This is a genomic window from Nocardia alba NBRC 108234 (assembly GCF_001612665.1).
Classification (GTDB): Bacteria; Actinomycetota; Actinomycetes; order Mycobacteriales; family Mycobacteriaceae; genus Nocardia; species Nocardia alba.
The window spans coordinates 344,406-400,822 of sequence record NZ_BDAX01000018.1; the positions used below are offsets into that span (position 1 = coordinate 344,406).

Sequence of the window (56,417 nt, forward strand, 5' to 3'; positions counted from 1 at the left end):
ACGCGGTCACCGTGGCATCCGACGCCAGACGGATTGCGGGAGCAGGCGCATCACGAAGAAAGCCACGGCGAGGCGGCCGGGAATCGCGACCCGGGTGGCGCCCTTGCCGAGGCCGCGGACCACGGCATCGGCGACCTGATCGGGGGTGCTGGCCATGGGCGCGGGTTTCATGCCGATGGTCATGCGACCGATCACGAAACCCGAGCGAACCAGCAACAACTGCACGCCGGTGCCGTGCAGGGCGTCGCCGAGACCGCTGGCGAAGCCGTCCAAGCCCGCTTTGGCCGAACCGTAGACATAGTTCGCCCGGCGCACGCGCACGCCTGCGATGGAGCTGAAGACGACGATCTGGCCGCGACCCTGCGCCCGCATCACGGTCGCCAACGTCGTCAGGACACTGACCTGGGCGACGAAATCGGTGTGTACGACGGCGACCGCGTGGACCGGGTCGTGTTCGGCACGGTCCTGATCGCCGAGGACGCCGAAGGCGAGCACCGCTGTCGCGATACCGCCGTGCTCGGCGGCGAGCTTGTCCAGCAGCGGCGCGTGGGTGGCGGTCTCGTCCGCGTCGAACTCCACAGCGTGCACGGCGGCCGCGCCCGCCGCGCGCACCTGCTCGATCTCGGCCGCCAGCGCATCGGCACGGCGAGCGGCCAGGATCACCACTCGCCCGGGCGCCAGCCTGAGCGCCACTTCGAGGCCGATCTCACTGCGCCCGCCCAGGACCAGCACCGGCCCATCGTTCTGCTGCATTCCCATGGTGCCAGTCTGTCATCCGGTCCGGCCTGCCGATGTCGGCCTGTCCCTGTCGCGTCACGCGGCGCGACCCGCGCTGCGACGCACCGGTCGGCCCGGCTACCGTTTCGGACATGCCGACCGCCATCGCACAGCTGTCCCCCGCTGCCATCGAGTTCGTCACCGAGCGGCACCTGGCCACGCTCACCACGCTGCGCGCCGACGGCACCCCGCATGTGGTGGCCGTGGGGTTCACCTGGGATCCGGAGAGCGGGCTCGCCCGCGTGATCACCGATGGCGCGTCGGTGAAGGCACGCAATGCCGGACGACGCGGCTACGCGGCGGTGAGCCAGATCGAGGGACCACGCTGGCTGACTCTGGAGGGACCGGCGACGGTGCTCGACGACAGCGCCGATGTCGCCGAGGCCGTGCGCCGCTACACCGAGCGTTACCGCGTGCCGCGCGAGAACCCCACGCGCGTGGTGGTCGCGATCCAGGTGCGGCGGGTGCTGTCGTCGAGCACGCTCAAATAGTGTCCGCGATCCCCTCGGCGCGGTGCGGACGCCTGTCGCCGCGGGCGTGAAACAGTCCGTTCCCGAACCGCTTACAGCACCGTCAGACCGTGCGGCCGGTTGTTCATCGACTCCACACCGGTGTCGGTGACGACCACGATGTCCTCGATCCGCGCGCCCCACCTGCCGCGGAAGTAGATTCCCGGCTCGATGCTGAACGCCATGCCCGGTTCGAGGGCCAGGTCGTTGCCCGCCACGATGTAGGGCTCCTCGTGTACCGACAGGCCGATGCCGTGGCCGGTGCGGTGGATGAAGGCGTCTCCGAGGCCCGCGTCGGCGAGCACGGTGCGGGCGGCGGCGTCGATGGACTCCGCGCTCACTCCCGGCCGCACCGCGGCCACCGCGGCGGCCTGGGCGGCCTCGAGCACCGCGACCTGTTCGACGATCTCGGGGCTCGGTGTGCCGAGCGAGTAGGTGCGGGTCGAGTCCGAGTAGTAGCCGGGTTCGACAGGACCACCGATATCGATGACGACCACATCGCCCTGCTCGATGACGCGATCGGAGACCTCGTGGTGCGGGTCGGCGCCGTTCGGGCCACTGCCGACGATCACGAACGCGGCCTCGGTGTGGCCTTCCTCGATGATCGCGGCGGTGATATCGGCGGACACATCGGCCTCGGTGCGACCGGCCCGCAGGAACTCGCCCATCCGCGCGTGCACACGATCGATGGCCGCGCCCGCCCGGCGCAGCGCGTCGATCTCGGCCTCGTCCTTGATCATTCGCGACCGGCGCAGCACCGGCGTCGCCGACGCGGGCAGCCCGGTGGTCGACTCGGCGAGCGGGATCAGGTGCAGCGCGGGCATGGCGTCGGCGACCGCGATGCGGGACCCGGCGTGCAGGATCGACCGGACCAGTTGGTACGGATCGACGCCGTCGACCCAGTCGAGCACCTGCAGACCGAGTTCACCGGCCGCGGAATCACCGAGGGAGGCCAACTCGAGTTTCGGGATGACCACCGAGGGCGTCGACCCGTCGGCCAGGATCACCAGGCAGGTGAGCCGTTCGAAGGATTGCGCCGCCGAACCGATCAGGTACCGCAGGTCGGGACCCGGCGTGATCAGCAAAGCGTCCAGATGCGCGGTGCGCATCAATTCGACCGCCCGCTCCAGCCGCTGACCGTAGACCTTCGCCGCGAACCTGGCATCCGTGTGCGCGCTCATAGGATCCGACGTTACCCGCACCGCACCGAGGACAGCCACCGAAGCCCATCGGCACCGTCACCGCCACCGTGTCGGTGCTTCGGGGCACAATCACCGGGTGACCGCAGACGAGAGCACCCGTGGACCCCTATTGATCCTCGACGGCGCCAGCCTCTGGTTCCGCGCCTACTACGCTATCCCCGACAAGCTCAGGGGCACGGACGGCCGCTCGGTGAACGCGCTGCGCGGCTTCACCGACATGGTCGCCTCCCTGGTCACCAAGCATCGCCCGAGCAGGCTCGTCGTCGGGCTCGACCTCGACTGGCGGCCCCCCTTTCGGGTGGCCCTCGTGCCCTCGTACAAGGCGCACCGGCTCGACACCAGCACCGCCGCGGCGCCCGGCGCGGAAGAAGTGCCCGACACGCTCACCCCGCAGGTCGAGATGATCCTCGAGGTGCTGGCGGCGGCGGGGATCGCCACCGGCGGCGCGGAAGGACTCGAGGCCGACGATGTGCTCGGCACCCTGGCGAGCCGCGAACGCACCGACCCGGTCGTCGTCGTCAGCGGCGACCGCGACCTGCTGCAACTGGTGCGCGACGAGCCCGCCCCACCGGTCCGCGTGCTCTATGTCGGCCGGGGTCTGGCCAAAGCCGAACTGTTCGGCCCCGCGGAGCTCTCGACGAAATACGGTGTGCCCGAACAGAACGCGGGACCGGCCTACGCCGACATGGCGACCCTGCGCGGCGACGCCTCCGACGGACTGCCCGGCGTGGCGGGCATCGGCGACAAGTCGGCCGCCCAGCTGATCACCAGGTTCGGCTCGCTCGACGCGCTGATGGACGCCGTCGCCGATCCGACCTCCGATATCGCCAAGGGTGTGCGAGCGAAACTCGTTGCCGCACAAGACTATCTGAAGGTCGCCGCACCGGTCGTGCGGGTGGTGCGCGACGCCGAGGTGATCCTGTCGCGTCCGGATGTCCTGCCCGCCACCCCCACCGACCCCGACCGGCTGCTCGCGTTGGCCGCCGCGTACAACGCCGAGAGCCCGATCACCCGTCTGGTCACCGCGTTGACCGCGGCACACGCCGACTGAACGACACCGGGCCGCCCGCGTACGTCGCGGACGGCCCGGAAAACATAGTGGCAGCGCCTAGTTGGGGCGGCCGACCTCATAGGTGCCGTCTTCCTTGGTGATCTTGACGGTCACCTTCTTCGCCTCGCCGCTGACCTTCAGATCGCAGGTGAAGGTCGCGTCGACCTCCACCGCCTGGCCGGAGGGGCAGCTGACATCGGAGACGTCGGCGATGCCGTAGGAGTCCTTCAGCACGCGCGCCACACCCTGCTGCACAGCCGCGTTGTCGAGTTCGTCGGAAGAGAACACGACCAGCAGCAGACCGATCACGGCGGCGACCACGAGCACGCCCGCGGCGACGAGCCCGATGACCAGGCCCTTGCTCTTGCCACCGGACGACTGCTGCGGCTGGCCCCACTGCTGCTGCGGCGCGGGCTGCTGGCCCCACTGCTGTTGCGGCGCGGGCTGACCCCACTGCTGCTGTGCGTTGGCGGCCTGGTTGTTCCAGTCCTGCGGCGGCGGCTGGGTCTGGCCCCACTGCTGCTGGGGTCCGGTCGGCTGCTGGGGCTGCTGACCCCACTGCTGCGGCTGCTGGGGCTGCTGTCCCCACTGCTGCTGCGGCTGCTGCGCGTTGGGGTCGTTCCACTGCTGGGTGGGCTGAGCGCCCTGCGGTGGCGGCTGCTGCGCACCACCCCAGTGCTGGGTGGGACCGGCACCGGCCCCCTGCTGACCCCCCCAGTGCTGGGTGGGATCGTTATTCCCCTCCCCGGGGTTGTTCGGTCCGTAAGGGCCGCTCATCCACTCGCCTCCACTCGCATCATTAGTCCATACGGTAGCCCCCCGCGCCGGGCCTGCCGCATTCGCACGACATCCGCCTCACGGTCGGTACGCGAAGAAATCAAATCACAGACGTCGCCACTACGCGGCGTCCACCGCGACGACACCCCGCCGTACGGCACGCACCGCCTTGGCGGCGGTGGACGCGATCTCGGGGTCGTCGGCGGTGTTGTGGATCTGATCGAGCAGATCGATCACCTGTCGGCACCACCGCACGAAATCGCCCGCCGACATCGTCGTGCCCTGGTCGCCACTGGCCAGCAACGCCTCGGCCAACGCGTCACCGCGCGCCCATTTGTACACACCGGTGACGAACCCCAGATCGGGTTCACGGGTGGGCGCGAGTTTGTGTCGCACCTCGTCGGAGCGCAGGTCCGACCACACTTCGATGGTGGCTGCGATGGCCCGGCGGATCGGATCGGTCGGACCGGCCGGGGTCAGCAGGCCGGTTTCCTGCCGCGATTCGTACACCAGCGTCGATACCACGGCGGCGAGTTCGGCCGGACCGAGTCCGCGCCACAGTCCCTGGCGCAGGGCCTCGGCCACCACGAGATCGCTCTCGGCGTAGATCCGGGCCAGGCGCCTGCCGTCGGCGGTCACCTCACCGTGGGCGACGAACCCGCGCTCCTCGAGCAGCCCGACGATCCGGTCGAAGGTGCGCGCCAGCGAATTCGTGGTCGCGGCAACCTTCTGGCGCATCGTCTCGGTCTCGCGGGCAAGCCGCGAGTACCGCTCGCCGGTGCGGCTCAGCTGCTCACGATCGGGGCGATCATGGGCGGGATGGGACCGCAGACTGCGTCGCAGCGTCGAGAGCTGACGATCTTCGCCGCCGCGCACCCGATCGTTGCGCTTGCCCCGGCGCGGAACCGAGATTCCGGTGCCGCGCAATGCCGAGGCCAGGTCGCGACGGATGCGCGCGGCCCGATGATCGACCCGGCGCGGCAGGTCCATGCGCCCGAGCGCTTCGGCGGGTTCGGGGAAATCGGCCGCGGATACTCGACCGGCCCAGTGATCTTCGGTCAACACCAGTGGACGCGGGTCGCCGGGCGTCTGGTCGGGTTCGAGGATCACCGCGAGCCCGGAACGCTTGCCCACGGGGATGGACACCACGTCGCCACGACGCAAACCGATCAGCGCTTTCACCGCGGCGCCGCGCCGGTCGGCCCGGCCCTGCTGCTGGATATCGCGCTCGCGCTGCTTGATCCGGTCACGCAACGACAGATATTCCATGAAGTCGCCGTCGACCCCGCCGAGCTGACTCTCCAGCTTGCGCAGCGCGCCCTCGTTGCGTTCGATGCCACGGACGAGCCCGACGACCGACCGGTCGGCCTGGAACTGGGCGAATGACCGCTCGAGCAGGTTTCGAGCCTCCTTGGCTCCCATCCGATCGATCAGGTTGATCGACATGTTGTAGCCGGGCCGAAACGAGCTCCGCAGCGGATAGGTGCGGGTGGAGGCGAGGCCTGCCACCGCGCTGGTGTCGACCTCCGGCTGCCACAGCACCACCGCGTGGCCCTCGACGTCGATACCACGCCTGCCCGCGCGACCGGTGAGCTGGGTGTACTCGCCGGGGGTGAGTTCGGCGTGGGTCTCGCCGTTGAACTTCACCAGGCGCTCGAGGACCACCGTGCGCGCGGGCATGTTGATGCCCAGCGCCAGGGTCTCGGTGGCGAACACCGCGCGCACCAGACCCCGGACGAACAGGTCCTCGACGGTGTGGCGGAACGCGGGCAGCATGCCGGCGTGGTGGGCAGCCAGGCCACGCTGCAGCGCCTCGCGCCACTCCCAGTAGCCGAGCACCTCCAGGTCGCCCTTGGGCAGGTCCCCGGTGTGCTTGTCGATGATCTCGTCGATCTGCGCGGCCTCGCCGGGACGACTCAGATCGAGACGGGCGCGCAGGCACTGGGCCAGCGCGCCGTCGCAACCGGCGCGGCTGAAGATGAACGTGATCGCGGGCAGCAGGTTTTCCTCGTCGAGGCGCGCCAGCACATCCGGGCGGGGCAACGGACGGAAGTTGCCACCGCGCCCGCCACGCCCACGCGGCCCGCCGTACCCGTGCATCCGGTCGGCGCTCTCGCGCTGGCGGATGAACCGCACGAGGTCTTCGTCGACCACGACCTTGTGGTCACTGGACTTGGTGTCGAACAGGTCGAACATCCGCCGGCCGACCATCACGTGCTGCCACAGCGGCACCGGCCTGGTCTCGTCGACCACCACCGCGGTGTCGCCGCGCACGGTTTCCATCCAGGCGCCGAACTCCTCGGCATTGGACACCGTCGCCGACAGACTCACCAGCCGCACGTCCGGCGGCAGATGCAGGATCACTTCCTCCCACACCGCACCGCGGAACCGGTCGGCGAGGTAATGAACCTCGTCCATGACGACGTAGGACAGACCGTGCAGCGAGTCCGAGGAAGCGTAGAGCATGTTGCGCAGCACCTCGGTGGTCATCACGACCACCGGCGCTCCCGGGTTGATCGACTGGTCACCGGTGAGCAGGCCGACGCTGTCGCGGCCGTGGCGGGCGGTGAGATCGGCGAACTTCTGATTCGACAGCGCCTTGATCGGCGTGGTGTAGAAGCACTTTCCGCCCGAGGCCAGCGCCATGTGCACGGCGAACTCACCGACGATCGTCTTGCCCGCACCGGTCGGGGCGCACACGAGCACACTGTGCCCGTCTTCCAGCGCCGCGCACGCGGTGCTCTGAAAAGGGTCGAGATCGAAGGAGATCTCGCCGGCGAATTTCGCCAGTTCGCTGGGCAGCCCCGGAGTGTCGGTCACCTCTCAGAGCGTATCGGAGTAGTCCGACACCGGGCGCGGGGTTTTCTCGGGCTCACGGACCGGATCGGCGGACGCCACCGGCTCGGGGGTCTCCAGCGGAGAGGCCTCTTCGTCATCGAGCGCGCCCCAGCTCTCCGCGGCCTCCCGGCGGGCCTTGCGCGCGTCACTGAACCGCGCGAATTGCACGGCGAACTCGAACAGCACGGTCAGCGCGATCGCCAACGCCAGCATCGAGAACGGGTCCTGCGGTGTGACGATCGCGGCGAAGACGAACAGGCCGAAGATGATCCCGCGCCGCCACGCCTTGAGCTTGGTGTAGGGCAGCACCCCGACCAGGTTCAGTCCGATGATGATCAAGGGTGTCTCGAAGCTGACGCCGAAGATGATCAGCAGCTGGATGATGAAGCCGAAGTACTGATTACCGCTGAGCGCGGTGATCTGGACGTTGTCGCCGATGGTCATCAGGAACGACAACGCGTGCGACACCACCACGTAGGCCAGCACCGCGCCCGTCACGAACAGCACCGAGCCCGTCACCACGAAACCGACCGCGAGCCTGCGTTCCTTCGCGTACAGCCCCGGGGTGATGAACGCCCACAGCTGATACAGCCAGAACGGTGTCGCGATCACCACACCGGCGGTGAACCCGACCTTCAACCGGAGCATGAACTGGTCGAAGGGGCCGGTGGCGAGCAATCGGCAGGCGCCGTCGGGAGTCAGGCTGGCCCGCGCCGATTCGGGCAGTGCGCAGTAGGGGCCGCGCAAGATCTCGCCCAGGCTCTCCAACCCGAAAAGCGTGTGCGCGTACCAGAAGAAGCCGATCAGGGTGGTCACCGCGATCGCGGCCAGTGCCAGCAACAGCCGGGTGCGCAGTTCCTGCAGGTGCTCGACCAACGACATGGTGCCGTCGGGATTCGTCCTGCGCTTGGTGCGCCGGGGATCGAACGGAATGCGCATGGTGGGTGGTGGCCTCTAACCTCGGATCGGCGACAACTCGTGACGAGACAGCATTCGGCCCCGGAGCGGCGCCTACCACTCCGGGGTAATTGCCCAGGTCAGAGGGTTTTGTGGCCCTGCTGCGGCTCGACGATCGGGGTCTGCGCCTGCGTCGTCGACGCGGACAACTGCTGCTGCGGCGCGGGGGTGGCCGGGGTGGCCGCCGGTGCGTCGGACGGCGCCGACTCCGCCTGCATCTGTCCGACCTCGCTCTTGAAGATGCGCAGCGAGCGACCGAGACCGCGCGCCGCGTCGGGAAGCCGCTTCGCGCCGAAGAGCAGAACGAACAGCAACGCGATGATCAGCAGGTGCGTCCAGCTGAACGTGCCCATTATCAGATACCTCCAAAGACTGTGTGATTACCGATGCTACCTGTGTTCGGAGCGCGGCGGACGCCCATCCGCTGTGAAGTTGGCCAGGCATTCAGTCCTCGACAGCGGCCGCCGCCCCGGTCAGCTCCGCGAACAGCCGAGTTCCGGTGAACCGTACGGGGTCGCCGGACTCGGCGATCCTGATCAGTTCCGTCAACCGGCGGTTGACCGGCGTCGGATGCCCGACCATCTCACCGAGGCGCACGATTTCCCCGCACAACCACGCGATTTCGGTACGCCGACCGAGCGCCAGATCGTCGGCCATCGACGAGCGGGCGAGCGGGTCGATGGCGAGCACCCGCGCGAACACCCGCCGGAAGACCGCATCGGGAACCCGCAGCAGATGCACCATCAACTCGGGCGGAACGGGGGTGAGCCGCGCGGGCCGAATTCGCGCAGTGTTCATCACGACGAGGGCCTCGGCCTGGGTCAGCGCGAGGCAGCGGCGGTAGTCGCGCTCGGCGAGCTCCTCGCGCAGCGGCCGGCCCGACAGCGCGTTGATCGGGTTGTTCAGATTCAGCAGCAGCTTCGCCCACTGCACCGGGCGCAGGTCACGGTGGCGGCGCAACGGCAGGCCCGCCGCCCGGAACCGGTCGGCGAAGCGGTCGACCACCGGGTCGTCCTGGATCGCGAGGTCGCCGTCGCTGGCGCGGTGGAATCGCCCGCGACCGCTGTGCACCACGTTGAACATCACCATCCCGGCCAGTGCGATGCTGGTCGGCAGGATCTCCCTGATCACGCCGGCGTTGCCGATGCCGTTCTGCAGGCTCACGACCGGCGTGCCGGGGCGCAACCGGCCCGCGACGGCGCGGACCGCCGCGGCGGTATCGGCCGATTTCACGGTGACCAGGACCAGGTCGGCCAACTCGGGTTCGTCGGGCTCGAGCGCGAGCCCGAACCGGTCGGGCGCCACCTCGGTCGAGCCGCCGTCCAGGTCGGTCAGGCGCAGGCCGTGTTCGGCGATGTCGTCGAGGATCCGCTGACGGCCGACGAAGATCACGTCCATGCCCGCGGCGGCCAGGTGACCGCCGAGGTACACCCCGACGCTGCCCGCACCGAGGACCAGTACTCGCTGACTCACGCGGGTTCGGTCTCCCCTACCAGCCCGGCGGCCGCGTAGGCGGCCAGGGCGGCATCGGCACGCCTGCGCACCGCGTCCACCAGCTCCGGTGGTCCGAGCACGGTGACGCCGGTACCGAAGCCGAGCAGCAGCCGAGCCATCCAGTCCGGCGAGGCGAAGCGCATGCCCGCCTCGATGCTGCCGTCGGCGCGCGACTGGATGCGGTGCATGGGGTACTGGTCGAGCACCCACGCGTAGTCGGCGCGCAGTCGCAGCCGGGCCAGCGGTACGTCGGGGTCGTCCTGGAACAGGTCGAGGGCCGCGGCGTCGTTGGCGGCGTGGCTCGGCGCGTGGGCCGGTTCGTCGAGTTCGGTGGCGTCCTCGATCCGATCGAAACGGAACAGCCGAACGCCTTCGGCCTGTCTGCACCACGCCTGCAGATAGCTGTTGTTGTCGACCAGCACCACCCGGATCGGGTCGACGATGCGCTCGGACACCTCGTCGCGGCTGGCGGAGTAGTAGACCAGGCGTAGCGCCCGCGCATCGGCGAGCGCGGCGCGCACGGTCGCGACCACCGGCTTCTCGACCGGGACCTCGACCGGTTTGCCCGCGATGACGGCATCGGTGCTGGCGATCGCCGATTCGATCTTGGCGATGGCGGCGTGCGCGGCGGTCGGGTCGACCATGCCCGGCATCTCCACGATCGAGCGCAGCGCCACCAACAGCGCGGTGGCCTCGGTGGAGGTCAGCCGCAGTGGCCGCTCGATGCCCGCCGAGAAGGTGACCTCGATGCTCTCCTCGGAGAACGACAGATCGATGAGGTCGCCGGGACCGTAGCCGGGCAATCCGCACATCCACAGCTGATTGAGGTCACTCATCAGCTGTTTGGTGGTGACACCCAGTTCGGCGGCGGCCTCGGCCGCGCTGATACCCGGGTGCGCGAGTAAGTACGGCACCATATTCAGCAGGCGCGAAAGGCGTAGGGACAGACGCGAACTCACGACGTGACCTCCGTGTGGTCGAGTACCGACCGTAGCCGGTTCATCACGTCGGCGCGCAGTTGCGGTGGTTCCAGGACCAGAACGTCGGGGCCGAGACCGGTGATCAGCCGGGCCACCCAGTCGCGGGATCGCACCGGTACCTCGAGCACCGAGCCGGGGCGTCCGCCCAGGTCACGGGTATCGACCTCGGTACCGATGCGGCGCAATTCGCGACCACGCCCCTTGGCGACCCACACGGTGGCCGATCCGGTGACGGGCGCGTCGCCGGTGACCCGGTCGACGATGGCGCGCAGATCGGTGTGCGCGGGCTTGTGGACCGCGTCGACGGGACCGTACGGCCGCACCTCGCCGCCGATCCGCGACAGCCGGAACGTGCGGACGGCATCGCGTTCGCGGTCGTGCCCGACCAGGTACCAGCGCCCGTGCCGGGTCACCACGCCCCACGGTTCGACATCGCGGGTCACGAACGGGTCGGTGATGGCGCTGTGGTGGCCGAATCGCACCGCCTGCCCCGCGTCGATCGCCGCGAGCAGTGCGCGCAACACCGGCTCCGACCCCCGGGTCCGCGCGGGAACCGCGGGTACCGAGACCCCGACGTTGTCGGTCTCGACGGTGACCCCGGCCGCGCGCAGCTTCAACAGCGCGCCCTCGGCCGCGCCCGCCAGTTCCGGGGAGGCCCACATCTGCACCGCGACGGCGACCGCCGCCGCTTCCTCGCTGGACAGGTCGATATCGGGCAGCTCGTAGGCGTCCCGGTTGATCCGGTACCCCTCGAGGGTGGAGAACCTGCCCACCGGACCGACTTCCAAGGGGATGCCCAGATCGCGCAATTCGTTCTTGTCACGCTCGAACATCCGGCTGAACGCCTCGTCGGTCGCGGAGTCCTCGTAACCGGCCACGCTGGCGCGAATACGTTCCGCGCTCAGGAACTGCCTGGTCGACAGCAGCGCGATGACAAGATTCATCAGCCGCTCGACCTTGGATATCGCCACCCGCTAGAGGGTAATGGTCGCGCCCACTCCCCCGCGCGTCGGCGCACACTTGCGCCACGGCCCCGGCGACTACGGGAACCGCCACCGCAAGATCATCATCGGCGTCGCGCCGAAAGGCACGGTCGAAACCGTCGAGCGCTACCGCACCGATGGCAGCGGCCGACGACGCGGCCCTGCGCGCGGCATTCCGCTCAGCGCCGCAGAACAGAGCCAGGTCGCCGAACCTGCCGTGGCGAGTCAGGATGGCTCGCCACGGCGGATCTCACAGCAGGCAGCGGGCGATGGAATCGGCCACACACGCCGGGCGGTCGGCGTTCTCCAGTTCGACGGTCACGTGGCGGTGCACTTGGACGCCGCCGGTGACCTCGGTGACCTCGGTGAGGGTGAGGTGGGCGCGGATGCGGCTGTCGACCGGGACGGGAGTGAGGAAGCGGACACGGTCGAGTCCGTAGTTGATGCCCGCCTTGGCCGCGCTGACGCTCATGATCTGCTGGGTCATCGGCACGATCAGCGACAGGGTGAGAAAGCCGTGGGCGATGGTGGTGCCGTAGGGGCCCGCGGCGGCGCGTTCGGCGTCGACGTGGATCCACTGGTGGTCGCCGGTGGCCTCGGCGAACAGGTCGATGCGCCGCTGGTCGATGGTGATCCAGTCGCTGGGGTCGAGTTCGGTGCCGACCGCTGCCCGCAGGGCATCGAAATCAGCGAAATCCGTGGTCATGCCATTCCTCCGAAACGTTGGCGCAGTGCGCGTTTGAGAACTTTATGGGTCGGGCCGAGCGGTAGCTCGGTGACGAATTCGACGCGGCGCGGGTACTTGTATTTCGCGACCTGCTGCTTGGCGAAGTCGATCACTTCCCGCTCGGTCACCGCACCCTCCGGCACGACGACCGCCACGATCTCCTCACCGTAGTGCGGGTCGGGCACGCCGATCACCGCCACCTGAGCGATCCGCGGGTGGCGCATCAGCGCCGCTTCGACCTCGGTCGGATACACGTTGAACCCGCCGCGCAGGATCATCTCTTTGATCCGGTCGACGATGCGCACCCGACCGGTCTCATCCCTGGTACCGAGGTCGCCGGTCCGGAACCACCCGTCCACCACCGCCGCGGCGGTCGCCTCCGGCCTGCCGGTGTAGCCGCTGAACACGTTGTGGCCGCGCACCACCACCTCGCCGACGTCACCGACGGGCACCAGTTCGATGCGGTCGGTGATCGCGGGATCGGCGATATCCACGTCGACGCCCCACACCGCATGTCCGACGGTGCCCGCCTCGGTGCCGAAGCACGGCTGGTTCACCGCCGCGGTCGGCGAGGTCTCCGACAGGCCGTACCCCTCGAGCACGGGCGCGTGGAAGATCCGCTCGAAGTCCTCGAGCACGGCGACGGGCAGCGCGGCGCCACCGCTGATACACAGTTTCAGTGTCGGCAGCACCGGCGCCGAACCGGCCGCCTCGATCAACGACAGATACATCGTCGGCACGCCGTGGAACAGATCGATCCGCTCGGCCGCCATCAGCGAAATCGCTTCGGCGGCATCGAATCTCGGCATCAGCACCAGGGTAGCGCCGATTCGCCACTGCGAATTCATCGACACCGTCTGCCCGAACACGTGAAACAGCGGCAGCGCGCCGAGGGCGATGTCGTCGCGGTGGATCTCGTTGGCGTCGAAGGTGTTCACCGTCGCGCACATCACCATATTGAGGTGGCTGAGCTCGGCGCCCTTGGGTGTGCCGGTGGTGCCGCTGGTGTAGAAGACGACCGCCGTGTCGAGGGGGCTACGCGAAACGAAGTTCGAGATCGCCACGCCGACAAGCTCTTCGGGCGCCACGACATCGACACCCGCGCCGTTCGCCGCCGCGGTCCCGGCCGCCGCGACCATTGGATGGCAGATCAGCATCGAGGCGCCGCTGTCGCGCAGCACGTACTCCATCTCCGGCGCGGTGAGCAGCAGATGGACCGGCACCACCGTCGCGCCCGCGGCCAGGATGGCGAAGTAGGCGCGCGGGAAGTCGGCGGTGTTGGGGCACAACAGCGCTACCCGGTCGCCGGGTCGCACACCGCGCGCGATCAGCGCACCCGCCTGTTCGCGGGCTTCGCGCCACAGCTCGGCGAAGGTGATGCGGTGCGCACCCTCGATCAGCGCGAGGTGATGCGGTCGGCGCCGGGCGGGTTCGGCGAGAATGCTCGCCAGGGAAAGAGTGGCGTTCACAAGCCCATCTCCTTGGCGATGATCATCTTCATCACCTCGCTGGTGCCGCCGTAGATCCGGTTGACCCGGTTGTCGGCGTAGAGGCGGGCCACCGGGTACTCGTTGATGTAGCCGTAGCCGCCGTGCAATTGCAGGCAGCGGTCGATCACCCGCGAGGCCACCTCGGAGCAGAACAGTTTGGCCGAGGCCGCGTCGGCCGCGGTGAGCTCGTCGCGATCGAGTGCCTCCAGCGCCCGGTCGACGACCGCCTCGGCGGCGTCGACCTCGGCCTGACAGGCGGCCAGCTCGAATTTGGTGTTCTGGAACTGCGCGACGGGCTGGCCGAAAACGCTACGGCCCCTGGTGTATTCGAGGGTGAAGCGGATCGCGGCCTTGGCCTGGGCATAGGCGCCGAGCGCGATCGACAGCCGTTCCTGGGGCAGATTCTGGCCCAGGTAGCGAAAACCCTTGTCCGCCTCCCCCAACAGGTCCGATACCGGAACCCGCACGTCGGTGAAGGACAGCTCGGCGGTGTCGGAGACCTTCAGTCCCAGTTTGTCCAGCTTGCGTCCCACCGCGTACCCCGGCGAGGTCGTATCGACGACGAGCAGCGAGATCCCGTGGCGGCGATCGGTATCCGACGGCGGGGCGGTCCGCGCGCACACGATCACACGGTCGGCGTGCACGCCGCCGGTGATGAAGGTCTTGGCACCGTTGAGCACATAGTGGGTGCCGTCCTCGGACAGCTGTGCGGTGGTGCGCATTCCGGCGAGATCGGAGCCGGTGCCCGGCTCGGTCATCGCGATCGCGAACATGATCTCGCCCGAGATGAACCCCGGCAGCCAGCGCTGCTTCTGCTCGTCGGTCGCGAGGTTCTTCAGATACGGCAGACACAGGCCGACGTGCACGCCGGAACCACCGAAAGACACACCGGCGCGGGTGGTTTCCTCCACCAGGATCGCCTGGAACTTGAACGATTCGATGCCGGCGCCACCGTATTGCTCGGGTACCTCGATCCCGAACACACCGAGGTCGGCCAGCTCGGTGTAGAACTCGCGCGGCACGATGCCCGCCTCGTACCACTGGTCGTAGACCGGCGCGACCCGCGATTCGATGAACGCCCGCGCGGTCTTGCGGAATGCTTCGTGCTCGTCGTTGAAAACTGTTCTCTGCATGATGTCTGTCCGCACTCTAGAGACGGCGTCCGCCGTCGACGTACACGGTTTGTCCGGTGACGAATCCGGCATTGTCGGAGGCCAGGAACGCCACCACATTCGCGATATCGGCGGGCACGCCGACCCGTCGCAGCGGGGTGATCGCGGCGGTCTTCGCCTGCAGGTCCTCGGCGCTCACCCCCATCCGCGCCGCGGTGGCCGCGGTCATCTCGGTGGCGATGAAGCCCGGGGCGACGGCGTTGACACGGATCCCGAACGGTCCGAGTTCCATGGCGAGGGTGCGGGTCAGACCCTGGATGCCCGCTTTGGCCGCCGCGTAGTTGGCCTGACCGCGGTTGCCGAGTGCCGACACGCTCGAGGTGTTGACTATGGCGCCGCCGCCGTTGTCCACCATGTGCTTCTGCGCGGCCTTGCTACACAGGAACGCTCCGCGCAGGTGCACCGCCATGACGGTGTCCCAGTCCTGCACTGACATCTTGAACAGCAGGTTGTCGCGCAGTACGCCCGCGTTGTTCACGAGCACGTCGAGTGAGCCGAACGCGGACACGGTGCGCGCGACGGCGTCGGCCACCTGCGCCTCGTCGGCGACATCGCAGCCCAGGCCGATGGCGGTGCCACCCGCCGCGTTGATCTTCCCGGCGGCCAGCACCGCGGCATCGGCGTCGAGATCGACGACGGCCACGACGCATCCGTCGTCGGCCAGGCGGGCGGCGGTCGCGGCGCCGATGCCGCGGGCCGCCCCGGTGACGAGGGCGGTTCTGTGGGTCATGGGTCGTACTCCTGTGTCAGACAATGGCGTTCACGCCGGTGAGGGCGCGCCCGATGAGCAGTTTCTGGATCTGGGTGGTGCCCTCGTAGAGGGTCAGCACGCGGGCGTCGCGCAGGTATTTGGCGACGGGGTACTCGTCGATGTAGCCGTAGCCGCCGAACACCTGGATCGCGTTGTTGGCGGCCGAGACGGCGGCCTCGGAGGCGAACAGCTTCGCCATCGACGCGGCGGTGCCGAAGGATTGCCCGCGGTCGGCGAGATCGGCCGCGCGCCACGCGAGCAGGCGGGCGGCCTCGGTCTCGACGGCGATATCGGACAGCAGTTCCTGGACCAGCTGGTAGCCGGCGATCGGTTTGCCGAACTGTTCGCGTTCACCGGCATAGCGCACCGCCGCCTCGAGGCAGGCGCGGGCGAGGCCGACGCACCCGGCCGCGACGCCGATCCGGCCCTTGTCCAGTGCGGACATCGCGATCGCGAACCCCTGCCCTTCGGCGCCGAGGCGGGCCGAGTCGGGCACCCGGACCTCGTCGAGGACGAGTTCGGCGGTGGCCTGACCGCGCAACCCGAGCTTGCCCTTGACCTCGGTGCGCCCGAAGCCCGGCGCGTCCGTCGGCACCACGAACGCCGTGACACCTTTCGGACCCGGTCCGCCGGTCCGCGCGAACACCAGCGCGTGGGCGGCCCAGGTCCCGTTGGTGATGAAGATCTTGGTGCCCGAGAGCACCCAGTCCGAGCCGTCGCGGCGGGCACGGGTGTCCAGATTCGCCGCGTCGGAGCCGGTGCCGGGTTCGGTCAACGCGAAACACCCGAGCCGCTCGCCCGCGCAGATCCCCGGCAGGAGTCGCTGCTTCTGCTCCTCGGTGCCGTACGCGGCGATCGACTTGCCGAACAGTCCGAGCGAGACCGACACGATGCCGCGGACCGCGCTGTCACCGCGTCCGAGTTCCTCGAGCAGCAGGCAGTAGTCGAACATGTCGCCGCCCGAGCCGCCGTATTCTTCGGCGATCCCGATGCCGAGGAAGCCGAGCGCGCCGAGTTTCCCGACGATCGCCGGGTCCACCGATTCCTCACGATCCCACTGCGCCGCGTAGGGCACGACTTCCTTGTCCACCCACGTCCGGGCGAGTTCGCGCAGGTCGGACTGTGCTGGGGTGAGCTGGAAATCCACGGAGCCACTCCTTAACCAAACGGCGTTAGTTTTACTCGGGCACCGTATCCTAACGCTGTTCGGTTAATCAAGAGTCGATTTCGGCATCGGTGATACCGTTCGGGTCCGACGAGGGAGGGAGTACCGCATGGCGAGGCCGCGCGTACCGCTGTTGAGCCGCGAGCGAATTCGCGACGCCGCGCTGGTCCTGATCGACCGCGACGGGCTCGCCGAGGTCTCGATGCGCAAATTGGGCGCCGAACTCGGCGTACAGGCCGCCTCGCTCTACGGCCACTACCCGAACAAGGACGACCTGTTCGACGACATCGCCACCGGCATCATGAGCCTCGTCGACACCTCCACCTTCGACACCGTGAGCTGGGATCGAGCGCTCGCGGACTGGGCGCGCAGCTATCGCAGCGCACTGGCCACCCACCCGAACTTCGTGCCGTACCTGGCCACCGGTCCGGGCCGCAGAGCCGAGAACCTGCGCGCGGCCGACGCCGTGCACGGCGGCCTGGTCGGTGCGGGCTGGCCACCGCGATACGCCACCATGATCGGCGCCGCCACCCGCTACCTGGTGATGGGTTCGACAGTGGGCTCGTTCGCGGGCGGCTTCGCCGACGACGTGCAGGTCTACCGCGACCGCTACCCGCACCTGAATCAGGCACACCTGCTGCGCGCGATCGCCGACGAAATCGATGACGACAGTTTCGAATTGGCCCTCACCGCGTTCATCGCGGGCCTCACCGCCACCTACACCGCGGTCGTCACCACGAACTGAGCGCGCCCGGACACAACAAAACCGGTGGCGCCTACGCGATCGCTCCCATGCGCCACCGGTTCTGTTGTCGGTCCCCCCGTCTGAGGGGTTCGCCTACATCGAGGCGATCAGCCTGTCGACGCGTTCGTCGACCGATCGGAACGGATCCTTGCACAGCACCGTGCGCTGGGCCTGATCGTTCAGCTTGAGATGCACCCAGTCGACGGTGAAATCGCGGCCCGCCTCCTGTGCGGCGGTGATGAAGTCGCCGCGCAGCTTGGCCCGCGTGGTCTGCGGCGGGGTGTCCACCGCGGCGTCGACGGCGTCGTCCTCGGTGATCCGCTTGGCCAGACCCTTGCGCTGGAGCAGGTCGAAGACACCGCGCCCGCGCTTGATGTCGTGATAGGCCAGATCCAGCTGGGCGATCTTGGGATCCGACATCTCCATGCTGTAGCGGTCCTGGTAGCGCTGGAACAGCTTGCGCTTGATCACCCAGTCGATCTCGGTGTCGACCTTGGCGAAGTCCTGCGCCTCGACCGCGTCGAGAGTGCGACCCCACAGGTCCACCACCGCGTCGACCTGCGGATCGCGATCGCGGTTGCGCAGGTGCTCGACGGCACGGGCGTAGTACTCGCGCTGGATCTCCAGGGCGCTGGCCTGGCGACCGCCGGCCAGGCGGACGGGACGGCGACCGGTGAGATCGTGGCTCACCTCGCGAATGGCCCGTATCGGGTTGTCGAGCGCGAAATCGCGGAACGACACCCCCGCCTCGATCATCTCCAGCACCAGCGACGCGGTACCGACCTTGAGCATGGTGGTCGGTTCGGCCATATTGGAGTCGCCGACGATCACGTGCAGGCGCCGGTACTTCTCGGCGTCAGCGTGGGGCTCGTCGCGGGTGTTGATGATCGGGCGCGAGCGGGTGGTCGCCGAGGAGACGCCCTCCCAGATGTGCTCGGCCCGCTGCGACAGGCAGAACGTGGCCGCCTTCGGCGTCTGCAGCACCTTGCCCGCGCCACAGATGAGCTGACGGGTGACCAGGAACGGGAGCAGCACGTCGGAGATCCGGGAGAACTCACCGGCGCGGACCACGAGGAAGTTCTCGTGGCAGCCGTAGGAGTTGCCCGCGGAGTCGGTGTTGTTCTTGAACAGGTAGATGTCGCCGCCGATGCCTTCTTCGGCGAGGCGCTGTTCGGCGTCTATGAGCAGGTCCTCCAGCACCCGCTCGCCGGCGCGGTCGTGCGTGACCAACTGCACCAGGCTGTCGCATTCGGCGGTGGCGTACTCGGGATGTGATCCGACGTCGAGGTACAACCTGGCACCGTTGCGAAGGAAGACATTGGAGCTACGGCCCCAGGACACCACCCGGCGGAACAAGTACCGGGCTACCTCGTCGGGGGACAGCCGACGGTGACCGTGGAAGGTGCATGTCACACCGAACTCGGTCTCGATCCCCATGATTCGTCGCTGCACACTATCGACAGTACAGCCATGACCAGTGCCCGCGCGGCGCTCCTGACATCCCATTCGCATACGTGTTCACAACGATTCGGACAGCGAACGACCTGCGCGCACACGACGAGATCGGGCCTGCGAACCGGTGTGATTCGCAGGCCCGATCATGATCGTGACGGCGGCTATTTCCCCGCGTCGTCGTCGGGTTCGGGCAGCTTCGCCTCTTTTACCGGCTTCGGCTTCGACGCGGCGAGCGCCGACTCCAGGGCGGGGCCCTGCAGCCTGCGGAACGCCCGGCGCGGCCGCTGCTGCTCGAGCGTGGCCACCTCGAGGGAGGCCTCGCCGAGCGACCGCTTGTCCTTGTCGGCCTCCGGCTGACCGGCCAGCAGCGCGCCGATCGCCACCTTCAACGCGTCGTCCAGGGACAGACCCGGCTTGTAGGCGGCCTTGAGCTGGGTCAGGATCGGCTCGGTGGTGCCGCCCATGACGACGTACTCACGTTCGTCGACGATGGACCCGTCGAAGGTGATCCGGTACAGCACCGAGGTCGGCGCCTGTTCCGGATAACCCACTTCGGCGACGCACAGCTCCACCTCGTAGGGCTTGAGCTGATCGGTGAAGATCGAGCCGAGGCTCTGCGCGTACAGGTTGGCCAGCCCGCGACCGGTGACATCGCGCCGGTCGTACTGGTATCCCTTGAGGTCGGCCTGCAGGATGCCGCCGCGGCGCAGGGCCTCGAACTCGTTGTATTTACCGACCGCGGCGAACCCGACCCGGTCGTAGAGTTCGCTGACCTTGTGCAACGTCGCCGAGGGGTTCTCGGCGACGAACAGCACACCGTCGGCGTAGACCAGCACCACCACGCTGCGACCACGACCGATGCCCTTGCGGGCGAGCTCGGTCTTGTCGCGCATGATCTGCTCGGCCGAGGCGTAATACGGCAGCGTCATCGGAGCGCGCCCCCTTCTTCCGCGGCTTCCCGGTCGGCGATCACACCGCGGGCGATCTCGGCGAGACGATCCTCACCGACCTCGTCGGCCCCATCGGCGTCGATCACCACCGCTGTCGGGTAGATCCCGCGCAGCAGGTCGGGACCGCCGGTGGCGGTGTCGTCGTCGGCGGCGTCGAACAGCGACTCCACCGCGATCCGCAAGGCCCGGTCCTGGTCGATGCCGCGCTGGTAGAGCTTCTTCAGCGACGACTTCGCGAACGTCGAACCGGAGCCGACGGCGGTGTAGCCGTACCGCTCCTCGCTCCGCCCGCCGACCACGTCGTAGGACACGATGCGGCCGGATCGGTCGGGGTCGAGGATCTGGTCGTCGAAACCGACCAGCAGCGGGATCGCGGCCAGGCCCTGCATGGCGGCAGGCAGGTTGTCGCGAACCATCTTCGACAGCTTGTTGGCTTTACCGTCGAAGGTGAGCGGCACGCCTTCGATCTTCTCGTAGTACTCCAGCTCGACGGCGAACAACCGCACCATCTCGATCGCGATACCGGCGGTACCCGCGATGCCCGCGGCCGAGAGGGTGTCGGTGATGTACACCTTCTCGGTGTCGCGGCTGGCCAGCAGGTTGCCCATGGTGGCCCTGCGGTCGCCCGCGATCAGCACGCCGCCCCGGTAGGTGATCGCGACGATGGTGGTGCCGTGTGGCGCCAGATCCTTCGTCGCGGTCAGATCCGAGACCGGAAACCTGTTGGCGGGCAACAGGTCCGGCGCGTGCATGCGGAGATGTTCGGTGAACGAGGAGAGAGCCCGCCCCGCGTGGAGGCGCAAGGGGTCACCTGGGGTCACTGGCCGCCCTTCTGCACATATGCCCGCACGAAGTCCTCAGCGTTCTCCTCGAGCACGTCATCGATTTCATCGAGCAAGTCGTCGGTTTCCTCCGCGAGCTTCTCACGGCGTTCCTGCCCTGCCGCGTCTACGCCCTCGGGGCCCTCGTCCTCGTCGCCACCCCCGGCGCGCTTGGTCTGCTCTTGTGCCATGGCAGCCGACCTCCTCTTCCTCATCACGATGATCGTGTGTGTCCTACAACCCTACCGAGCAGATCCGACAAGGTGGTCGATAGCGATCGGATTGTCGCGCAGTCGACCCCTCGACTCGCTCAATGGGTGAGCTGTTCGACCAGTTCCGCCGCCGTGCGCGAGCCATCGAGCAGCCTGCCGACGTGCGCTTTCGTGCCCCGGCGCGGTTCCAGCGTCGGAATCCGGACCAGTGAATCGCCACCGAGATCGAAGATCACCGAATCCCAACTGGCGGCGGCGATATCGGCGCCGAAACGACGCAGGCACTCACCACGGAAGTAGGCGCGGGTGTCGGTGGGCGCGTTGGTCATCGCGTCGAGCACCTGCTGTTCACTGACGAGCCGCTCCATCGACCCACGAGCGACCAGGCGGTTGTAGAGCCCCTTGTCCAGGCGAACATCGGAGTACTGCAGGTCCATCAGGTGCAGTTTGGGTGCGGCCCAGCCCAGGCCCTCCCGGCTGCGCATGCCCTCGAGCAGCCGTAGTTTGGCGGGCCAGTCGAGCAGGTGCGCGGCCTCCATCGGATCGCGCTCGAGCAGGTCGAGGACCATCGCCCACTTGTCGATGATGTCGAGCACGCGCGGATCCTCGTTGCCTTCGCGCTGGACGAACTTGGCGACGCGCTCGTGGTAGAGCCGTTGCAGCGCAAGGCCGGTCAGCTCGCGCCCGTCGGCCAGCGCCACGGTGGCGCGCAGCGTCGGGTCATGGCTGATCTGGTGCACCGCGGTGACCGGGCGGGCCAACTGAAACTCCGAGAGGTCCTCGCCCGCCTCGATCAGGTCGAGCACCAGCGCGGTGGAGCCGACCTTGAGATAGGTCGACATCTCGGCGAGGTTGGCGTCACCGATGATCACGTGCAGCCGCCGGTACTTGTCGGCATCGGCGTGCGGCTCGTCGCGGGTGTTGATGATGCCGCGCTTGAGGGTGGTCTCCAGACCGACCTCGACCTCGATGTAGTCGGCCCGCTGGGACAACTGGAAACCGGCGTGGTCACCCGATTGGCCGATGCCGACCCGGCCCGCGCCGCAGATCACCTGGCGGGAGACGAAGAACGGGGTCAGTCCCGCGATGATGTGGCTGAACGGGGTGTCGCGGCTCATCAGGTAGTTCTCGTGAGTGCCGTAGGAGGCGCCCTTGCCGTCGACATTGTTCTTGTACAGCTGCAGCCGGGGCGCTCCCGGCACACTCGACGCGTGCCGGGCGGCCGCCTCCATCACCCGCTCGCCCGCTTTGTCCCAGATCACCGCGTCGAGCGGGTCGACGACCTCGGGCGCGGAGTACTCCGGGTGGGCGTGGTCGACGTAGAGCCGGGCGCCGTTGGTGAGGATCATGTTGGCCGCGCCGACCTCGTCGGCGTCGATCACCGGGGCGGGCCCGCTCATCCGGCTGAGGTCGAAACCACGCGCGTCACGCAGCGGGGATTCCACCTCGTAGTCCCAGCGGGTGCGCTTGGCTCGCGGCACCCCCGCCGCGGCGGCATAGGCGAGAACGGCCTGCGTGGAGGTGAGGATCGGGTTGGCCGTCGGCTCCGTGGGGGTCGAGATGCCGTATTCGACCTCGATTCCGATGATGCGCTGCATACAGTCGAGACTAGGCGACGCGCTGTACCCGCACCCGCATCTCGGCCCAGCGGGGCCGTGTGAGGTCGGCGGCATCCCCCGAGAGGGGGACCCCGGAATCGCCCTCACGAGCGATCCGCCGGGCCGCTCACGCGCCGATACTCGGTACATGACCGAGGCCGCCGTACCCAGCACCGCAACCCGCGTCGAACCGGGGCCGACTCGCCTGGTCGCACTGGATGTGCTGCGCGGCATCGCGATCCTGGGCACCCTCGGTACCAATATCTGGATCTTCACCCACGCGTCGGGCATGGTCGGCTACCTCGACGAGCTCGCCGCGACCCCCGACAACGCCGGGATGTGGTTTGAGCGGGTGCTCCAACAGCTCGCGCAGGGCAAGTTCCTCGGCCTGCTGACGGTGCTGTTCGGGATCGGCCTCGCCATCCAGCAGGGTTCGGCGCGGCGGGCGGGCCTTTCGTGGCCCGGCACCTACCCGTACCGTGCGGGGCTGCTGCTGCTCGACGGTGTGCTGAACTTCGCGCTCGTCGCGGAGTTCGATGTCCTGATGGGTTACGCGATGACCGGCCTGGTCGTCGCCTATATCCTCGCGACCACCGAACGCGCACAGCGGCGTTGGCTGATCGTCGCCGCCTCGGTCCACGTGACGATGTTGACCTCGATCGCCGCCGCGTCGGCCTTCGCGTCACACCGGAACAGCGCCGACTCGACACCGCTGGATCCGAATCCCTACGCGGTCGGCTCCTTCTGGGATCTGGTGCTGTTCCGCCTCGACAACGCGCTGATCTTCCGGCTCGAGACGATCTTCGTGTTCCCGATGTCGGTGGCCCTGTTCCTGGTGGGCGCGCGACTGTTCCGGGCGGGCGTGTTCGGTCCCGAGGGCGCGTGTCTTCGACGGCGGCTCATGGTGATCGGGTTCGCCGTCGCCGCCCCGCTCGATCTCACGCTCGGCATCGCCGGCGGCGGCGACATCATCTTCGTCACGCGCTACGGGACCGCGCCGTTCGTCGCCCTCGGTATTGTGGCCGCGATCGCCGAGTTCGCCTTGCGCAAGCCACATTTCGGTGTCGCGGGCACCCGACTGAGCGAGGTCGGCCGCACCGCGCTCAGCTGCTACATCCTGCAGAACCTGCTCGCTGGAATCCTCTGCTACGGATGGGGTTTCGGATTGGCGGCGCGGGTCTCGGATTCGGCGCGGGTGCCGTTCACCGTGGCGATCTACCTGCTCGTCGCCGCCGCGATCATCACCTTCGCGCACCTGTGGCTGCGCCGTTTCGAGCGCGGACCGGTGGAGTGGCTGTGGAATCGGACCTATCGCGCGCTGGCCGGCTGAGTCAGCGCAGCCGCTGATCGGGCGGCGGGGCCGCGTCCGGCGCGATGAGCAGGTCGGCGATGAGCGAATCCCGTTGCAGCGGAACACCGAGACTGCGGGCATTGCCCTCGAACAGCGACAGCACCGACTCGGTCAGAATGCCCTGCACCTGTTCGAGGGTGAGCACCGGTTCCGGATCCGCGCGCCAACTCGCCACGACACCGTCGACGAGACCGACCATGCCGAAGGCCATCGGCCGGCCGCGCGCCGGATCGATACCGAAGCGAGCCAGCGTCGCCGCGAAGATGTCGGCGAGCTGTCCACCCACCGCGCGACCCGCGCCACTGAGGCTCGGTGCGCCCTGCGGCGCCGCGTCGCCGAGGAAGCGGTGCAGGTTCGGGTGACGCTCGATCCAGCCGAGATAGGTACCGACGGCGCCGCGCACGGCCTCTTTGAGGGTGCCGTCGGACTGCAGCGCGGGCATCAGTTCCGCGAGCAGTAGCTCGAGGATGCGCTGGCGTGCCAGCGCGTCGAGTTCGGCGCGCCCACCGACATGGCGGTAGACCACCGGTCGCGGCAGTGCCAGATGCTCGGCGATCAACTGCACCGAGATCTCGAGACCGTGCTCCTCGATCACCTCGATCGCGGCGTCGATCATCTCCGCGCGACGACGCTCTTTGTGCCCGTGCCAGCGGGTGGCGCGACCGTCGGCGGCGGTCTGATCGGCGTGCGCGGATGGTGCAGTCACAGTGCTCACGATACCCGTGCCGATATTGACCGTGACACCAAGTTCCACTAATTTTAGTGTTACCTTCCATAACATCTAATGCGAACGCCGGCAACACCACTGTCGACCGCCGGTATGCTCGGTGGCGTGCAGGCACGGGCGATGGTGATGGCGTACGCGGTTCTCGCGTGTGTACTGCCCGCCTTCGTGCTCCTCTCCGCACCGGGCGGCGAGACCACGCGCATGCTCGCGTTCGGTGCTGTCGCCGCCGCACTGGTGTGCGCGCTGGTCGCGGTCACCGGCCGCGGCCACCTACCTGTCCGGGTCGCGAGCGTGGGTCCGCCGCGTTCGGCACAGCGCCGATTGCGCGGTTGCTTTCTGCGACAGAGCAATCCGGATGCCGCCGGTCGTCCACGTCCACGAGCGCCGGGGATCGATCACCGCTGACAGGTGCCGCGCCGTCGGCGCCGCCTGTCGGATCTCGTGATCCCACTCCCCCTTTCGTGCCTTCGCGCACGCCGCACGGACAGGTCGTCCCGTCATGCTCGATGTCGTCTATTTCCCCGTGTCCGCGCTCCTGTGGTGCTGGCACCGACTCTTCGCGATCCCCCTCGGCGCGGCCAGTGGTCTCGCCTGGCTTCTCGCCGTCGTCGCGCTGGTCGTCACCGTCCGCGCGCTGCTCGTGCGCACCGCGTTCCGACAAGCCCGCTCCCAGCGAATTCTGCGGTCACTGCAACCCCGGGTGGACGCCATTCGCCGCACCCACCACGATGACCCGCGCGCCCAGGCCGAGAAGGTCCGGCTGCTCCACCGCGAGCACGGCGTGAGCATGTTCGCCGGGTTCGTCCCCTTGATCGCGCAGGGACTGGTCTTCCTCGGTCTGTTCCATGTGTTGCGCTCGTTCGACCGCACCGGCGCCTACGCGGTCGGCCCGTTCACCGCCACGGACACCCCACTGTCGGTCGAGGTCAACAACGCCACCGCCAACTACCTGTTCGGCGCACCCGAGGTCCGCGCGTTCCTCGCGGCCAGGTTGTTCGGCGCACCGCTGTCGGCGACCCTGTCCGGCGCGGGTGAGGTTGTCGTCGCGGTCGCCGTGCTCGCCGTCCCGCTGGTGTTGATCGCCGCCCTCGCCACGCACTTCACCGCTCGGCTCACCCCGGCAGTCGAGGACAACGGCACGGCCGCGATCATGCGCACATTGTCGCTGTGGGTGTTCCCGGCGGGTGCGCTCATCGGCGGCGCCGTCCTGCCTGTCGTGGTGCTCACCTATTTCGCCACCAACGCCCTGTGGACCTGCGGCCAGCAGTATCTGATCCGGCGCACCCTCGCCGCCGAGGAATCGGCGAAGCAGGCCGTGATCGCCACAGTGGCCCGCGCAGCTGCTCCGCGACCGGGGGTGAAGCCGCAACGCCGGAAACGATGAATCGCGAGCCGGGCGCTGAGCCGCGCGCCTGGTCGACGCGCGCCGGTCAGCGCTCGCGGCGGCTACCCTCGGGCGGTGTCAGCGAATCCGGAGGACGAACTGCTCGCCGTCTACGATGCCCAGGGGCTGGTGATCGGCGAGGCCGATCGGGGCACCGTCTACCGCGAGGGCCTGTGGCATGCGAGCGCGGGGGTCCTGGTGCGCTCGGCCGACGGAACCCGCGTGTACGTGCACCAGCGCACCGACAGCAAACTCGTCTTCGCCGGCATGCACGACTGTCTCGCGGGCGGGGTGGTCGACGCGGGCGAAGACCCGGCCGACACCGCGATCCGCGAACTGCGCGAGGAGTTGGGCATCGTCGTCCCCGTCGGCACGGTTCTGCCCGTGCGCGCCACCGTGTCCTGGGACGGCGTCTGGGCGGGCCGCGCGCTGCGTTGCCACCTGTTTGGCTACGAGTACCGCCACGACGGGCCGATCGCGCACCAGCCGTCCGAGATCGCGGACGGCTGGTGGTGGACCGATGCCGAACTGCGTGCGCACCTGCGTGATCCGGCGTGGCCGTTCGTTCCCGACACGCGGGCGATCGTGGACGGCCTGCTCACCGGAGACGACGGCGCGCGTCGGTGAGACCCGCGATCAGTCGAGCGAGCGCAGCGATTCCTCATCGCGCGCCAGCACCGCGCCGCCGTCGGCGGTGAGCACGATGGGCCGCTGGATCAGCTTCGGATGCTGTGCCAACGCGGTCAGCCACCGGTCCCGATCCGCCTCGGTGCGCCCCCATTCCGCCATACCGAGATCCTTGGCGATCTGCTCGCCGGTGCGGGTGATGTCCCACGGCTGCGCATCGAGTCGCGCGAGCACCGCGCGCAGTTCCTCGACCGTCGGCGGGTCGTCGAGGTAGCGCCGCACGGTGTATTCCACGCCGGCCGCGTCGAGGTGGGCGGTGGCGTTGCGGCTCTTCGTGCAGCGCGGGTTGTGCCATATCTCGGTCTGCCCAGATGTCATCTCCGCAGCGTAGGTCACCTGCGCTGCAAGGACGCCCGCGCGTGGCGATACTGGGGGCCATGAGCGATTCCGTGTCTCCCGAAAACCCTTACGGCACACCGACGACCACCGGCCCCGAGCCGATCCGCTCCTTTCAATCCACACTCAATACCGTCGTCCGCGGCCTGCTGAAGGTGCCGATCCTGTCCGGCATCGTCGGCAAACGGCTGGCCACCCTGCACGTCGTCGGCCGCAAATCCGGCGCCGTCTACGACATCCCGGTCGCCTACACCACGCACGGCGGCGACCTGCTGATCGGCACGGCGCTGCGCCCGTGGGTGAAGAATCTCCAGGGCGGCGCGCAGGTGCGCCTGTCGCGGGGCGGCGCACCCGAAACCTTCACCGCCACCGTGTACACCGACGAGCAGCAGGTCCTCGAGCTGTACGCGGTGATCGCGCGCGACAACAAACAGAACGCGAAGTTCAACGGCATCGGCTACCTCCCCGACGGCGAACCGTCCAAGGCCGACATCTACCAGACGTGGCAGCAGGGCGGTGTGGTCATCGGGCTCACCCCGCGCTGACACCCGCCGACGGTCCATCGCCTCGTCCCGGTGGACCGTCGCGCGTGGGTGACTACTTGCCGCCCTCGGTCGGAGTGACCTGGGTGGGCTGGTAGTTCGCGCCCGTCACGTCAACGCCCGCGGCCTTCAATTGGTCGAGGGCCTTGGTGACGTATTCGGTGGTGTAGGCCTCGGCGTCCGGGTTCTCGGTGAGAACCGTCGCGCCCTCGGCGTTCTTGGTGTTCTTCGCGATCGACACCGTCCGATCCCACGCGGTCTTGTCGATGGTGCCGATGCCCGTGGGTGAGGGCCAGATCAGTTTGTTCACCTCGTTGATCTGCCACTGCTGGTGCCCGGCGCCGAGCGTGGCGCCCGCCGCGACGGTGATGTCGCGGCAGGTGTCGAGGTTGTCGCGGCAGAAGGCCCAGCCCTTCAGCGAGGCGGTCAAAAACTTCACCGTCTGATCCTGGTACTTGCTGTCCTTCAGCTTCTCGGTGTTGGCCCACAGGGCGTCCTGCAGCATGGCCACACCTTCGTCGTTCCAGTCGATGGTGGTGAAATCGTCTGCGGTGTAGAGCTTTCCGGTGGCCGGGTTCTTCGTCTCGAGCAGCTGGGCGTACTCGTTGTAGGACATGGCCTGCGCGGCAGCGATGTCCTTGGCGAGGAAGGCGTTCATATCGAACTGCTGCTGGACCAGCTTCACGTCCTTCGCCGGATCGATGCCCGCCTTGGTCATCCCGGCGAAGAGTTCGAATTCATTGCCGTAGCCCCAGTTTCCGACGGTCTTGCCGCGCAGCGCGGCGGGCCCGGCGATGTTGTCGGCCTTGAACGACACCTGCTTGGTACCGGATCTCTGGAATATCTGGGCGATCTCGGTGATCCCGGCGCCCGCCTCCCGCGACGCGAGGGCCTTGGGCACCCAGGCGACCGCGTAGTCGGCCTGCCCCTGGGCGAGCACCGTCTGCGGCACGATGTCGGTACCGCCGTCGAGGATCTGCACCGACAGGCCCTGCTCCTTGTAGAACCCCTGGTCCACCGCGGCCAGGTAGCCCGCGAACTGTCCCTGCTTGAACCATTGCAGCTGCAAGGTCACCTTGGTGAGGCCGTCGGCGGTGGTCTCGGAGCCACTGTCGGTGGTACTACAGCCGGTCAGCGTGGCGGCGGCCAACGCGGCCAGCGCCAGCGCGGTACGCCACCGGAATGTGGTCTCGGTCATGGACGGATCTCCCTCATCGGATCGTGGACAGCAGTGGGGTTCGGGGGCGGCGGGTGAGATATTCGAGCAGCAGCACCGCGGCCAAAAACACCAGGCCCACGCCCATCGCACCGACGACGTAGGCCCAGGCCCGCGGATAGGCAGTGTTGGCCGCGGCGGAGGTGATCCGGCTGCCGAGTCCGTTCTGCAGGCCGCCGAAATACTCGGCGATGACGGCCGCGATGACCGCGCCGGGCGCGGCGATCCGCAGTCCCGTGAACAGGTGCGGCAGCGCCGCGGGCAGGCGCACCACCCGGGTGATCTGCCAGCCCGACGCGGCGTACGAGCTCATCAGGTCGGCCTGCACCTTCGGCACCTGCCGCAGCCCGCGCGCGGTGCTCACGAAGACCGGGAAGAACACGACGATGGTGACGACGAGCCGTCGCGGGGTCTCGGTGGTCGTGGAGTACATCGAGTTCAGCAACGGCGCCAGCGCCACGATCGGCACCGCGGCGGCCGCCGCGGCCACCGGGGTGAGCAGCCCGTCGATCAGCCGGAACCGCACCGCGAGCACAGCGGCGGCCAGGCCGAGGATCGTGCCCGCGACGAACCCGACCAGCGCGTTCGCACCGGTGACCAGGGCAGCGTCCAGGATGCGACCGGCGTTCTCGGTGAACTGCGCGGCGATCGCGCTGGGCGCGGGCAGCAGGAACGACGGCACGCCCGCGACCACGGTGAGTATCTGCCACAGCGCGAGGATGACGACACCGACCACCAGCGGTGGCAACCAGATCCTCATCGCGGACCCTGTTCGCCCGCGACCGTGTGGTCGTGCTCGCCGCGCAGTGCCGCGCGCACCGCGGCGACGGCGGCGAAGAACTCACCGGAGGAGCGAACATCGCTGTCCGCCTGCCGATCCCAGCCACCGGTGGCCACGATGTCACGGATTCGGCCGGGTCGCGCGGACAGCACCACCACCCGGTCCGACAGGTACACCGCCTCGGGAATCGAGTGCGTGACGAACACGACGGCGGCGCCGGTCTCCCCCGCGATGCGCAGCAACTCCCCCTGCATGCGTTCCCTGGTCATCTCGTCGAGCGCACCGAACGGTTCGTCCATCAGCAGCAGCGACGGTTCGCGGGCCAGCGCCCGGGCGATCGCGACGCGCTGCTGCATGCCGCCGGACAGTTCGGCCGGGTACCGGTCGGCGAATTCACTGAGCCCGGCCATGGCGAGCAGCTCGGCACTGCGTGCCCGGCGCTGCGCCTTGGGTACCCGGTGCAGTTCCAGAGGTAGTTCGACATTGGCTGCGACAGTGCGCCATTCGAGCAGACCGGCCTGTTGGAACGCGATGCCGTAGTCCTGGTCGATCCGGGCCTGACGCGCGGACTTGCCGTGCACGGTGACAGTGCCGCTACTCGGCGTCTCCAGGTCGGCGATGATCCGCATCAGCGTGGACTTGCCACAGCCCGAAGGCCCGATGAGCGAGACGAATTCGCCCGCCGCGACAGTGAGTGAGACATCGGACAGCGCTGTCACCGCACCCGCGGCGAAGGTCTTGCCGAGTGCGCTCAGCTCGACCGCGGCAGCGACCGGCGCGCCCGGATCGGCGACCGAGGGGGTCATGGCTGCTTCTTCCTGAAACATCGTGGTGGAGATGGTCATCAGCGTTCTACCGTTGGGCCGGTGCTGGGCGGATGGCTGTAGCGACGCAGCGCCAGTTCCACCAGTCCGACCAGCGCGGTGAGGACGACGCCGAGCAGCGCCGCGGTCAGGACAGCGGCGTAGAGCCGAGCCGAATCACCGGTGGCCTGCTGGGAGAACACGATGATCTGGCGTCCGATCCCACCGGCGGTGCCGGTCGAGATCTCGGCGACGACCGCGCCGACCACCGCAGCCGCTGCGGCCAGTCGCAGCGCCGGAATCAACGACGGGACCGCGGCGGGAAATCGCAAGCGCCGCAACGTTGCCCACCACCCGGCCGAGCAGCTGCGCAGCAATTCGACCGAAGCCGCCGACGGCGCCTGTAGGCCGCGCAGCATCCCGATGGCGATCGGGAAGAAGGCGAGATAGGCCGCGATCACCACGATGCTCATCCACGGCCGCCACGGCTCACCACCGATGGCCAGTTTGCCGCCCCACGCGGCGACCAGCGGCGCGAGCGCGATCAGCGGAACCGTTTGCGAGAGCACCACATAGGGCAGCAGCGCGCGCTCCAGCCAGCCGAACCGCTGCATCGCGACCGCCAGCGCCACGCCGACCACCGCGCCGAGCGACAACGCGAGCACCGACAGCCCCAACGTGAACATCGCTGTGCGCACCAGTGTTTCGCCGACGGTGCCGTTGCCGTCCGGCTCGCCGAGCACGGTGAACACCGCCCAGACGTGCGGGAGCGCACCGTCGCTGGTGCGCGGAAGCACTCGGGTGCCCGCGATGCGCACGCCGTCGGCGGGCACCAGAACCTTCACCAGCTCCCAGACCACCGCCACGAGGGCGAACGCGCTCACCGCGTAGACCGCGCGCAGCAATCGGGTTCGGCCGGGGGTGGCGGCCCGGATCTTCGGCGGGACAACAGCTGTCGCCGGATCGATGGTCGCGGTGGTCACCGACCCACTCCCGCCCGGCCGTGCCCGACGAGCGTCACCGCGCCACCGGTGTTCGACGACCATCCCGGGGTACGACCGGCGATCATGTCAGACCGGCCGCTTGTATCGCGGTGACCTGCTGGTTCAACCGCGGCAGAACCTGCTCACCGTAGGCCTCGAGCGTGGCCGTCTTGGCATCGTGCTGCAAATACACCGCGAATTGGCCGACACCGAGCTTCTCCAGCTCCCACAACCGGTCGAGCTGCTCATCGGGGGTCCCGATCAGGCAGAACCGGTCCACGATCTCGTCGGGTACGAACGCGGCATGGGTATTGCCCGCGCGCCCGTGCTGGTTGTAGTCGTAGCCCTGCCTGCCCGCGATGTAGTCGGTGAGCGCGGCCGGAACATCGCCGCCCGTACCGTATTTCGCGACGATGTCGGCCACGTGGTTGCCGACCATGCCGCCGAACCAGCGACATTGGTCACGGGCGTGTTCCAGTCCGGCCCGCGAGCCATCGGTGACATAGGCGGGCGCGGCGACGCAGATCTGTACCGACAGCGGATCTCGGCCTGCCGCTGCCGCCGCGGCGCGCACCTTGCCGATGGTCCACGCGGTGATGTCGGGGTCGGCCAGTTGCAGGATGAACCCGTCGGCGACCTGCCCGGTGAGTTCGAGGGCCTTGGGCCCGTACCCGGCCACCCACACCTCGAGCCGCGACTCGGCGGCCCACGGGAAGCGCACCTCGACCTCACCCACGCGGGCGCTGCGGCCGTTGCCGAGTTCCCTGATCACCTCCACCGATTCGCGCAGGGTGGCCAGCGTCGTCGGCTTCTCGCCGAGGGTGCGGACCGCCGAGTCACCACGCCCGATGCCGCAGATCGTGCGGTTGCCGAACATCTCGTTGAGCGTGGCGAAGGTGGACGCCGTCACCGTCTGGTCCCTGGTCGCCGGATTGGTGACCATGGGGCCCACGGTCACCTTCCGGGTAGCCGCCAAGATCTGGCTGTAGATCACGTAGGGCTCCTGCCACAGCAGGTGCGAGTCGAAGGTCCACACGTGCGAGAACCCGTGCGTCTCCGCCACTCTGGCCAGTTCGATCACCCGCGACGCGGGTGGGGTGCACTGCAGGACCACGCCGATGTCCATGGGCGCTCTCCCTTTCGGAATAGGTTCTACACGAGGTTCTGTGACAGGCCGCGCCGGATGAACCGGCCGTGCCCGGCCCGACCGTGGTAGGCGCCGTCGTCGACGATCACCCGGCCGCGCGACAGCACCGTGTCGACATGCCCGTCGATCTCGAAGCCCTCCCACGCGGAGTGATCCATGTTCATGTGGTGGGTCTTGCCGAGCCCGATGCTGGTGTGCCCGTTGGGGTCGTAGATCACCACGTCGGCGTCGGCGCCCGGGCTGATCACGCCCTTGCGCGGGTACATGCCGAACATCCGGGCCGGGGTGGTGCAGCACACCTCCACCCACCGTTCCAGCGAGATCCGCCCGTCCTTGACGCCCTGGAACAGCAGATCCATCCGGTGCTCGACCCCGCCGATCCCGTTCGGGATCTTGCTGAAATCGCCTACGCCGAGCTCTTTCTGATCCTTCATGCAGAACGGGCAGTGGTCGGTGCTCACCGCGGTGACGTCACCGGTGCGGATGAAGCGCCACAGCTCGTCCTGATGGCCCTCCGCACGCGAACGCAGCGGCGTCGAGCAGACCCATTTGGCACCCTCGAAACCCGGTGCGCCCAACTGCTCCTCGAGCGAGAGGTACAGGTACTGCGGACAGGTCTCGGCGAACACGTTCTGCCCGTTGTCGCGCGCGGTCACGATCTGCTGCATGGCCTGTTTCGCCGAGACGTGCACCACGTACAGCGGGGCACCGGTCAACTGCGCCAGCATGATCGCGCGATGGGTGGCCTCCTCTTCCATCTGCCACGGACGGCTGGTGCCGTGGAAGTAGGGCGAGGTGTCCCCGCGCGCCAGTGCCTGTTCGACGAGGACGTCGATGGCGATGCCGTTCTCCGCGTGCATCATCATCAGCGCGCCCAGCTCGCCTGCGGACTGCATGGCGCGCAGGATCTGGCCGTCGTCGGAGTAGAAGACGCCCGGGTAAGCCATGAACAGCTTGAAACTGGTGACGCCTTCGCCGACGAGTTCGCTCATCCCCTTCAGGGATTCGTCGTTGACATCGCCGATGATCTGGTGGAATCCGTAGTCGATCGCGCACTGCCCGGTGGCCTTGTCGTGCCATTGCGCGAGGGTGTCCTGCACCCGCTGGCCCGGTTTCTGCACGGCGAAGTCGACGATGGTGGTGGTGCCGCCCCAGGCCGCGGCCCTCGTCCCGGTTTCGAAGGTGTCGCTGGCCTCCGTGCCACCGAAGGGCAGCTGCATGTGCGTGTGTCCGTCGACGCCGCCGGGGATCACGTACTTGGCGGTCGCGTCGATCACCGTGTCGGCGGCGGCGGCGAGGTCGGCGCCGAGCGCGGTCGAACCCGGTTGCAGGACAGCGACAATCGTCTCGTCCTCGATCAGCACGTCGAGCAGCTGGGACCCGGTCGCGCTCACGACCGTCCCGCCGTGGATGAAGGTGCGCATCAGGGGGTCACCAACGGTCCGTAGGCCTCCGGGCGGCGGTCGCGATAGAAAGCCCATCGCTCGCGCACAGTTTTGATCAGATCCATGTCGAGATCGCGAACTACCAATTCCGGTGCGGTATCGGAAGCGACCTCGCCGACGAACTTGCCCTCGGGGTCGACGAAATAGCTCGTACCGTAGAAGTCGTCGTCGCCGTATTCGCTCTCGATACCGACCCGGTTGATCGCACCGATGTAATACTCGTTGGCCACCGCCGAGGCCGGCTGTTCGAGTTTCCACAAATAGCTGGAAAGCCCCCTCGACGTCGCGGACGGATTGAAGACGATTTCCGCGCCCGCGAGCCCGAGTGCCCGCCAGCCCTCGGGGAAATGGCGGTCGTAGCAGATATAGACGCCCACTCTGCCGACCGCGGTATCGAATACCGGCCAGCCGAGATTACCCGGTCGGAAGTAGAATTTCTCCCAGAATCCGGTGACCTGCGGGATATGGTGTTTGCGGTATTTTCCCAGGTAGGAGCCGTCCGCATCGATCACCGCCGCCGTGTTGTAGAGCAGGCCGTCCATCTCACGCTCGTACACCGGCAACACCATCACCAGGTTCAGTTCGGCGGCCAGAGCGGCGAACCGCTCTGTCGTCGGACCCGGGACCGATTCGGCGTACTCGTAGAACTTCACGTCTTGTAGCTGGCAGAAATACGGGCCGTAGAACAGTTCCTGGAAGCAGATCACCTTCGCACCCTGCGCCGCCGCCTCCCGTGCGTAGTCTTCGTGGGCTTTGATCATGGATTCTTTGTCACCGGTCCAGGTGGTCTGGACGAGCGCCGCTCTGACGATTCCCATGCTTTGTTATACTGCACCTACAACTGATTCTGTTGTGTTACAAGAGCGCGGAAACAGTTTCGGTGCCGTAAACGTTGGCGGCGCACCCGGGATCGGCCGCGTACCACCCGCAGAATGAGTCGATGACCGAAGCGTCGCCGACCGCACTACCCGCGGACTTCGCCGGGGACCTCGACGAACGAACCGCCGCCGGGATCGCCGCCGCGATCGGTCGGCGCATCCGCTCGGGCGCACTCGCCCCCGGCACCCGGCTGCCCACCGTGCGCGAGGTGGCCCGCGAACTGCGGGTCTCCCCCGCCACCGTCAGTCAGGCCTGGCGCGCGCTGGCCGCGACCGGCGCGATCACCGCGCGCGGACGGGCGGGCACCTTCGTCGGCGAGCAGCGCGAGGCACCGATCGGGCGATACCAGCGCCTGCACGCCCACTCCGACAACGCCTTCCGCGTCGACTTGTCACACGGCACCCCCGACCCGGCGCTGCTGCCCGATCTGGCCGCCGCACTGCGGGCGCTCTCGCGCGATGCCGCACCGGGCGATCTGTCGGCCCACTATCTCGGTGAGGCGGTGCTGCCCGTGCTCGCCGAGACGCTGCGCGCGGACTGGCCGTGGCCGTGCGAACGGCTGACGGTCCTCGACGGCGCCCTCGACGCGGTGGACCGACTGCTCGCCGCCCACGTGCGCTTCGGCGACCCCGTGATCGTCGAGGATCCGTGCTTTCCGCCCTTCCTCGACTTGCTCGCGCGCGTCGGCGCACGCCCGATCGCCGTCCGGCTCGACGAATCCGGTTTCCGGCCAGTGGAATTCGCACGCGCGTTCGACGGCCCACCACCGCGCGCGGTGATCTTGCAGCCGCGTGCCAACAATCCGACCGGCGCCTCCCTCAGCGCGGCCCGAGTCCGAGAACTGGCCGCGCCACTGGACGCGCACCCGGCGCTGATCATCGAGGACGACCACTCCGCGGGGATCGCGACCACCCCGCTGCGCTCGCTCGCCGCGCGTTTCCCCGATCGCGGGGTCTACATCCGCTCCTATTCCAAGTCGCACGGCGCCGATCTGCGGCTGGCCGTCGCGGGTGGACCCGCGGCACTGCTGGATCCGGTGGTCGAGCGCCGGATGCTCGGACCGGGGTGGTCGAGCCGCCTCCTGCAGCGGGTGCTGTCGACGATGCTCAACGACGCGGGGGCCGGCGCCACCGTCGCGGGCGCGCGGCGCGAGTACAGCAGGCGCGCCACTGTGCTGCGCCGTGCGCTGGCCCGCCACGATGTGGTCGTGGCACCCGGCGACGGCATCAACCTCTGGCTCCCGGTCTCCGACGAGAACGCCGCGCTGATCAGCCTCGCCGCCGCCGGCATCAAGGCCGCGCCGGGTGGCCCGTTCGAAGCGGGCGAACGGCCCGCAGGCGACCATCTGCGACTGACGCTGGGTACCCTCGGCGACACCGACATCGCCTGGCTCGCCGCCGAACTCGCCGCCGCGACCACCGCCGCCCCCACCTACCGACGCATCCGCCGCCCCTGACCAGCACTGCCGCGACACCGATCCGGCAGAATGGACCATTCCTCACTCGGAAAGGCGGCAGTGGTGACGTTCGGCACGACCCTCGGCGACGCGGTAGTACGTCTGCCGATGCGATAGCGACCAACCGAGCCCGACGTCGCGACGTCGACGTCCTCGTGTCACCAGCACCGTCGATCACCGGGAGCAGCCCGTGTCCACCATCACCTGGACCGAAGACCACGTTCAGTACACCGCCGCCTGGCATTCGGAGAACGGCGCGCCCGCACCACGCACCGTCACCGTGGCCGACGACCGGCTCTCGGCCGATCACGCCTACCGCCGGGTCAAGGCGGGGGAGGCGCTGTTGTGGCAGGGCGATTTCCACAACGGCCGCCAACTCCTGCAGGCGCTGGGCCGCCGCGTCGACCGCACCCCCGCGCGCAAGCCGCCCGCGGGCGATCTCGGCGCGCTCTACGAGCACGAACGGGCGAGACGACGCACCCGCGCGAGCCTGCTCGGCAGTCTCCTGATCCGCCTCGGCCCGGACTACGAGCTCGAGCTGCGCCGCGCGCCCGAGGTAGCGGCGGCGTGTGCGGCGGCCTACGGTCCGGCCGAGGCCGACCGCGTGGTCACCTTCACCGAACTGCTCGGCGTGGTGAGCGCCTACCGTTGGCGGCAGCAGGGCGTGGAGGTGCCGGCCCTCGGCGCGCGCGTATACCCCGACTACGGCGTATTCTCCCCTACCCGAAGCGAATACGTGGATCTCGTCGCGGACGCACCCCTGGACCCCGAGGTGCGTACCGCGTTCGATCTCGGTACCGGCACGGGCGTGCTCGCCGCCCTGCTCGCCCAGCGCGGAGTGCCCGAGATCGTCGCCACCGATATCAACCCACGGGCGCTGCGCTGCGCCGCCGACAACGCCGAACGTCTCGGCTTCGCCCGGGCGATCACCGTGACCGGGCCCGCCCTCTACCCGCCCGGTCGCGCCGATCTCATCGTGTGCAATCCGCCCTGGCTGCCCGGCGTGCCGACCTCGGACCTGGAACGTGGTGTCTACGACCAGAATCAGTCGATGCTCACCGAGTTCGCCCGCGACCTGCGCGCGCACCTGACCCCCGACGGCGAGGGCTGGCTGGTGCTGTCCGACCTCGCCGAACTACTCGGGCTGCGTCCGGTCGGCTACCTCCCGCGCCTGTTCGACGACGCGGGCCTGCGCGTGCTCGACACGCTCACCACGCGTCCGCGCCACCCTCGCGCGACCGATCGCGATGACCCACTCGCCGCGGCGCGCACCGCCGAGACGACCACGCTGTGGCGCCTGCGGGCCGGCTAGCGACGCCCCTCGCCCCGCGGATCGGCCCGCGAACATCGCATTCTGTGTCGATCACACGACGAGCCGACCGGATCCGGTGGTCTCTCCCCCACGAGCCGATGCGACTGGCAGGATGCGCGGTACATCGTCCGCCAGCACCCGCTCCCGAGGAGACCTCGCCAAGGTGACCAGCATTTCGCAGGACCGACCGTTCATTCGCGCGCTCGTGGGCATCGGCATCGCCGCGACCGCCCTGGTGGCTCTGGCCCCCGCCGCGCAGACCGCACCGAAGCATCAGGCGGTGATCCCCGGCTGCACGCCTGCCGTGGCGGGTCAGCCCAACGGCAAGCAGTGGCCCATCGAGCCCGCCTTCACGATCGACACCACGGCGAGCCACACAGCCATCCTGGACACCACCTGCGGCACCGTCACGATCTCCCTGGCCGCCGCCGCGGCTCCGCGCACCGTGAACTCGTTCGTGTTCCTGGCGAGTCAGGGCTACTTCGACCACACCCGCTGCCACCGGCTCACCACCGGGGGCATCTTCGTGTTGCAGTGCGGCGACCCCACCGCCACCGGCATGGGCGGCCCCGGCTACAAATTCGCCGACGAGAACCTCGCGGGCGCGGTCTACCCGGCGGGCACCGTCGCGATGGCCAACGCGGGCCCGGGCACCAACGGCAGCCAGTTCTTCCTCGTCTACCGCGACACCCAGCTGCCCCCGAACTACACCCCCTTCGGCACCATCACCGGCGGTATGGACGCGCTCACCACGGTCGCGAACGCCGGTGTGGCGGGCGGCGGCGCCGACGGCACCCCCTTCGCCGACGTGGTCTTCAACACGGTGACCACCACCCAGGGCTGACCCACCGACGACGAGGGCCGCGTCTCCCGTTCGGGGAGACGCGGCCCTCGTCGCAAGTGGTGGTTCGATCAGCCGGCGCTGATCGAACTGAACAGGTTCTGGATGGTCTGCAGGATGATCTGGGTCAGCAGATCAGCGATGGAACCGGCCATGACAACGCTCCTCGTAAGTCCTCATCAGGTGAAACGAACAAGTGAAGCGTGCCCTATTCACTTGTTGCCGCGCAGCGTTTCGGTGAAAAAAAGTGAACAGAAACGCGAAGGCCGCGCCCCACCGGGACGCGGCCTTCGCAGCTGGTGATTACAGGTACTGACCCGTATTGGACTCGGTGTCGATCGCTCGGCTGGCCGAGGCGTTCTTGCCGGTGACGAGCGTGCGGATGTAGACGATCCGCTCGCCCTTCTTGCCCGAGATCCGTGCCCAGTCATCGGGATTGGTGGTGTTGGGCAGGTCCTCGTTCTCGGCGAACTCGTCGACGATCGAGTCGAACAGGTGCTGAATCCGCAGACCCGGGTTACCCGTGTCCAGGACCGACTTGATCGCGTACTTCTTCGCCCGGTCGACGATGTTCTGGATCATCGCGCCGGAGTTGAAGTCCTTGAAGTACAGGACCTCCTTGTCACCGTTGGCGTAGGTGACCTCCAGGAACCGGTTGTCGTCGCTCTCGGCGTACATCCGCTCGACGACCTTCTCGATCATCGCCTCGACGCACGCCTGCTTGTCGCCGTCGAACTCGCGCAGATCGCTCTCGTGCAGCGGCAGCGTCTCGGTGAGGTACTTCGAGAAGATGTCCTGCGCCGACTCCGCGTCGGGGCGCTCGATCTTGATCTTCACATCGAGACGGCCCGGCCGCAGGATCGCGGGGTCGATCATGTCCTCGCGGTTGGACGCACCGATCACGATGACGTTCTCGAGGCCCTCCACACCGTCGATCTCCGAAAGCAGCTGCGGCACAACGGTGGTCTCCACATCGGAGGAGACACCGGAACCGCGGGTACGGAAGATCGAGTCCATCTCGTCGAAGAACACGATCACCGGGGTGCCCTCGGAAGCCTTCTCGCGCGCCCGCTGGAAGATGATCCGAATGTGGCGCTCGGTCTCACCGACGAACTTGTTGAGCAGCTCGGGACCCTTGATGTTGAGGAAGAACGACTTGGCTTCCTTGGCATCCTGACCACGCGATTCGGCGATCTTCTTGGCGAGGGAGTTGGCCACCGCCTTGGCGATCAGCGTCTTACCGCAGCCGGGCGGGCCGTAGAGCAGCACACCCTTGGGCGGGCGAAGCGCGTACTCGCGGAACAGATCCTTGTGCAGGAAGGGCAGTTCCACCGCGTCGCGGATCTGCTCGATCTGCCGGCCGAGGCCACCGATGTCGGTGTAGTCGACGTCGGGAACCTCTTCCAGCACAAGGTCTTCGACCTCGGCCTTGGGAACGCGCTCGAACGCGAAGCCCGCCTTGGTGTCGACCAGCAGCGAATCACCGGGGCGCAGTTTGCGAATCGGCGAATCGGGGTCTGCCATGTCGTCGTTCTCGGCGATCTTGGACAGCGGACCCGACAGCCACACCACCCGCTCCTCGTCGGCGTGACCGACCACGAGAGCGCGCCTGCCGTCGTCGAGAATCTCACGCAGCGTGCCGATTTCGCCGATGGCGTCGAAGTTTCCGGCCTCGACGACGGTGAGTGCCTCGTTGAGCCGCACAGTCTGGCCGTATTCCAGTGCGTCGGCGTCGATGTTGGGCGAGCAGGTGAGGCGCATCTTGCGACCGGAGGTGAAGACGTCGACCGTCTGATCCTCGTAGGCGTGGATGACGATGCCGTAGCCGCTCGGCGGTTGTCCGAGGCGATCGACTTCCTCGCGCAACGCGATCAGCTGTTGGCGCGCTTCTTTGAGCGTGTCCATCAACTTGCCGTTGCGGATGGTCAGCGAATCGATCCTGGCTTCCAATTCGCGAGCGCGATCCGGCGAATCGGCGAGTTGTCTGCGAAGAGCAGCCGACTCGGCACGAACCGCCTCGAGCTCTCGCCAGGCCGCCGAATCCGAATTCTCGTTGGGGCTCATGATGCTGCTCCTCCCAGTCCCGGTCTATCAACGCTACCGGGCGCGGTCCGTTCTCGCTTTCCGACATGGTTTCGTCGTGATCACATCTTGTACGGTCGGTACGACATCAACCACATATTTGTACCTGTTAGGCTGCCCTAACACCCCGTCCGGGGCAACTCGCTGAACGAGTCGAAAGGTTGCTGTCCATGCTCCTTCCTCCCCGTACGATCCGTGTCGCCGTCGCGACCGCCGCGACGGCTCTCGCCGTCACCGTCGGACTGACCGGCTGCGGCGACTCCGACGATTCCTCGACGAACGCCACCACGAGCAGTACCAGTATCGCGGCCGCTCCGTCCAGCGTTTCGGCAACTCCGGCACCTTCGGGTGGCAACGCCGCCGCCCCCACCGCTGATTCCCTGAAGGCGACGCTGATCAAGTTCGGCGATCCCGCGCTCTCCACCGACGACAAGGCGAAGCTGATCGTCAACGGCGATGCGCACAAGTCCAACATCGATCAGATGAACGGCATGCTCGCCGGCTACACCCTCACCTTCGCCGTCGACAACGTCGTGACCAGCGGTAACACCGCCACCGCCGATGTGACGATCACCTCCCCGCACGGCACCGCGCCCGCGTTCCCGGTCACCTGGCAGCAGGAGGGCGGTACGTGGAAGCTCTCCGACGCCAGCGGCTGCCTGCTGCTCGGCTTCGCACAGGCCCCCTGCGCGCCCGCCTGATCGATCGCAAGCGCCCGGCTGGTGGCCGGGTACCACCGGGACCGCACCGCCGCCCTGAACGGCACGTAGGCCGCGAGATCCCCTGGCTGATCCGATCGCCGCCGGATCAGCCGTGCGACCGGTTGTGGTCACCGCGTAGTTCCACCCCGGTGACCGAGTAGTTCCGCGCTGTCTCGGTGGCGCGAATTCTGCGATCGTCACGGGCATGAGCGTTGTTCCCAGCGTCGCGGTGGTCACCGCGAACACCCCGGCCGATCGCGACCGGTTCCTGGATCTGCTGCGGATCTCGTCGCTGGTGGTGGTCGTCGCCGGGCACTGCCTGATGCTGACCGTGACGGTGACGGACAACGAGGTGCGTTTCGGCAATGTGCTCGCCGACCTGCCGATCCTGCGACCGCTCACCTGGGTTCTGCAGGTGCTTCCGCTGTTCTTCTTCGCGGGCGTGGCCGCCGGGGCGCGCAGCCTCGAACCCGGGACATCATGGGGCGCTTGGCTTTTCCGGCGTACCCAGCGACTGGTGCGACCGCTCGGCTATTTCGTGGCCGCCTCGGTGGCGCTGCTGACGGTGGCCGATCTCGTGCTCACGCCGGGGTGGCACCGCCCGCTCGCGGTGACCGGTGTGCAGCTGCTGTGGTTTCTCGGAACCTACCTGGCGGTGCTGGCTTTCGTGCCCGCGCTGGCCTCATGGGTCACCAGCGGTCGCCGGATGTTCGCCCTGGTCGCGGCGATCGTGGCGGGCACCGCGATCGTCGACGCGGTGCGGCTCACCGGCGGACCGGAAATCCTGGGCTACCTCACCCTGTTCGTCTGGCTGGTGCCCGCGGTGCTCGGAATCGGTTATCTGCGTGGACTGTTGCGCCGGCGGACCGCGGCGGTGCTGGCCGGCGCGGTGCTGCTCGCCGATGTGCTCCTGGTCCTGGTCGGTCCCTACGAGGTGAGCATGGTCACGGTGCCGGGGCAACGGCTGTCGAATCTGGCGCCGCCCTCGCTGCTGCTGGCCGGGCACGCGGTGATGCTGTGCTGCGCCGCCGTCGCGGTGGCACCGTGGCTGCGCCGTCTCGCCGCCCGCCCTCGGGTCTGGTGGTGCACGGTCATCGGCAACACCGGCGCGATGACCCTGTACCTGTGGCACATGCCCGCCCTGCTCACCGTGCTCGTGCTGAGCCACCTGGCCGGCGCCGACCGCACCGCGCCGACCGAGTCCGGGTTCTGGCTGCTCACGGCCGCTCAGCTCACCGCGACCGCCGCGCTCACCGGCGCCGCGTTCCTCGGCCTGCGCGGCCTGGAGAACACGCCGCTGCGCTGGTGGGACGGGCCGGTCGCGACGGTGCGCGGCCTCCGCTCGGCCGCCACCGTGCTGGCCGTGCTCGCGGCGGGGGCCGCCATTCTGCAAGCCACCCGATGGGGCCTCACCGTGGACGGTGGGATCTGGTTCGCGGGCGCGGCGGCAGCCTTGCTGGCCGCCCGCCTGCTCACCCGTGCGTGATCGATCAGCCCTTGGACGGACGCCGCTGCGGCTTGGGGGTGACAGTGCCCTCGGCCAGCCGCCGCGCGCTCACCAGGAACGCGGTGTGGCCCTGCATGCGGTGCTCCGGGCGCACGGCCAGACCGACCACGTGCCAACCACGCACCATCGACTCCCACGAGCGCGGTTCGGTCCAGCATTCCTGCTCACGCAACGCCTCGACCACCTTGGACAGCTGGGTGACGGTGGCGACGTACACCACGAGGACCCCACCGGGAACCAGTGCCTTCGACACCGCGGGCAACGCGTCCCACGGCGCCAGCATGTCGAGCACGACACGATCGACCTGCGGGCCCTCGTAGGCGGCCACGTCGGCGATGGTGATCGACCAGTTCGCGGGCCGCTCGCCGAAGAAGGTCTCCACATTGCGGACGGCGTGCTCGGCGTGGTCGTCGCGGATCTCGTAGGAGATCACCTCACCCTCGGGACCGACCGCGCGCAGCAGCGAGCAGGTCAGCGCACCCGAACCGGCGCCCGCCTCGAGCACCCGCGCACCCGGGAACACGTCACCTTCGTGCACGATCTGGGCGGCGTCCTTGGGGTAGATCACCGCGGCGCCACGCGGCATCGACAGCACGTAGTCGGTGAGCAGCGGGCGGAGGGCCAGATACGGGGTGCCGTTCACCGATTTCACCACGGTGCCCTCGTCGTTGCCGATGAGGTCGTCGTGCTTGATGCCGCCGCGATGGGTATGGAATTCCTTACCCTCCTCGAGCACCACGGTGAAGAGGCGTCCCTTACCGTCGGTCAGCTGCACGCGGTCCCCGATAGCGAATGGACCGGTTCGTCTGGCCGTCATTGATCTCCCGTTCTTCGAATGGACCTCTCAGCCTGCCAGGCGCGGCGAGCCACGCGGTCGACGGGTCAGCTATTTCGCGGCGAGTGCGGCCGGCGCGCTCGAGCGCGAACCGCGTGATCGTGTCGGTGGCGGCGGTTAACCTGCGAAACATGTCAGTGCCCCTGTCCGTGCCCCTGCCCGACGACACCGCCGACGCGCCGTCGCCTCGGTCGCGTCCGGCGTTGTCGCCTTCGCGGGCAAGCGATTTCAAGCAGTGCCCGCTGAAGTACCGCTTGCGGGCGATCGATCGGGTACCGGAACCGCCGTCGCGAGCGGCGGTGCGCGGAACCGTGGTGCACGCGGTGCTGGAAGACCTTTTCGGCCTGCCCGCGGCCGAGCGTCAACCGGCCAGGGCCGCCGAGTTGGTCCCGGCGGCGTGGGAGCGGGTGCGCGCCGAGCGCGACGGGGTGGACGAGCTCGTCGCCGACGGGGGGCCGCAGGCACTGTTCGAGGAGGTGCGAAAGCTGGTCGCGAGCTATTACGAGCTGGAGGACCCGCGACGATTCGAGCCGCATGCGCTGGAGGAACGGGTCGAGGTCGATCTCGACGGCGATATTCCGCTGCGCGGTTTCGTCGACCGAATCGACGTGGCGCCCAACGGCTTACTGCGCGTGGTCGACTACAAGACCGGCCGCTCACCCGGGCCCATGCACGAAGCGCGCGCCCTGTTCCAGCTCAAGTTCTACGCCCTGATGATCCTGCGCACCCGCGACATCGTCCCGGCCCAGCTGCGCCTGATCTACCTGGCCGACAAGAACATTCTCACCTACACACCCGAGCGCGAGGAGCTGGACCGCTTCCAGCGCATCCTCACCGCGCTCTGGCAGGCCATCATCGACGCGGGAAGAACCGGGGACTTCCCGCCCACTCGCAACTCGATGTGCAAGTTCTGCGACTTCAAACCTCTGTGCCCCGAGTACGGCGGCACCCCGCCGCCGTATCCGGGGTGGCCGGTCCAGACCCCCATCCCCGCCGACCTGGTCACCGAGCGCCTTCCCGAGGACATGTGACGGCCGACCTGCTCGTATCGGCATATCGGCGCGAGTAGTCCGGGTTAAGCTGCGAACACCCTATGCAACTCGTTGAATATGAGGTGAGCTGACCGATGCATCCTTTCCGTACGGCCGTCGAAGCGCGTGACGACGCGGCCATCGAGGCATTACTGGCCGAGAATGTGGTCTTCACCAGCCCCGTCGCCTTCGGGCCCTACCCCGGCAAGGCCATCACCGCGGCCATCCTGCGCGCGGTGATCCGCGTCTTCGAAGACTTCCACTACGTGCGCGAGATCGGCGAGGGGCGCGATCACGCCCTGGTGTTCGAGGCCACCGTCGACGGCAAGCAACTCACCGGGTGCGACTTCATCCATCTCGACGAGGACGGCAAGATCGACGAATTGATGGTGATGGTCCGGCCGCTGTCGGCCGCGACCGCCCTGGCCGCGCGGATGGGCGCGCAGTTCGATCAGATCAAGGCCGAGGCGATCGCGAGCAGCCGCACCGACCGCTGAGGACGCCCGCGGCGGGTACTCAGACCGCGAAGTCGCGGAACAGCAGCACCGAAAGACCGAGGCCCACAGCGAGATTCACGATCGCCGCCGATCCGAAGACCACGATCGGCCGCCATCCGGCTTCGCGCAGCCCTCGCAGCGAGAATTCCAGGCCGATGGAGACGAAGGCCAGGATCAGGAACCAGGTGCGCAGGTCGTTGATGATGGCGATGTGCGCGGCGCCGGTCTTCTTGTCGACCGATTGCAGATACAGCGTGCCGATGATCGAGGCGGCGATGAATCCGAGCACGAATTTCGGGAACCTGGCCCAGAATTCGCCGATGCTCGGACGAGCGGTGCCCTCGCCGCGCTCCACCCGGAACGCGAACCAGGCGGTCAGCGCGATCGCCACGAGACCGATGAGCGCGTTCTGCGTGGTCTTGACGATCGTCGCGATCTGCAACGACTGCTCACCCGCCAGCGCACCCGCGGCAGCCACTGCGGCCGTGGTGTCGATATTGCCACCGATCCACGCGCCCGCCACCGCATCGGAGAGCCCGAAAGCATCAGCGAGCCAGGGCAACAGGAAGATCGACGGCAGGGCGAAGATGATCACCAGCGAGGCCGCGTAGGCGATCTGCTCGCGCCGCGCCTGCACCGCACCCGCCGCTGCGATAGCCGCGCTCACCCCGCAGATCGACACCGCCGACGACAGCAGTGCCCGCAGCTTGTCGTCGAGCCCGAGCACCCCACCGAACCACCAGGTGAACCCGAAGACGATGGTGATCAAGGCCAACGCCTGCACGATCGACGGCGCGGCGGCAGTCACCAGGATCTTCAGATTGATCGACGCACCGAGCAACACCACACCGGTCTTGATGAAGAACTCGGTCCGGAAACCGGCCGAAAGTCTCTCTCGCAGAGCGAGTTTGCTCAAGATCACATTGCCGATCAACCCGATCACGATCGCGTAGACCGGGTACTCGACCGTCTTCGCGACCCGCTTGAACGGCGTATCCGCCGCCCACTGTGGAACGTGGGTGTCGAAGAACCGCGTCAACGCGCCCAGCGCGAGTACCAGCAGGATGCCCGCCACGATGTCGCGCACCGCTGGACGCGGATTCGCTTGCAACGCAGCGGTTTCCGACGTCGTCCTGGTCTCCCCCATCACGGCACCAGCCAATCCGGGATCGCGCCGATCAGCACGAGGCCGATCAGCACGAGGCCGACGACAGTAGCCAACCAGTCTTCGTTCCAGCTGAATGCGCCGGCGGGCCGAGGCTCGGGCGTTGTCTGCGACACGGTGACTCCTTGCGGTTCTCAACGAGAAAATGCAAGGTAGCAACGCGATCGCGAGTGCGCACCGATTGCGTTCAGCCTGAACCGATCTCGCTGCCGACCGCGCGATCGGCGGCGCGATGTTCGAGAGGGCCGGGGCAGATCGCCGGGGTTTCTACCGCAGGCGACGTTCCTCTTCTTCTTGCAGGCGGCGGCGCTCTTCTTCGCGCTCGACCTGCTCCTTCTCGATCTTTTCTTCGTGCTCGTTCTTGTTCGACATGTTCGCCCCGATCATGGATTGTCCGGACAAATCTGCCGTCCAGTCTACTCGCGGCGCGGCGTCGACCCGGCACACAGTGTGGCCACCTGCCCCGATATTTCGGGTCTCCCGGTAGCACCTCGTCCCGCGTAAACTGCAGGTCGCGGGCCTACAGCCATTCCCGCCCGGCAAGGAGAACTGATGAACCGCATTCTGCCCCGGACCGTTGCCGCCGCCGGAATCGCGCTGGCGATGGCAACCTTTCCAGCTGTCGCCTCAGCGAGTTCGGCCATCGCGCCGACCGTCGCCCAGCCGATCCTCAACGGCGCGCCGACACGGCCGTTCGACCCGATCTGCCCCTTGTGCTTCGTGCGTGAGGCTCTGGAGAGTCTCTCGGCGCAGTAAACGCACAGCTGCCTCGAATTTCTCGAAACTGTCGAGGGTGAAAGTGATTGCGGCACAGCGGGGGAGTTCCATTGATGTCCGACGGAGACGGCCGCGATCGCCTTCGCGCTGAGATCGCCGCGTTCTACGCGGGATTCGGGCAGCCCGCGGCGTTGCTCGCCGCGTTCCAGCAGGCCGCGCTGCTCGTTCCCTTGACGGCAGACGACCGCGTCTACTTCTCGCCGCTGGGCGGCGTCGACTGGTTGTGCACCTTCACCAGCATCGAGGAGTACGCCCTGTTCATGGCGGCTCGCGGTCATCTACAGGGCGGCGGCATCGATGGCGACCGGGAGTACCGCTACCACTGGCTGTTCGGCCGGCGACTACAAGAATACGTCGAGTCCCGCGCCGAACCCGCCGGAATCGCGATCGACATCGTGGGTTCGGCACCCATGGCGTTTCCGCCGGATGTCGCCGGGTAGGACGACGAATGGGGGTAGGCGATGACGAGGCTCGAAATCGATCCCGCGGTCCTGAAGCAGGCCGCGACAGGTATCGAGGACACCATCGGTCAGCTGTCGGAAATGGGGATCGGCGAGACGGGCAATATGGGTCGAGGCTTCGCGCTGCTCACGCTCTCGACGCTGGAAGTGGGCAAGCACACCGTGCAGAAGACCTTCGAGGAGTTCACCGAGCGGTGGTCCTGGGGAGTGCGCGCGCTGGTCCAAGGGGGCAACTCGATAGCCCGGACGCTCGGTTTGGCCGCCGGCCGTTACGACGAAATGGATAACAAGGCCCACGACACGCTCAAGAAGATGTGGACGCACCTCGCGGGAAACCCACATCTGTCCGACGAGGAAATCACCAAGCGTTCCTGGGGCGATACCTTCTCCGACAACTCCTTCAACCATATCCGCAACGCGGATTACAGCACGAAGTCTTTTCAGGACGCCAATGAATCCATTCAGAAAAATATCAAGGTAATCGAGGCGGTCGGCCCGCAGGCGCTGGCGAATGTGAGCCCGCTGGGCGGCCTCGTCACCGGTGAATCGCCTGGTTGGGATACCGGTGCCGCCCAGCAGGCAGCCGATATCCTGAAACAGGGGCCAGGGGGGCAATAGTCAGTGGGACTCGGCGATTTCATCGACAAAGTCGGAAGCGCGATCGAGGACGGTGTCGAGGATCTTGCCGAGGGCGCCGGGCAGGTCATCGATGACGGTCTGGACGTGGTCGCGGACGCGGCCGGGTATGTCGGCCTGGACAGTGTCGACAACGCGCTCGACGATCTGGGCGACAACATCGCCTCGGCAACCGGCGGCGATGTCGAAGAGGAAGAACTGGGCCAGACCGAGGACCCCAAAGAACTGATCCTCGGAGAGCCTGCTGAAATCGGTTCAGCTGCGGAAACATTGAAGAAGATGGCCGCGGCGATCGAGTCGACGGGTCAGGCGCTGCAGAAGATCGACGCGGCCGATTGGACGGGCCAGGGCGCAGACGCCTTCAATCAGGTCTACGACAAGCAGCCGAAACTCTGGTTCGAGGGCGGCGATGCCATGGCGGCGGCGGCCGGGGCCATGGAAGCCTGGCAGAACGAGGTGAAAGCCGCGCAGGACAAGGCCGCGACCGCTGTCGAGCGGTGGAAGGCCGCCCACGCCGAAGAAGTCAGGCAGAAGAACTGGTGGAACTCGCTGACCGGTAAGGAGCAACGGCAGAATCCGCTGGTCGACACCTGGACGACGCTTCGCAACGACGCGCGAGAGATCCTGCGGGGCGCACGAGTTCAGCGTGACAACGGCGCGTCGATCGCCAACGGAGCGTTGTCCGCGGCTACCGAGAAGGCCCCGAAGGAACCGCCTTTCACCGAACGGTGGATTGCCAACATCTCCGACCTCGGTGGAGTCCTCGAACACGGAGCGCTGAATTTCTCCGCCGGTCTGCTCACCAGTCTCACGGGGCTCGCGCAGTTCGTGCGCCAGGTGAATCCGACCGATATCTACAACATCACCCACCCCGCGGACTACGCGAAAGGGTTGTCCGACCTCGGCACCGGACTCGTTGTCGCCGTGGCGGATCCCGGCGCCGCGGTCTCGGCGATCGTGAAGGACGCTCGGGCCAACCCGTTCGAGTTCGTCGGTGCGCTCACCGGCGATGCACTGCTCACCGCGGCCACCGGTGGCGGCGGGAGTGCGAAGGTCGCCATCAGTGCCTTGAAAAAGGCCACCAAGGCGGGCAGGCGACTTCCCGACGGCGGTTCCGGTCCGAGCCCGCATCGTCCGACCGGCGACGGCGCCCCGACCAGACAGAGCGACCCCGCCGGTCGGACCGACCCGGCTGGGCAGACCGACCAACGCCGAGGCGCCGGCCTTCCGGATTCCGATCGAGGGCCGACACCGGAAGGACGCACGGTCGAGGGGGCGCCCCAACGAGACGCACCGACCCGACGAACCGAGGACACCGACGACGGTTCTTCGCCGACACCGAACCACACTGAACAGCGCCGCTCCGAGCCGACGGCGCAGTACGACCGCGACCAGCCCTCTCCCACTACCGAAGCCACCAGCAGCACACCCGATCCCGAACCCCCCCGACCGTCGGAACCTACGCAGACACCGGACCGCACCCCTGATGCCGACCCGCAAACGAGTCGACCGGAACCGCGACCGGAAGCGGCAGGCACATCGAACCCGGATTCGACCCCCACCCAACGCACCGACCCGACACCGGCCCAACAGACCGACCACACACCCACGCAGCGCACCGACCCGACACCAGCCCAGCAAACCGACCACACGCCATCCCAACGCATCGACCCGACCCCCGATCAGCACACCGATCGCACCCCGACTCAACACACCGACCACACCCAGCCTCCGCGCACCGACCCCGCGTCGACTCACCACACGAATCCGGATTCACCAGCGACACCGCACGGGGACTCGCCCCGCTCGCAGGCGGATCCCGGCACGACATCGCACAGTGATCAGGACACCGCTCCGACTCAGCACAGCGATCCCGACCGAACATCCCGAGAGGACGGCTCGGCGTCGGAAACCCGGGTGAACCCCATCGCTGATCGAGCGCCGCACACTGACGACGCACGGTCCGACGTCGACTCACGACCGACTGCTCACGCCGATCCGACGCCACAGACCCCGAGCCCCACGACACCTGCCGCAGGCTGGCAGCCCGGCCACAGCATCAATCCCGACAATGGCCCCACACACCGACCGACTCCCGACGCACACCCGGCGCGCCCCCACCCCGGCGCCACCCCAGCCGGGCCATCGCAGACGCCGCACTCACCCCGCGTCGATTCGACACCACAACGGCCACAACACGATCCAGGCACCGAACCCCACAGGGCTCCTGTCTCCCCGCGCGCCGGCGCGGCGCCCGACCCTGCCGGACGCGCGAACGGGCATTCGCCGCTGACCGCAGGACCCCATCCCGATTCCCCGACCAGGTCGACACCAGGGCACACGCCGACACGAGCAGACGCCGAATCGCCATCCCGCGCACACCCCGAATCCGACGGCCGAGGACCGGATCACAACCCGGACAAACCCCGCGACCGCGCGGACGGTCGCTCCCCCGAGCCTGAACAAGCGCCGAAAGATTGCACACCCGAACGTGATTCGGCCACACCCACCGACCGAACCCCCGACAGCAAGGCTGACCCCGACTCGCCCACCGATCGAACTCCGGACCGTGATCACGATCCCGACAGCGATCGTGAACGCCCGTCGGCGCAGGATCGCGCCGATGCCGATCGCGATGCCAACGAGCACGCCCGCGAGTCCGGTGCGGAATCCGATCGCACACCCGATCAGAAGACCTGTTCCACTGATCCTGTCGATATCAGTACCGGCGAGTTCCTGCTTCCTGAAACAGATCTCGACCTACCGGCCGTCCTACCGCTGACACTGCAACGCGCACATCATTCGAACTTCCGGTTCGGTCGCTGGTTCGGCCCGTCGTGGTCCAGCACGCTCGACGCACGGATCGTTGTCGAGGATGCGGGGGTCACCTTCATCGGCGAGAACGCCGTGATGCTCGCATACCCGCACGCCGAGGTCGGCGTCGCGGTGCATCCGCACACCGAAGGCCAACAATGGTCGTTGACCCGTACCGATACCGGCGGCTACCGCATCTGGGATCAACGGCGAGAGGTGATCTGGCACTTCGCACCCGAATCGGGACTCGACGGCATCGAAGCGAGATACGGCAACTACGCCGTATCTGCCGTCACCGATCGCCACCACAACCGCATTCGCTTCCACTACGACTCCGAAGGAGTGCCGGTAGAGGTCTCGCATTCGGGCGGCTACCGGGTCCGCATCGAGACCGACCGTGCGCGAATTACCGGGCTCTCACTGATCGAGGACGATCCGGATCTCGGCGAGTTCGCTACGCCGATAATGGAATTCGCCTACACGGGGCCGGATCTGATTTCGGTAACCGACGCGGTGGGATCGACAACCCGCTACACCTACGACGCAGCACACCGGATGACATCGTGGATCGACTCCAACGGCAATCAGATGATCAATTCCTACGACGAGTCCGGTCGCGTCGCCTTCCAGCGCGGGACCGCGGGAATCCTGAACTGCGACTACGACTACCGGCACCTCCCCGACGGCGTCGGCCGCCTCACCGCCGTCACCGATTCGCTCGGTGCGACTACCTCCCACGGTTTCGACCGCGAACTGCAACTGCGCGACCTCGTCGACCCGGTCGGCGGCCATACCCATTTCGATTACAACGCCGACCGCAGGCCACTGACCATCCGCGGACCCGACGGTGCGACGACCCGATACCGATACAACGGCGCGGGCGACCCGACGGCGATCATCCGCCCGGACGGCAGCGCGACCGAGATCGAGTATTTCTGGCGCAACCGTCCCGCCACGATGGTGTTCCCCGACGGTTCGATCTCGCGCCGCGAATGGTCGACCACCGGCGACCTCGCCGCCGTCATCGGCGCCGTCGACGATGACCGTACCGAATTCACCTACCACTCGAACGGCGCACTGGCCGCGGTCGTCGAACCCGACGGCACCCGCACCGCCATCGAGGTGAACGCGGCGGGCCTGCCGCTCCGGGTCACCGAACCCGACGGCGCGGTAACCCACTTCCAGCGCGACGCCGCCGGTCGACCCACCCGTATCACCGATTGCCTCGGTGCTGTGACCCGCTACGACTGGGCTCCCACCGGAAACCTGCTCCGCAGAACAGATCCCGACGGCCACAGCGAATCGTGGACATACGACGGCGAAGGCAACATACTCACCCACACCGACCGCGCCGGTGGCCTCACCCGATTCTCCTACGGCACTTTCGATCTCCCGCGCTCTCGCATCGATCCCGACGGCTCGATCACCCGGTACACCTGGGACACCGAACGCCGCCTGCTCGCCGTACACAACCCGATCGGCCAACGCTGGACCTACGAATACGACCGCGCCGGACGACTCATCGCAGAAGCCGACTACAACGGGGCCACCACCCGCTATACCCTCGACGTCGCCGGACGACTCGCCGCGATCGCCTCTGCCACCGGCACGACTCGCCATCTCCGCCACGATTCGCTCGGCCGCGTCACCGAGATCACCACCGACGACGACTGGATCCGCTACACCCACGATCCGGCGGGGCGGGTCCTCTCCGCTGTCAACGGTGTCGGCGCGAACACCACACACGCACTGGAATTCGCCTATGACACAGCCGGAAGTCTCGCCTCGCAGCAACTCGACGAGCAGCCGCCGATGCTGTTCGAGCACGATGACCGCGGCCACCGGACCCGCCGAACCGCGCCCTCTGGTGCGGTGTCCCGGTGGCACCACGATTTCCTCGGTCGTATGGACCGGCTCAGCGCCGACGACCACGACATCACCTTCGGCTACGACCCCGTCGGGCGCCTGACCAGCTGGCGAATCGGCGAACTGGCGGTAACCCGCGGGCACAGCGGGTTCGGCCAGTTGGCCGACCAAGAGGTGACCGCTTTCCCCCCGCACGTGGTTTCGCTCGAATCGGGTTCGACCACCAGACCCGCGCCGCATCGGCTTCGCCGCGACGAATTCACCTACCGCCCCGACGGCTACCTCACCACCCACACTGTCGCCCGCGCGCAGAGCGAACTCGTCCATCGCGACTACCGCCTCGACGCCGTCGGCCGAATCACCGCTGTCTCTACCAATGGCACCCCTACCGAGCGCTATGCCTACGACGCACTCAGCAATATCGTCGACTCGTCCACGCCATCCGCCGAAACCTCGCAGGCCTCGCCTACCGCACCGCCCGAGGTGGGCCGACGCGAGTACCGCGACAACCGCCTCGTCCGCGACGGCCGAACGCGCTTCCACTACGACTCTGCCGGGCGCCTGATCCGCAAGACCACCGTCCGGCTTTCTCGCAAACCCGATGTGTGGCACTACCGATACAACGCTTTCGACCAGCTCACCGATGTCTGGACTCCTGACCATCAGTGGTGGCAGTACACCTACGACGCCCTCGGCCGCCGCACCACCAAACAACAACTGACGACCGACGGTGCCGTGATCGAACGCGTGGACTACGTGTGGGACGGTCTGCACCTCATCGAGCAGGCCACCCGGGCCACCACCATTCGCTGGCAATATCAGCCCGGTTCACATGTTCCACTCACCCAGTCGTCCGACGGGGCCGCGATCGACCGAGAGTTCTACGCGATCATCACCGATCTCGTAGGTGCTCCCGCTGAACTGATCGACCCCAGCACCGCTCGCCCCGTGGCGACCGCGGGCGCAGATCTCTGGGGCCGAACCACCTGGTATGGGAAGGCAAGCTCACCGCTCCGATTCCCCGGGCAGATCCACGACCCCGAAACCGGGTTGCACTACAACATGTTCCGGTACTACAACCCGGACACCGGCCAGTACCTCACCTCGGACCCACTGGGTCTGGCCCCGGCACCCAATCCCTACGCCTACACCACCAACCCGCTCAGGTTCATCGACCCACTCGGGCTGACGCCGACCGCGTGCGAGCGGTTCGAGAATTTCCGTAGACAGGTCACGCCCGATGAGCTCTACAACGCGCCGGCACCCTACGAGCACGGCCGAGAAGGGCATGCCTGGGATAAACACATGGTCAGCCGCGAGGTCCAGGCATCGATCCTCAACAACCCGGATCGGATCTTCAGCGGAACCTACCGAGGAACTGACCACATAACCGGTGAGCCGTACACCCGTCAGGTCGATATCTACTTCCGGGCGGGCCAGAGAGATACGACGAACAGCCTGGGCTCGGTAGTGATCACGGAGGCGGGCAACAAGCGATCGGTCATCACTGCCTATGGTTTGATCGACGGGCGTCCGAGCATCCGGAAGCGACCTGTCAACGCGGACAAGGTGTGGGCGCACGACCCGGATTACGTCGAGATTCGCCGCCGCGGCGATGACATCGACGAAGTGGTATTTCCCGACCGGGCAAGCTGGGAAGGAAACGACTGGCAGTGACAAGCGACAGTAACCAAGAGCATGATTCACCCCCCGGCGGAGAAGACGCGACCATCGATCTCCTCGCTGCTTCCTTTGCCTCGCATCTCGGACAGCAGGTCACCATCATCGACTCCAGTGGGATGACACCGGATGGGTTCGCGTGTTTCATCCGAAGCCCCGCGCCCTCCGGTCCGACTTTGCAGGTGGCGTGGGAGGGGGTGCTCGGTATGAAGTTCATCGACGGACGGCCCGACATCAGCGTGTCGCTGTTCCTGTTCAGCCGAGGCCGACGCCTGCGACTCGACGATCATCATCCCGGCAGCTACTTGGAAATCGTCTACGAGGGCCCGCTCGACGGCTCGGGAAGCTGGCGCGACCTGGGCTGGCTACACGACGGTTTCGGCGAGTTCGAAGCATACGACCGCTACGGCGAATAGCCCAGCGCCCCGAACCGCACGCGCAGAAGTGCGGGCCCTCGAAAGGGCCCGCACTTCACCTCAGAAAGCTCGGCAGGAGCGGATGTCGGTGGCGAGGATGGCCTTGGCGCCGAGGTCGGCCAGCTGGTCCATCAGTTCGTTGCCCTGCTTGCGGGGGACGAGGGCGCGCACGGCGACCCAGTCCGGGTCGGTCAGCGGCGAGACGGTCGGCGATTCCAGGCCCGGGGTGATGGCGACGGCCTGGTCGAACAGCGACTTGGGGCAGTCGTAGTCGAGCATCAGGTACTGCTGGGCGAAGACGACGCCCTGGATGCGGTTGATGAGCTGGTTGCGGGCACGGTCGTCACGGTCGGACCCGGTGCGTTCGATGAGAACGCCTTCGGAGTCGCACAGCGACTCACCGAACGCGACCAGGTTGTGCTGACGCAGGGTGCGCCCCGATCCGACGACGTCGGCGATGGCGTCGGCGACACCGAGTTGGATCGAGATCTCGACCGCGCCGTCGAGCCGGATCACCTCGGCTTCGATACCGAAGCGGGCCAGGTCGGTGCGGACCAGGTTCGGGTAGGACGTGGCGATGCGCTTGCCCGCCAGATCCTCGACCTTCCAGTCCTCGCCCGCTGGGGCCGCGTAGCGGAAGCTGGAGCGGCCGAACCCGAGCGAGAGCCGCTCGCTCACCGGCGAACCGGAGTCCAAAGCCAGGTCTCGCCCGGTGATGCCGAGGTCGAGCTCACCGGAGCCGACATAGATGGCGATGTCCTTGGGACGCAGGAAGAAGAACTCGACCTGGTTCGCGGGATCGAGAACAGTCAGATCACGGGAGTCGGTCCGCTTACGATATCCGGCCTCGCTGAGGATCGAGGTGGCGGATTCGGAGAGCGAGCCCTTGTTGGGGACGGCGACGCGCAACATGGGAATGAGGGTCCTTTCGGGGAAGTGGGACGTGTCGATCGGGACGGATCAGCCGTCACAGATGTCGGTACACGTCCTCGAGCTTCAGCCCACGCCCCAGCATCATCACCTGGACCCAGTACAGCAGCTGAGAGATCTCCTCGGCGAGCGCGTCATCGCTCTCGTGCTCCGCGGCCAGCCAGATCTCACCGGCCTCCTCCAGGACCTTCTTACCCTGGAAATGAACGCCTGCGTCCAGCGCGGCCACCGTGCCCGACCCCTCAGGACGGGTCTCGGCACGCTCGGTCAGCTCGGCGAACAGGGATTCGAAGTTCTTCACGATGAATGATTCTTTCACACCCCCGCCACCACAATTCCGCCCCCGCACCGACAACACACCGCACCCCACCGGCCCCACCCCACTTCACCAATCCACCCCAACCCCCACTTCACAGGTCCGCCCCGCACGCCATACCCCGACTCCGCCATGACCCCACCACCCCACCACCGCACT

Annotated in this window: 55 protein-coding genes (1 of these 55 only partly in view); 20 read left to right on the forward strand and 35 right to left on the reverse strand. The window is 67.8% G+C overall.

Annotation, left to right across the window (positions count from 1 at the left end; translation table 11 throughout):
* Both NA12_RS20655 and dprE2 read right to left on the reverse strand, forming a co-directional pair.
* On the reverse strand, positions 1 to 10 hold the start of the coding sequence (locus NA12_RS20655) for a bifunctional cobalt-precorrin-7 (C(5))-methyltransferase/cobalt-precorrin-6B (C(15))-methyltransferase (RefSeq protein ID WP_067453583.1). The gene continues 1,259 nt to the left of window position 1, outside the view; only the first 10 of its 1,269 coding nucleotides appear in the window; the start codon lies at positions 8 to 10; its stop codon lies beyond the left edge, outside the window.
* Positions 7 to 759 (reverse strand): decaprenylphospho-beta-D-erythro-pentofuranosid-2-ulose 2-reductase, encoded by a 753-nt coding sequence (dprE2, locus tag NA12_RS20660; RefSeq protein WP_132370027.1) that lies wholly within the window; start codon positions 757 to 759, stop codon positions 7 to 9. Before dprE2 ends, NA12_RS20655 begins: the two co-directional genes overlap by 4 nt.
* A 110-nt stretch (positions 760 to 869) precedes the next feature.
* Here dprE2 and NA12_RS20665 point away from each other — a divergent pair, with 110 nt between their 5' ends.
* Positions 870 to 1,268 (forward strand): TIGR03618 family F420-dependent PPOX class oxidoreductase, encoded by a 399-nt coding sequence (locus NA12_RS20665; RefSeq protein WP_067453586.1) that lies wholly within the window; start codon positions 870 to 872, stop codon positions 1,266 to 1,268.
* 71 nt (positions 1,269 to 1,339) lie between these two features.
* Here the strand turns inward: NA12_RS20665 and NA12_RS20670 are convergent, their stop codons facing one another.
* Positions 1,340 to 2,467 (reverse strand): M24 family metallopeptidase, encoded by a 1,128-nt coding sequence (locus tag NA12_RS20670; RefSeq protein ID WP_067453589.1) that lies wholly within the window; start codon positions 2,465 to 2,467, stop codon positions 1,340 to 1,342.
* Between the two features lie 97 nt (positions 2,468 to 2,564).
* On the opposite strand from NA12_RS20670, the gene NA12_RS20675 reads away from it, so the two are divergent.
* Entirely contained in the window at positions 2,565 to 3,539 is a 975-nt protein-coding gene (locus NA12_RS20675; RefSeq protein ID WP_067453592.1) for a 5'-3' exonuclease, read from the forward strand.
* A gap of 57 nt (positions 3,540 to 3,596) precedes the next feature.
* Here the strand turns inward: NA12_RS20675 and NA12_RS20680 are convergent, their stop codons facing one another.
* The 12 genes from NA12_RS20680 to NA12_RS20735 form a co-directional block, all read right to left on the reverse strand.
* Positions 3,597 to 4,316, reverse strand: coding sequence for a DUF4333 domain-containing protein (locus tag NA12_RS20680; protein WP_067453595.1), 720 nt, complete (start codon positions 4,314 to 4,316; stop codon positions 3,597 to 3,599).
* 120 nt (positions 4,317 to 4,436) lie between these two features.
* Positions 4,437 to 7,136, reverse strand: coding sequence for a DEAD/DEAH box helicase (locus NA12_RS20685; RefSeq protein ID WP_067453598.1), 2,700 nt, complete (start codon positions 7,134 to 7,136; stop codon positions 4,437 to 4,439).
* Positions 7,137 to 7,139: 3 nt separating this feature from the next.
* A complete protein-coding gene (gene tatC / locus NA12_RS20690; protein WP_067453602.1) occupies positions 7,140 to 8,093 on the reverse strand; it encodes a twin-arginine translocase subunit TatC in 954 nt (317 codons plus the stop codon).
* Between the two features lie 98 nt (positions 8,094 to 8,191).
* Positions 8,192 to 8,464: a Sec-independent protein translocase subunit TatA gene (gene tatA / locus NA12_RS20695; RefSeq protein WP_067453604.1), complete on the reverse strand. Its 273-nt coding sequence runs from the start codon at positions 8,462 to 8,464 to the stop codon at positions 8,192 to 8,194.
* A 91-nt stretch (positions 8,465 to 8,555) separates the two neighbouring features.
* Positions 8,556 to 9,584 (reverse strand): 2-dehydropantoate 2-reductase, encoded by a 1,029-nt coding sequence (locus NA12_RS20700; RefSeq protein WP_067453607.1) that lies wholly within the window; start codon positions 9,582 to 9,584, stop codon positions 8,556 to 8,558.
* Positions 9,581 to 10,564, reverse strand: a complete 984-nt coding sequence (locus NA12_RS20705; RefSeq protein ID WP_067453610.1) for a helix-turn-helix transcriptional regulator — start codon at positions 10,562 to 10,564, stop codon at positions 9,581 to 9,583. The genes NA12_RS20700 and NA12_RS20705 overlap by 4 nt, the downstream gene beginning before the upstream one ends.
* The gene (locus NA12_RS20710; protein ID WP_084472951.1) at positions 10,561 to 11,556 is read right to left on the reverse strand and encodes a helix-turn-helix transcriptional regulator; all 996 of its coding nucleotides are present in this window, start codon (positions 11,554 to 11,556) and stop codon (positions 10,561 to 10,563) included. The genes NA12_RS20705 and NA12_RS20710 overlap by 4 nt, the downstream gene beginning before the upstream one ends.
* Before the next feature lie 262 nt (positions 11,557 to 11,818).
* Complete coding sequence (locus NA12_RS20715) at positions 11,819 to 12,274, reverse strand: MaoC family dehydratase (protein ID WP_067453613.1); 456 nt, start codon at positions 12,272 to 12,274, stop codon at positions 11,819 to 11,821.
* Entirely contained in the window at positions 12,271 to 13,764 is a 1,494-nt protein-coding gene (locus tag NA12_RS20720) for a long-chain-fatty-acid--CoA ligase (RefSeq protein WP_067453617.1), read from the reverse strand. Before NA12_RS20720 ends, NA12_RS20715 begins: the two co-directional genes overlap by 4 nt.
* On the reverse strand, positions 13,761 to 14,918 hold the full coding sequence (locus NA12_RS20725; protein WP_067453894.1) for an acyl-CoA dehydrogenase family protein: 1,158 nt from the start codon (positions 14,916 to 14,918) through the stop codon (positions 13,761 to 13,763). Before NA12_RS20725 ends, NA12_RS20720 begins: the two co-directional genes overlap by 4 nt.
* Before the next feature lie 16 nt (positions 14,919 to 14,934).
* Positions 14,935 to 15,687 (reverse strand): glucose 1-dehydrogenase, encoded by a 753-nt coding sequence (locus NA12_RS20730; protein WP_067453620.1) that lies wholly within the window; start codon positions 15,685 to 15,687, stop codon positions 14,935 to 14,937.
* A 16-nt stretch (positions 15,688 to 15,703) separates the two neighbouring features.
* Positions 15,704 to 16,855 (reverse strand): acyl-CoA dehydrogenase family protein, encoded by a 1,152-nt coding sequence (locus tag NA12_RS20735; protein WP_067453623.1) that lies wholly within the window; start codon positions 16,853 to 16,855, stop codon positions 15,704 to 15,706.
* 127 nt (positions 16,856 to 16,982) lie between these two features.
* Here NA12_RS20735 and NA12_RS20740 point away from each other — a divergent pair, with 127 nt between their 5' ends.
* Positions 16,983 to 17,618 (forward strand): TetR/AcrR family transcriptional regulator, encoded by a 636-nt coding sequence (locus NA12_RS20740; protein ID WP_067453626.1) that lies wholly within the window; start codon positions 16,983 to 16,985, stop codon positions 17,616 to 17,618.
* 93 nt (positions 17,619 to 17,711) lie between these two features.
* Here the strand turns inward: NA12_RS20740 and pafA are convergent, their stop codons facing one another.
* The 5 genes from pafA to dop all read right to left on the reverse strand — a co-directional run bounded on the left by pafA (position 17,712) and on the right by dop (position 22,654).
* Entirely contained in the window at positions 17,712 to 19,070 is a 1,359-nt protein-coding gene (gene pafA / locus NA12_RS20745; RefSeq protein ID WP_194824832.1) for a Pup--protein ligase, read from the reverse strand.
* 164 nt (positions 19,071 to 19,234) lie between these two features.
* Complete coding sequence (gene prcA / locus NA12_RS20750; protein ID WP_067453629.1) at positions 19,235 to 20,002, reverse strand: proteasome subunit alpha; 768 nt, start codon at positions 20,000 to 20,002, stop codon at positions 19,235 to 19,237.
* Positions 19,999 to 20,844 (reverse strand): proteasome subunit beta, encoded by an 846-nt coding sequence (prcB, locus tag NA12_RS20755; protein WP_067453632.1) that lies wholly within the window; start codon positions 20,842 to 20,844, stop codon positions 19,999 to 20,001. The genes prcA and prcB overlap by 4 nt, the downstream gene beginning before the upstream one ends.
* Positions 20,841 to 21,035, reverse strand: coding sequence for a ubiquitin-like protein Pup (locus NA12_RS20760; RefSeq protein ID WP_019047503.1), 195 nt, complete (start codon positions 21,033 to 21,035; stop codon positions 20,841 to 20,843). The genes prcB and NA12_RS20760 overlap by 4 nt, the downstream gene beginning before the upstream one ends.
* Before the next feature lie 119 nt (positions 21,036 to 21,154).
* The gene (dop, locus tag NA12_RS20765) at positions 21,155 to 22,654 is read right to left on the reverse strand and encodes a depupylase/deamidase Dop (protein WP_067453636.1); all 1,500 of its coding nucleotides are present in this window, start codon (positions 22,652 to 22,654) and stop codon (positions 21,155 to 21,157) included.
* 148 nt (positions 22,655 to 22,802) lie between these two features.
* Between dop and NA12_RS20770 the strand changes: the two genes are divergently transcribed.
* Positions 22,803 to 23,984, forward strand: a complete 1,182-nt coding sequence (locus NA12_RS20770) for a DUF418 domain-containing protein (RefSeq protein ID WP_067453639.1) — start codon at positions 22,803 to 22,805, stop codon at positions 23,982 to 23,984.
* Position 23,985: 1 nt separating this feature from the next.
* Here NA12_RS20770 and NA12_RS20775 read toward each other — a convergent pair whose 3' ends face one another.
* Positions 23,986 to 24,711, reverse strand: a complete 726-nt coding sequence (locus NA12_RS20775; RefSeq protein WP_243654997.1) for a TetR/AcrR family transcriptional regulator — start codon at positions 24,709 to 24,711, stop codon at positions 23,986 to 23,988.
* Between the two features lie 126 nt (positions 24,712 to 24,837).
* Here NA12_RS20775 and NA12_RS20780 point away from each other — a divergent pair, with 126 nt between their 5' ends.
* The 3 genes from NA12_RS20780 to NA12_RS20790 all read left to right on the forward strand — a co-directional run bounded on the left by NA12_RS20780 (position 24,838) and on the right by NA12_RS20790 (position 26,743).
* The gene (locus NA12_RS20780) at positions 24,838 to 25,137 is read left to right on the forward strand and encodes a DUF6412 domain-containing protein (RefSeq protein WP_243654996.1); all 300 of its coding nucleotides are present in this window, start codon (positions 24,838 to 24,840) and stop codon (positions 25,135 to 25,137) included.
* A 94-nt stretch (positions 25,138 to 25,231) separates the two neighbouring features.
* Positions 25,232 to 26,116, forward strand: a complete 885-nt coding sequence (gene yidC, locus NA12_RS20785) for a membrane protein insertase YidC (protein ID WP_067453645.1) — start codon at positions 25,232 to 25,234, stop codon at positions 26,114 to 26,116.
* Positions 26,117 to 26,191: 75 nt separating this feature from the next.
* Entirely contained in the window at positions 26,192 to 26,743 is a 552-nt protein-coding gene (locus NA12_RS20790) for an NUDIX hydrolase (RefSeq protein WP_067453648.1), read from the forward strand.
* 9 nt (positions 26,744 to 26,752) lie between these two features.
* On the opposite strand, the gene NA12_RS20795 is transcribed toward NA12_RS20790, so the two are convergent.
* Entirely contained in the window at positions 26,753 to 27,121 is a 369-nt protein-coding gene (locus tag NA12_RS20795; RefSeq protein WP_067453900.1) for an arsenate reductase family protein, read from the reverse strand.
* A 59-nt stretch (positions 27,122 to 27,180) separates the two neighbouring features.
* Here NA12_RS20795 and NA12_RS20800 point away from each other — a divergent pair, with 59 nt between their 5' ends.
* Positions 27,181 to 27,684, forward strand: coding sequence for a nitroreductase/quinone reductase family protein (locus NA12_RS20800; RefSeq protein WP_084472952.1), 504 nt, complete (start codon positions 27,181 to 27,183; stop codon positions 27,682 to 27,684).
* A 52-nt stretch (positions 27,685 to 27,736) separates the two neighbouring features.
* Here NA12_RS20800 and NA12_RS20805 read toward each other — a convergent pair whose 3' ends face one another.
* From NA12_RS20805 to NA12_RS20835, 7 genes are all read right to left on the reverse strand, one after another.
* A complete protein-coding gene (locus tag NA12_RS20805; protein ID WP_067453651.1) occupies positions 27,737 to 28,879 on the reverse strand; it encodes an ABC transporter substrate-binding protein in 1,143 nt (380 codons plus the stop codon).
* Between the two features lie 13 nt (positions 28,880 to 28,892).
* Complete coding sequence (locus tag NA12_RS20810; RefSeq protein ID WP_067453654.1) at positions 28,893 to 29,657, reverse strand: ABC transporter permease; 765 nt, start codon at positions 29,655 to 29,657, stop codon at positions 28,893 to 28,895.
* Positions 29,654 to 30,523 (reverse strand): ABC transporter ATP-binding protein, encoded by an 870-nt coding sequence (locus NA12_RS20815; protein ID WP_243654995.1) that lies wholly within the window; start codon positions 30,521 to 30,523, stop codon positions 29,654 to 29,656. Before NA12_RS20815 ends, NA12_RS20810 begins: the two co-directional genes overlap by 4 nt.
* Positions 30,523 to 31,464, reverse strand: a complete 942-nt coding sequence (locus NA12_RS20820) for an ABC transporter permease (protein WP_243654994.1) — start codon at positions 31,462 to 31,464, stop codon at positions 30,523 to 30,525. Before NA12_RS20820 ends, NA12_RS20815 begins: the two co-directional genes overlap by 1 nt.
* Positions 31,465 to 31,546: 82 nt before the next feature.
* Positions 31,547 to 32,590, reverse strand: coding sequence for a TIGR03842 family LLM class F420-dependent oxidoreductase (locus NA12_RS20825; protein ID WP_067453657.1), 1,044 nt, complete (start codon positions 32,588 to 32,590; stop codon positions 31,547 to 31,549).
* 26 nt (positions 32,591 to 32,616) lie between these two features.
* Positions 32,617 to 34,035, reverse strand: a complete 1,419-nt coding sequence (hydA, locus tag NA12_RS20830; protein WP_067453660.1) for a dihydropyrimidinase — start codon at positions 34,033 to 34,035, stop codon at positions 32,617 to 32,619.
* Complete coding sequence (locus NA12_RS20835; RefSeq protein ID WP_067453663.1) at positions 34,035 to 34,874, reverse strand: nitrilase-related carbon-nitrogen hydrolase; 840 nt, start codon at positions 34,872 to 34,874, stop codon at positions 34,035 to 34,037. The genes hydA and NA12_RS20835 overlap by 1 nt, the downstream gene beginning before the upstream one ends.
* 122 nt (positions 34,875 to 34,996) lie before the next feature.
* Here NA12_RS20835 and NA12_RS20840 point away from each other — a divergent pair, with 122 nt between their 5' ends.
* The 3 genes from NA12_RS20840 to NA12_RS20850 all read left to right on the forward strand — a co-directional run bounded on the left by NA12_RS20840 (position 34,997) and on the right by NA12_RS20850 (position 38,547).
* Positions 34,997 to 36,391, forward strand: coding sequence for an aminotransferase class I/II-fold pyridoxal phosphate-dependent enzyme (locus tag NA12_RS20840; RefSeq protein WP_067453912.1), 1,395 nt, complete (start codon positions 34,997 to 34,999; stop codon positions 36,389 to 36,391).
* Between the two features lie 190 nt (positions 36,392 to 36,581).
* Positions 36,582 to 37,703 (forward strand): methyltransferase, encoded by a 1,122-nt coding sequence (locus tag NA12_RS20845; protein ID WP_067453667.1) that lies wholly within the window; start codon positions 36,582 to 36,584, stop codon positions 37,701 to 37,703.
* A gap of 163 nt (positions 37,704 to 37,866) precedes the next feature.
* A complete protein-coding gene (locus NA12_RS20850; RefSeq protein ID WP_067453914.1) occupies positions 37,867 to 38,547 on the forward strand; it encodes a peptidylprolyl isomerase in 681 nt (226 codons plus the stop codon).
* A gap of 300 nt (positions 38,548 to 38,847) precedes the next feature.
* Here the strand turns inward: NA12_RS20850 and arc are convergent, their stop codons facing one another.
* Positions 38,848 to 40,608 carry a proteasome ATPase gene (gene arc, locus NA12_RS20855; RefSeq protein ID WP_067453670.1) on the reverse strand — a complete coding sequence of 587 codons (1,761 nt, stop codon included), beginning with the start codon at positions 40,606 to 40,608 and terminating at the stop codon, positions 38,848 to 38,850.
* A 188-nt stretch (positions 40,609 to 40,796) separates the two neighbouring features.
* On the opposite strand from arc, the gene NA12_RS20860 reads away from it, so the two are divergent.
* Positions 40,797 to 41,327 carry a WKL family lipoprotein gene (locus NA12_RS20860; protein WP_067453673.1) on the forward strand — a complete coding sequence of 177 codons (531 nt, stop codon included), beginning with the start codon at positions 40,797 to 40,799 and terminating at the stop codon, positions 41,325 to 41,327.
* 205 nt (positions 41,328 to 41,532) lie between these two features.
* Positions 41,533 to 42,813 (forward strand): acyltransferase family protein, encoded by a 1,281-nt coding sequence (locus NA12_RS20865; RefSeq protein WP_067453676.1) that lies wholly within the window; start codon positions 41,533 to 41,535, stop codon positions 42,811 to 42,813.
* A 4-nt stretch (positions 42,814 to 42,817) separates the two neighbouring features.
* Here NA12_RS20865 and NA12_RS20870 read toward each other — a convergent pair whose 3' ends face one another.
* Entirely contained in the window at positions 42,818 to 43,651 is an 834-nt protein-coding gene (locus tag NA12_RS20870; RefSeq protein ID WP_067453679.1) for a tRNA (adenine-N1)-methyltransferase, read from the reverse strand.
* 149 nt (positions 43,652 to 43,800) lie between these two features.
* Between NA12_RS20870 and NA12_RS20875 the strand changes: the two genes are divergently transcribed.
* Positions 43,801 to 44,700 (forward strand): RecB family exonuclease, encoded by a 900-nt coding sequence (locus NA12_RS20875; protein ID WP_067453917.1) that lies wholly within the window; start codon positions 43,801 to 43,803, stop codon positions 44,698 to 44,700.
* Positions 44,701 to 44,795: 95 nt separating this feature from the next.
* Positions 44,796 to 45,197 (forward strand): nuclear transport factor 2 family protein, encoded by a 402-nt coding sequence (locus NA12_RS20880; protein WP_067453682.1) that lies wholly within the window; start codon positions 44,796 to 44,798, stop codon positions 45,195 to 45,197.
* 19 nt (positions 45,198 to 45,216) lie between these two features.
* On the opposite strand, the gene NA12_RS20885 is transcribed toward NA12_RS20880, so the two are convergent.
* Together NA12_RS20885 and NA12_RS34700 are read right to left on the reverse strand one after the other, a co-directional pair.
* Entirely contained in the window at positions 45,217 to 46,344 is a 1,128-nt protein-coding gene (locus NA12_RS20885) for a YeiH family protein (RefSeq protein ID WP_067453685.1), read from the reverse strand.
* Complete coding sequence (locus NA12_RS34700) at positions 46,344 to 46,478, reverse strand: hypothetical protein (protein ID WP_255284093.1); 135 nt, start codon at positions 46,476 to 46,478, stop codon at positions 46,344 to 46,346. The genes NA12_RS20885 and NA12_RS34700 overlap by 1 nt, the downstream gene beginning before the upstream one ends.
* A 436-nt stretch (positions 46,479 to 46,914) precedes the next feature.
* Here NA12_RS34700 and NA12_RS20890 point away from each other — a divergent pair, with 436 nt between their 5' ends.
* From NA12_RS20890 to NA12_RS20910, 5 genes are all read left to right on the forward strand, one after another.
* Positions 46,915 to 47,118 carry a hypothetical protein gene (locus tag NA12_RS20890; protein WP_067453688.1) on the forward strand — a complete coding sequence of 68 codons (204 nt, stop codon included), beginning with the start codon at positions 46,915 to 46,917 and terminating at the stop codon, positions 47,116 to 47,118.
* Positions 47,119 to 47,192: 74 nt separating this feature from the next.
* Positions 47,193 to 47,579: a hypothetical protein gene (locus NA12_RS20895; RefSeq protein WP_067453691.1), complete on the forward strand. Its 387-nt coding sequence runs from the start codon at positions 47,193 to 47,195 to the stop codon at positions 47,577 to 47,579.
* 21 nt (positions 47,580 to 47,600) lie between these two features.
* Positions 47,601 to 48,218 (forward strand): hypothetical protein, encoded by a 618-nt coding sequence (locus tag NA12_RS20900; RefSeq protein WP_067453694.1) that lies wholly within the window; start codon positions 47,601 to 47,603, stop codon positions 48,216 to 48,218.
* A 3-nt stretch (positions 48,219 to 48,221) separates the two neighbouring features.
* A complete protein-coding gene (locus tag NA12_RS20905; RefSeq protein WP_067453697.1) occupies positions 48,222 to 54,593 on the forward strand; it encodes a putative T7SS-secreted protein in 6,372 nt (2,123 codons plus the stop codon).
* 209 nt (positions 54,594 to 54,802) lie between these two features.
* Positions 54,803 to 55,012 carry a hypothetical protein gene (locus tag NA12_RS20910; protein ID WP_132370023.1) on the forward strand — a complete coding sequence of 70 codons (210 nt, stop codon included), beginning with the start codon at positions 54,803 to 54,805 and terminating at the stop codon, positions 55,010 to 55,012.
* A 60-nt stretch (positions 55,013 to 55,072) separates the two neighbouring features.
* On the opposite strand, the gene hisG is transcribed toward NA12_RS20910, so the two are convergent.
* Positions 55,073 to 55,924 carry an ATP phosphoribosyltransferase gene (gene hisG / locus NA12_RS20915; protein WP_067453702.1) on the reverse strand — a complete coding sequence of 284 codons (852 nt, stop codon included), beginning with the start codon at positions 55,922 to 55,924 and terminating at the stop codon, positions 55,073 to 55,075.
* A 55-nt stretch (positions 55,925 to 55,979) separates the two neighbouring features.
* Positions 55,980 to 56,243 carry a phosphoribosyl-ATP diphosphatase gene (locus tag NA12_RS20920; protein WP_067453921.1) on the reverse strand — a complete coding sequence of 88 codons (264 nt, stop codon included), beginning with the start codon at positions 56,241 to 56,243 and terminating at the stop codon, positions 55,980 to 55,982.
* Between the last annotated feature and the right edge of the window lie 174 nt (positions 56,244 to 56,417).

Coding starts and splice junctions, on each gene's coding strand:
- NA12_RS20900 (WP_067453694.1), top strand. CDS start 47,601: ATGACGAGGCTCGAAATCGATCCCGCGGTCCTGAAGCAGGCCGCGACA.
- NA12_RS20860 (WP_067453673.1), top strand. CDS start 40,797: ATGCTCCTTCCTCCCCGTACGATCCGTGTCGCCGTCGCGACCGCCGCG.
- NA12_RS20680 (WP_067453595.1), bottom strand. CDS start 4,316: ATGAGCGGCCCTTACGGACCGAACAACCCCGGGGAGGGGAATAACGAT.
- NA12_RS20835 (WP_067453663.1), bottom strand. CDS start 34,874: ATGGGAATCGTCAGAGCGGCGCTCGTCCAGACCACCTGGACCGGTGAC.
- NA12_RS20910 (WP_132370023.1), top strand. CDS start 54,803: ATGAAGTTCATCGACGGACGGCCCGACATCAGCGTGTCGCTGTTCCTG.
- NA12_RS20730 (WP_067453620.1), bottom strand. CDS start 15,687: ATGACCCACAGAACCGCCCTCGTCACCGGGGCGGCCCGCGGCATCGGC.
- NA12_RS20890 (WP_067453688.1), top strand. CDS start 46,915: ATGAACCGCATTCTGCCCCGGACCGTTGCCGCCGCCGGAATCGCGCTG.
- dprE2 (WP_132370027.1), bottom strand. CDS start 759: ATGGGAATGCAGCAGAACGATGGGCCGGTGCTGGTCCTGGGCGGGCGC.
- NA12_RS20895 (WP_067453691.1), top strand. CDS start 47,193: ATGTCCGACGGAGACGGCCGCGATCGCCTTCGCGCTGAGATCGCCGCG.
- NA12_RS20670 (WP_067453589.1), bottom strand. CDS start 2,467: ATGAGCGCGCACACGGATGCCAGGTTCGCGGCGAAGGTCTACGGTCAG.
- tatC (WP_067453602.1), bottom strand. CDS start 8,093: ATGCGCATTCCGTTCGATCCCCGGCGCACCAAGCGCAGGACGAATCCC.
- yidC (WP_067453645.1), top strand. CDS start 25,232: ATGCTCGATGTCGTCTATTTCCCCGTGTCCGCGCTCCTGTGGTGCTGG.
- NA12_RS20800 (WP_084472952.1), top strand. CDS start 27,181: ATGAGCGATTCCGTGTCTCCCGAAAACCCTTACGGCACACCGACGACC.
- NA12_RS20865 (WP_067453676.1), top strand. CDS start 41,533: ATGAGCGTTGTTCCCAGCGTCGCGGTGGTCACCGCGAACACCCCGGCC.
- NA12_RS20665 (WP_067453586.1), top strand. CDS start 870: ATGCCGACCGCCATCGCACAGCTGTCCCCCGCTGCCATCGAGTTCGTC.
- dop (WP_067453636.1), bottom strand. CDS start 22,654: ATGCAGCGCATCATCGGAATCGAGGTCGAATACGGCATCTCGACCCCC.
- hydA (WP_067453660.1), bottom strand. CDS start 34,035: ATGCGCACCTTCATCCACGGCGGGACGGTCGTGAGCGCGACCGGGTCC.
- arc (WP_067453670.1), bottom strand. CDS start 40,608: ATGAGCCCCAACGAGAATTCGGATTCGGCGGCCTGGCGAGAGCTCGAG.
- NA12_RS20885 (WP_067453685.1), bottom strand. CDS start 46,344: ATGGGGGAGACCAGGACGACGTCGGAAACCGCTGCGTTGCAAGCGAAT.
- NA12_RS20770 (WP_067453639.1), top strand. CDS start 22,803: ATGACCGAGGCCGCCGTACCCAGCACCGCAACCCGCGTCGAACCGGGG.
- hisG (WP_067453702.1), bottom strand. CDS start 55,924: ATGTTGCGCGTCGCCGTCCCCAACAAGGGCTCGCTCTCCGAATCCGCC.
- NA12_RS20760 (WP_019047503.1), bottom strand. CDS start 21,035: ATGGCACAAGAGCAGACCAAGCGCGCCGGGGGTGGCGACGAGGACGAG.
- NA12_RS20805 (WP_067453651.1), bottom strand. CDS start 28,879: ATGACCGAGACCACATTCCGGTGGCGTACCGCGCTGGCGCTGGCCGCG.
- NA12_RS20715 (WP_067453613.1), bottom strand. CDS start 12,274: ATGACCACGGATTTCGCTGATTTCGATGCCCTGCGGGCAGCGGTCGGC.
- NA12_RS20815 (WP_243654995.1), bottom strand. CDS start 30,523: ATGACCATCTCCACCACGATGTTTCAGGAAGAAGCAGCCATGACCCCC.
- NA12_RS20870 (WP_067453679.1), bottom strand. CDS start 43,651: ATGACGGCCAGACGAACCGGTCCATTCGCTATCGGGGACCGCGTGCAG.
- NA12_RS20810 (WP_067453654.1), bottom strand. CDS start 29,657: ATGAGGATCTGGTTGCCACCGCTGGTGGTCGGTGTCGTCATCCTCGCG.
- NA12_RS20840 (WP_067453912.1), top strand. CDS start 34,997: ATGACCGAAGCGTCGCCGACCGCACTACCCGCGGACTTCGCCGGGGAC.
- NA12_RS20740 (WP_067453626.1), top strand. CDS start 16,983: ATGGCGAGGCCGCGCGTACCGCTGTTGAGCCGCGAGCGAATTCGCGAC.
- NA12_RS20875 (WP_067453917.1), top strand. CDS start 43,801: ATGTCAGTGCCCCTGTCCGTGCCCCTGCCCGACGACACCGCCGACGCG.
- tatA (WP_067453604.1), bottom strand. CDS start 8,464: ATGGGCACGTTCAGCTGGACGCACCTGCTGATCATCGCGTTGCTGTTC.
- NA12_RS20880 (WP_067453682.1), top strand. CDS start 44,796: ATGCATCCTTTCCGTACGGCCGTCGAAGCGCGTGACGACGCGGCCATC.
- prcA (WP_067453629.1), bottom strand. CDS start 20,002: ATGACGCTGCCGTATTACGCCTCGGCCGAGCAGATCATGCGCGACAAG.
- NA12_RS20725 (WP_067453894.1), bottom strand. CDS start 14,918: ATGCAGAGAACAGTTTTCAACGACGAGCACGAAGCATTCCGCAAGACC.
- NA12_RS20795 (WP_067453900.1), bottom strand. CDS start 27,121: ATGACATCTGGGCAGACCGAGATATGGCACAACCCGCGCTGCACGAAG.
- NA12_RS20825 (WP_067453657.1), bottom strand. CDS start 32,590: ATGGACATCGGCGTGGTCCTGCAGTGCACCCCACCCGCGTCGCGGGTG.